This window comes from Pseudomonas sp. 8Z (assembly GCF_902506535.1).
Lineage (GTDB): Bacteria > Pseudomonadota > Gammaproteobacteria > Pseudomonadales > Pseudomonadaceae > Aquipseudomonas.
Genome location: NZ_LR733826.1, coordinates 567774 through 622775 on the forward strand (window position 1 = coordinate 567774; position 55002 = coordinate 622775).

General features: G+C 61.9%; 58 protein-coding genes, 1 tRNA gene and 1 riboswitch (2 of these 60 running past the window's edge). Of the genes, 21 read left to right on the plus strand and 38 right to left on the minus strand.

Annotated features, from left to right (window positions below):
* The 3 genes from AERO9A_RS11995 to AERO9A_RS12005 form a co-directional block, all read right to left on the minus strand.
* Nucleotides 1–213: the 5' end (the start) of a tRNA-uridine aminocarboxypropyltransferase gene (locus AERO9A_RS11995; protein WP_159972169.1), read on the minus strand. 381 nt of this gene lie to the left of the window's left edge; the window shows 213 of its 594 coding nt (coding positions 1–213); it begins with the start codon at nucleotides 211–213; the stop codon falls past the left edge of the window.
* 81 nt (nucleotides 214–294) lie between these two features.
* Nucleotides 295–1860 carry a PAS domain-containing methyl-accepting chemotaxis protein gene (locus AERO9A_RS12000; protein WP_159972170.1) on the minus strand — a complete coding sequence of 522 codons (1566 nt, stop codon included), beginning with the start codon at nucleotides 1858–1860 and terminating at the stop codon, nucleotides 295–297.
* A gap of 135 nt (nucleotides 1861–1995) precedes the next feature.
* Nucleotides 1996–2889, minus strand: coding sequence for a LysR family transcriptional regulator (locus AERO9A_RS12005; RefSeq protein WP_159972171.1), 894 nt, complete (start codon nucleotides 2887–2889; stop codon nucleotides 1996–1998).
* Nucleotides 2890–3205: 316 nt separating this feature from the next.
* Here AERO9A_RS12005 and AERO9A_RS12010 point away from each other — a divergent pair, with 316 nt between their 5' ends.
* From AERO9A_RS12010 to AERO9A_RS12050, 9 genes are all read left to right on the plus strand, one after another.
* The gene (locus AERO9A_RS12010; protein ID WP_159972172.1) at nucleotides 3206–4048 is read left to right on the plus strand and encodes a sugar phosphate isomerase/epimerase; all 843 of its coding nucleotides are present in this window, start codon (nucleotides 3206–3208) and stop codon (nucleotides 4046–4048) included.
* Between the two features lie 9 nt (nucleotides 4049–4057).
* Nucleotides 4058–5092, plus strand: coding sequence for an isopenicillin N synthase family oxygenase (locus AERO9A_RS12015; protein ID WP_159972173.1), 1035 nt, complete (start codon nucleotides 4058–4060; stop codon nucleotides 5090–5092).
* Between the two features lie 44 nt (nucleotides 5093–5136).
* Nucleotides 5137–5934, plus strand: a complete 798-nt coding sequence (locus AERO9A_RS12020; protein WP_159972174.1) for an ABC transporter substrate-binding protein — start codon at nucleotides 5137–5139, stop codon at nucleotides 5932–5934.
* A 99-nt stretch (nucleotides 5935–6033) separates the two neighbouring features.
* Entirely contained in the window at nucleotides 6034–7548 is a 1515-nt protein-coding gene (locus tag AERO9A_RS12025; protein WP_159972175.1) for an amino acid ABC transporter permease/ATP-binding protein, read from the plus strand.
* Nucleotides 7545–8267 (plus strand): class II aldolase/adducin family protein, encoded by a 723-nt coding sequence (locus AERO9A_RS12030; protein WP_159972176.1) that lies wholly within the window; start codon nucleotides 7545–7547, stop codon nucleotides 8265–8267. The genes AERO9A_RS12025 and AERO9A_RS12030 overlap by 4 nt, the downstream gene beginning before the upstream one ends.
* 176 nt (nucleotides 8268–8443) lie before the next feature.
* Nucleotides 8444–9403: an agmatinase gene (gene speB / locus AERO9A_RS12035; protein WP_159972177.1), complete on the plus strand. Its 960-nt coding sequence runs from the start codon at nucleotides 8444–8446 to the stop codon at nucleotides 9401–9403.
* Between the two features lie 37 nt (nucleotides 9404–9440).
* The gene (locus AERO9A_RS12040; protein ID WP_159972178.1) at nucleotides 9441–11042 is read left to right on the plus strand and encodes a 5-guanidino-2-oxopentanoate decarboxylase; all 1602 of its coding nucleotides are present in this window, start codon (nucleotides 9441–9443) and stop codon (nucleotides 11040–11042) included.
* A gap of 246 nt (nucleotides 11043–11288) precedes the next feature.
* The gene (locus AERO9A_RS12045) at nucleotides 11289–12629 is read left to right on the plus strand and encodes a cytosine permease (protein ID WP_159972179.1); all 1341 of its coding nucleotides are present in this window, start codon (nucleotides 11289–11291) and stop codon (nucleotides 12627–12629) included.
* Between the two features lie 91 nt (nucleotides 12630–12720).
* Entirely contained in the window at nucleotides 12721–13452 is a 732-nt protein-coding gene (locus AERO9A_RS12050; protein WP_159972180.1) for an MBL fold metallo-hydrolase, read from the plus strand.
* A gap of 6 nt (nucleotides 13453–13458) precedes the next feature.
* Here AERO9A_RS12050 and AERO9A_RS22485 read toward each other — a convergent pair whose 3' ends face one another.
* A complete protein-coding gene (locus AERO9A_RS22485; protein ID WP_256665947.1) occupies nucleotides 13459–13593 on the minus strand; it encodes a hypothetical protein in 135 nt (44 codons plus the stop codon).
* Between the two features lie 92 nt (nucleotides 13594–13685).
* Nucleotides 13686–15404: a bifunctional isocitrate dehydrogenase kinase/phosphatase gene (gene aceK / locus AERO9A_RS12055; protein WP_159972181.1), complete on the minus strand. Its 1719-nt coding sequence runs from the start codon at nucleotides 15402–15404 to the stop codon at nucleotides 13686–13688.
* Nucleotides 15405–15592: 188 nt separating this feature from the next.
* Between aceK and AERO9A_RS12060 the strand changes: the two genes are divergently transcribed.
* Nucleotides 15593–16483, plus strand: coding sequence for a DMT family transporter (locus tag AERO9A_RS12060; RefSeq protein ID WP_159972182.1), 891 nt, complete (start codon nucleotides 15593–15595; stop codon nucleotides 16481–16483).
* A gap of 107 nt (nucleotides 16484–16590) precedes the next feature.
* On the opposite strand, the gene cysK is transcribed toward AERO9A_RS12060, so the two are convergent.
* Nucleotides 16591–17562, minus strand: a complete 972-nt coding sequence (gene cysK / locus AERO9A_RS12065) for a cysteine synthase A (RefSeq protein WP_159972183.1) — start codon at nucleotides 17560–17562, stop codon at nucleotides 16591–16593.
* 203 nt (nucleotides 17563–17765) lie between these two features.
* Between cysK and AERO9A_RS12070 the strand changes: the two genes are divergently transcribed.
* Nucleotides 17766–18611: a MoxR family ATPase gene (locus AERO9A_RS12070; RefSeq protein ID WP_159972184.1), complete on the plus strand. Its 846-nt coding sequence runs from the start codon at nucleotides 17766–17768 to the stop codon at nucleotides 18609–18611.
* Between the two features lie 130 nt (nucleotides 18612–18741).
* Nucleotides 18742–19920: a VWA domain-containing protein gene (locus tag AERO9A_RS12075; RefSeq protein WP_159972185.1), complete on the plus strand. Its 1179-nt coding sequence runs from the start codon at nucleotides 18742–18744 to the stop codon at nucleotides 19918–19920.
* A gap of 120 nt (nucleotides 19921–20040) precedes the next feature.
* Here AERO9A_RS12075 and AERO9A_RS12080 read toward each other — a convergent pair whose 3' ends face one another.
* The 4 genes from AERO9A_RS12080 to AERO9A_RS12095 form a co-directional block, all read right to left on the minus strand.
* Nucleotides 20041–21105, minus strand: coding sequence for a DUF2167 domain-containing protein (locus AERO9A_RS12080; protein ID WP_159972186.1), 1065 nt, complete (start codon nucleotides 21103–21105; stop codon nucleotides 20041–20043).
* Between the two features lie 139 nt (nucleotides 21106–21244).
* The gene (locus AERO9A_RS12085) at nucleotides 21245–21769 is read right to left on the minus strand and encodes a DUF2937 family protein (protein WP_159972187.1); all 525 of its coding nucleotides are present in this window, start codon (nucleotides 21767–21769) and stop codon (nucleotides 21245–21247) included.
* 34 nt (nucleotides 21770–21803) lie between these two features.
* The gene (locus tag AERO9A_RS12090; protein WP_159972188.1) at nucleotides 21804–22577 is read right to left on the minus strand and encodes a class II glutamine amidotransferase; all 774 of its coding nucleotides are present in this window, start codon (nucleotides 22575–22577) and stop codon (nucleotides 21804–21806) included.
* 245 nt (nucleotides 22578–22822) lie between these two features.
* The gene (locus tag AERO9A_RS12095; RefSeq protein WP_159972189.1) at nucleotides 22823–23299 is read right to left on the minus strand and encodes an MFS transporter; all 477 of its coding nucleotides are present in this window, start codon (nucleotides 23297–23299) and stop codon (nucleotides 22823–22825) included.
* A gap of 89 nt (nucleotides 23300–23388) precedes the next feature.
* On the opposite strand from AERO9A_RS12095, the gene AERO9A_RS12100 reads away from it, so the two are divergent.
* From AERO9A_RS12100 to AERO9A_RS12110, 3 genes are all read left to right on the plus strand, one after another.
* A complete protein-coding gene (locus tag AERO9A_RS12100; RefSeq protein WP_159972190.1) occupies nucleotides 23389–25431 on the plus strand; it encodes a S9 family peptidase in 2043 nt (680 codons plus the stop codon).
* 82 nt (nucleotides 25432–25513) lie between these two features.
* On the plus strand, nucleotides 25514–27136 hold the full coding sequence (locus AERO9A_RS12105; protein ID WP_159972191.1) for a methyl-accepting chemotaxis protein: 1623 nt from the start codon (nucleotides 25514–25516) through the stop codon (nucleotides 27134–27136).
* A gap of 376 nt (nucleotides 27137–27512) precedes the next feature.
* Nucleotides 27513–27878: a YajD family HNH nuclease gene (locus AERO9A_RS12110; protein ID WP_159972192.1), complete on the plus strand. Its 366-nt coding sequence runs from the start codon at nucleotides 27513–27515 to the stop codon at nucleotides 27876–27878.
* 187 nt (nucleotides 27879–28065) lie between these two features.
* On the opposite strand, the gene AERO9A_RS12115 is transcribed toward AERO9A_RS12110, so the two are convergent.
* From AERO9A_RS12115 to rnd, 5 genes are all read right to left on the minus strand, one after another.
* Entirely contained in the window at nucleotides 28066–29298 is a 1233-nt protein-coding gene (locus AERO9A_RS12115) for a hypothetical protein (protein WP_159972322.1), read from the minus strand.
* A 215-nt stretch (nucleotides 29299–29513) separates the two neighbouring features.
* Nucleotides 29514–29963 carry a YcgN family cysteine cluster protein gene (locus AERO9A_RS12120; RefSeq protein ID WP_159972193.1) on the minus strand — a complete coding sequence of 150 codons (450 nt, stop codon included), beginning with the start codon at nucleotides 29961–29963 and terminating at the stop codon, nucleotides 29514–29516.
* A gap of 75 nt (nucleotides 29964–30038) precedes the next feature.
* A complete protein-coding gene (locus AERO9A_RS12125) occupies nucleotides 30039–30971 on the minus strand; it encodes a D-2-hydroxyacid dehydrogenase (RefSeq protein WP_159972194.1) in 933 nt (310 codons plus the stop codon).
* A 3-nt stretch (nucleotides 30972–30974) separates the two neighbouring features.
* On the minus strand, nucleotides 30975–31268 hold the full coding sequence (locus tag AERO9A_RS12130; protein ID WP_159972195.1) for a YcgL domain-containing protein: 294 nt from the start codon (nucleotides 31266–31268) through the stop codon (nucleotides 30975–30977).
* A complete protein-coding gene (gene rnd / locus AERO9A_RS12135; RefSeq protein WP_159972196.1) occupies nucleotides 31265–32398 on the minus strand; it encodes a ribonuclease D in 1134 nt (377 codons plus the stop codon). The genes AERO9A_RS12130 and rnd overlap by 4 nt, the downstream gene beginning before the upstream one ends.
* Nucleotides 32399–32527: 129 nt before the next feature.
* Between rnd and AERO9A_RS12140 the strand changes: the two genes are divergently transcribed.
* Together AERO9A_RS12140 and AERO9A_RS12145 are read left to right on the plus strand one after the other, a co-directional pair.
* Nucleotides 32528–33589, plus strand: a complete 1062-nt coding sequence (locus tag AERO9A_RS12140; protein ID WP_159972323.1) for an SMP-30/gluconolactonase/LRE family protein — start codon at nucleotides 32528–32530, stop codon at nucleotides 33587–33589.
* A gap of 91 nt (nucleotides 33590–33680) precedes the next feature.
* Nucleotides 33681–34535, plus strand: coding sequence for a sulfurtransferase (locus tag AERO9A_RS12145; protein ID WP_159972197.1), 855 nt, complete (start codon nucleotides 33681–33683; stop codon nucleotides 34533–34535).
* A 41-nt stretch (nucleotides 34536–34576) separates the two neighbouring features.
* Here the strand turns inward: AERO9A_RS12145 and AERO9A_RS12150 are convergent, their stop codons facing one another.
* From AERO9A_RS12150 to moaB, 19 genes are all read right to left on the minus strand, one after another.
* Nucleotides 34577–35122, minus strand: coding sequence for a glutathione peroxidase (locus AERO9A_RS12150; RefSeq protein ID WP_159972198.1), 546 nt, complete (start codon nucleotides 35120–35122; stop codon nucleotides 34577–34579).
* A gap of 58 nt (nucleotides 35123–35180) precedes the next feature.
* Nucleotides 35181–35303 carry a hypothetical protein gene (locus AERO9A_RS22490; RefSeq protein WP_256665948.1) on the minus strand — a complete coding sequence of 41 codons (123 nt, stop codon included), beginning with the start codon at nucleotides 35301–35303 and terminating at the stop codon, nucleotides 35181–35183.
* Nucleotides 35300–36505, minus strand: coding sequence for an MFS transporter (locus AERO9A_RS12155; protein ID WP_159972199.1), 1206 nt, complete (start codon nucleotides 36503–36505; stop codon nucleotides 35300–35302). Before AERO9A_RS12155 ends, AERO9A_RS22490 begins: the two co-directional genes overlap by 4 nt.
* Before the next feature lie 49 nt (nucleotides 36506–36554).
* Complete coding sequence (locus AERO9A_RS12160; RefSeq protein ID WP_159972200.1) at nucleotides 36555–36959, minus strand: MarR family winged helix-turn-helix transcriptional regulator; 405 nt, start codon at nucleotides 36957–36959, stop codon at nucleotides 36555–36557.
* Between the two features lie 72 nt (nucleotides 36960–37031).
* Complete coding sequence (locus AERO9A_RS12165) at nucleotides 37032–37763, minus strand: adenosylcobinamide-GDP ribazoletransferase (protein ID WP_159972201.1); 732 nt, start codon at nucleotides 37761–37763, stop codon at nucleotides 37032–37034.
* A complete protein-coding gene (gene cobC / locus AERO9A_RS12170; RefSeq protein WP_159972202.1) occupies nucleotides 37760–38332 on the minus strand; it encodes an alpha-ribazole phosphatase family protein in 573 nt (190 codons plus the stop codon). The genes AERO9A_RS12165 and cobC overlap by 4 nt, the downstream gene beginning before the upstream one ends.
* Nucleotides 38332–39387, minus strand: coding sequence for a nicotinate-nucleotide--dimethylbenzimidazole phosphoribosyltransferase (cobT, locus tag AERO9A_RS12175; RefSeq protein WP_159972324.1), 1056 nt, complete (start codon nucleotides 39385–39387; stop codon nucleotides 38332–38334). The genes cobC and cobT overlap by 1 nt, the downstream gene beginning before the upstream one ends.
* A complete protein-coding gene (gene cobU, locus AERO9A_RS12180; RefSeq protein WP_159972203.1) occupies nucleotides 39387–39905 on the minus strand; it encodes a bifunctional adenosylcobinamide kinase/adenosylcobinamide-phosphate guanylyltransferase in 519 nt (172 codons plus the stop codon). Before cobU ends, cobT begins: the two co-directional genes overlap by 1 nt.
* A gap of 84 nt (nucleotides 39906–39989) precedes the next feature.
* Complete coding sequence (locus tag AERO9A_RS12185; protein WP_159972204.1) at nucleotides 39990–41438, minus strand: cobyric acid synthase; 1449 nt, start codon at nucleotides 41436–41438, stop codon at nucleotides 39990–39992.
* Nucleotides 41438–42448: a threonine-phosphate decarboxylase CobD gene (gene cobD / locus AERO9A_RS12190; RefSeq protein ID WP_159972205.1), complete on the minus strand. Its 1011-nt coding sequence runs from the start codon at nucleotides 42446–42448 to the stop codon at nucleotides 41438–41440. Before cobD ends, AERO9A_RS12185 begins: the two co-directional genes overlap by 1 nt.
* The gene (gene cbiB, locus AERO9A_RS12195; RefSeq protein WP_159972206.1) at nucleotides 42441–43349 is read right to left on the minus strand and encodes an adenosylcobinamide-phosphate synthase CbiB; all 909 of its coding nucleotides are present in this window, start codon (nucleotides 43347–43349) and stop codon (nucleotides 42441–42443) included. The genes cobD and cbiB overlap by 8 nt, the downstream gene beginning before the upstream one ends.
* Before the next feature lie 3 nt (nucleotides 43350–43352).
* Nucleotides 43353–44006: a 5,6-dimethylbenzimidazole synthase gene (gene bluB / locus AERO9A_RS12200; protein ID WP_159972207.1), complete on the minus strand. Its 654-nt coding sequence runs from the start codon at nucleotides 44004–44006 to the stop codon at nucleotides 43353–43355.
* A complete protein-coding gene (locus AERO9A_RS12205) occupies nucleotides 44003–45295 on the minus strand; it encodes a cobyrinate a,c-diamide synthase (RefSeq protein WP_159972208.1) in 1293 nt (430 codons plus the stop codon). The genes bluB and AERO9A_RS12205 overlap by 4 nt, the downstream gene beginning before the upstream one ends.
* Nucleotides 45295–45906 (minus strand): cob(I)yrinic acid a,c-diamide adenosyltransferase, encoded by a 612-nt coding sequence (cobO, locus tag AERO9A_RS12210; RefSeq protein ID WP_159972209.1) that lies wholly within the window; start codon nucleotides 45904–45906, stop codon nucleotides 45295–45297. The genes AERO9A_RS12205 and cobO overlap by 1 nt, the downstream gene beginning before the upstream one ends.
* 182 nt (nucleotides 45907–46088) lie before the next feature.
* A riboswitch (cobalamin riboswitch) is annotated at nucleotides 46089–46299 on the minus strand.
* Nucleotides 46300–46434: 135 nt separating this feature from the next.
* Complete coding sequence (locus AERO9A_RS12215) at nucleotides 46435–46959, minus strand: C40 family peptidase (protein WP_159972210.1); 525 nt, start codon at nucleotides 46957–46959, stop codon at nucleotides 46435–46437.
* 85 nt (nucleotides 46960–47044) lie between these two features.
* Nucleotides 47045–47671: a C40 family peptidase gene (locus tag AERO9A_RS12220; RefSeq protein WP_159972211.1), complete on the minus strand. Its 627-nt coding sequence runs from the start codon at nucleotides 47669–47671 to the stop codon at nucleotides 47045–47047.
* Between the two features lie 59 nt (nucleotides 47672–47730).
* The gene (locus tag AERO9A_RS12225) at nucleotides 47731–48510 is read right to left on the minus strand and encodes an NAD-dependent deacylase (protein ID WP_159972212.1); all 780 of its coding nucleotides are present in this window, start codon (nucleotides 48508–48510) and stop codon (nucleotides 47731–47733) included.
* Nucleotides 48511–48514: 4 nt separating this feature from the next.
* Nucleotides 48515–49729, minus strand: coding sequence for a gephyrin-like molybdotransferase Glp (gene glp / locus AERO9A_RS12230; RefSeq protein ID WP_159972213.1), 1215 nt, complete (start codon nucleotides 49727–49729; stop codon nucleotides 48515–48517).
* Nucleotides 49726–50265: a molybdenum cofactor biosynthesis protein B gene (moaB, locus tag AERO9A_RS12235; RefSeq protein ID WP_159972214.1), complete on the minus strand. Its 540-nt coding sequence runs from the start codon at nucleotides 50263–50265 to the stop codon at nucleotides 49726–49728. Before moaB ends, glp begins: the two co-directional genes overlap by 4 nt.
* 65 nt (nucleotides 50266–50330) lie before the next feature.
* On the opposite strand from moaB, the gene mobA reads away from it, so the two are divergent.
* The 3 genes from mobA to AERO9A_RS12250 all read left to right on the plus strand — a co-directional run bounded on the left by mobA (nucleotide 50331) and on the right by AERO9A_RS12250 (nucleotide 51410).
* A complete protein-coding gene (gene mobA / locus AERO9A_RS12240; protein WP_159972215.1) occupies nucleotides 50331–50912 on the plus strand; it encodes a molybdenum cofactor guanylyltransferase MobA in 582 nt (193 codons plus the stop codon).
* 83 nt (nucleotides 50913–50995) lie between these two features.
* Complete coding sequence (locus AERO9A_RS12245) at nucleotides 50996–51217, plus strand: YgdI/YgdR family lipoprotein (RefSeq protein WP_159972216.1); 222 nt, start codon at nucleotides 50996–50998, stop codon at nucleotides 51215–51217.
* A 116-nt stretch (nucleotides 51218–51333) separates the two neighbouring features.
* A tRNA-Pro gene (locus AERO9A_RS12250) sits at nucleotides 51334–51410 on the plus strand.
* A gap of 47 nt (nucleotides 51411–51457) precedes the next feature.
* Here the strand turns inward: AERO9A_RS12250 and AERO9A_RS12255 are convergent.
* Both AERO9A_RS12255 and AERO9A_RS12260 read right to left on the minus strand, forming a co-directional pair.
* A complete protein-coding gene (locus AERO9A_RS12255; RefSeq protein ID WP_159972217.1) occupies nucleotides 51458–51694 on the minus strand; it encodes a glutaredoxin family protein in 237 nt (78 codons plus the stop codon).
* 48 nt (nucleotides 51695–51742) lie between these two features.
* Nucleotides 51743–52870 carry a DUF5610 domain-containing protein gene (locus tag AERO9A_RS12260; protein WP_159972218.1) on the minus strand — a complete coding sequence of 376 codons (1128 nt, stop codon included), beginning with the start codon at nucleotides 52868–52870 and terminating at the stop codon, nucleotides 51743–51745.
* A gap of 414 nt (nucleotides 52871–53284) precedes the next feature.
* Between AERO9A_RS12260 and AERO9A_RS12265 the strand changes: the two genes are divergently transcribed.
* A complete protein-coding gene (locus tag AERO9A_RS12265) occupies nucleotides 53285–53560 on the plus strand; it encodes a Rho-binding antiterminator (protein WP_159972219.1) in 276 nt (91 codons plus the stop codon).
* A 166-nt stretch (nucleotides 53561–53726) separates the two neighbouring features.
* Here AERO9A_RS12265 and AERO9A_RS12270 read toward each other — a convergent pair whose 3' ends face one another.
* Together AERO9A_RS12270 and mazG are read right to left on the minus strand one after the other, a co-directional pair.
* Complete coding sequence (locus AERO9A_RS12270) at nucleotides 53727–54266, minus strand: DUF2058 domain-containing protein (RefSeq protein ID WP_159972220.1); 540 nt, start codon at nucleotides 54264–54266, stop codon at nucleotides 53727–53729.
* Between the two features lie 108 nt (nucleotides 54267–54374).
* Nucleotides 54375–55002: the 3' portion of a nucleoside triphosphate pyrophosphohydrolase gene (gene mazG / locus AERO9A_RS12275; RefSeq protein WP_159972221.1), read on the minus strand. Its footprint extends 203 nt past the window's final position; the window shows 628 of its 831 coding nt (coding positions 204–831); its start codon lies beyond the right edge, outside the window; its stop codon occupies nucleotides 54375–54377.

The window sequence follows — 55002 nt, forward strand, 5'->3', positions numbered from 1 at the left end:
GAGCCACTGCGACAATTGGTCGAACACTTCACCTATCTGCAGCTCGGCATTACGCAAGCCCAGTGCGGCCAGGCGCGCGGTATTCAGAGCGTGAGCGGTCTCGCTCGGATGCTGCAGAATCAGCACGCGCGTCTGGCTATCGAGGTCGGGGATCAACGCGCACAGGCAACGGCTAAGCGGGCGCTGGCAACGGGGGCAGGTCGGACGAGGCATGCGCGCAGTGTGCCACGAACAGCGCAGAGGGCGTAACGGCATGCGCTCCAAAACCGGACTGAAGCGCATGCGTTAAGGGCTTCAGCGGTTGAAGCGCTCCGCCAAGCTGTACAGGTAATCGGCCATTTCCTCCAGCTCACGGCCAATGGACGCCCCCTGATGGGCTTGAGCGGCACTGTTTTCGGAGAGCTGAGCGATACGCGTGATCTGCCGATTGATGTCTTCGGCCACGTGGCTCTGCTGCTCGGAGGCTGCTGCCATCTGCTGACTCATCGAGGAAATGCGAGCCACGGCTCCGCTGATGCCCTCCAGTGCATTCTTCACCGCCTCAACACTGTCCACACTGCCTTTGGAGATATCCTCACCGCGCCCGGCAGTCACAACCGCGCGCTCAGCACCGGCACGCAGGGCCGCGATGATCTGATGAATCTGCTCAGTGGATTCGCGCGTGCGCGAGGCCAGCGAACGCACCTCGTCGGCTACCACCGCGAAGCCGCGCCCCTGCTCACCGGCACGTGCTGCCTCAATGGCGGCGTTAAGCGCCAGCAAGTTGGTTTGCTCGGCAATCGAGGTAATCACATCAGCGACGCTGCCGATTGACTGGGTGGAATTGGCCAGCTCATTCACGGCCTGACCAATCTCGTGTACTGCCTTGGCCATCTGCCGCATGGAATCCAAGCTGCCTACCGCCAGGTCGCGCCCCTCCTGGGCCAGGCGATCCGCCTCACCTGCGGCATGCGAGGTGTTCTGCACGTTATGCGCCACCTCCTGAATGGTGGCGGCCATTTGATTGATGGCAGTGGCCGACTGGTCCGTCTCGGAGCGCTGCTGATCGAGCAAATCCGCCCCCGAGCTGGACAATGCAGCAGCCTCGGTCGCTCGCCGCTTGACGTTCTCGCCGGCATCTTCCAGGCGAGTCAACGCAGTCTGCAAACGCGCTTCCTCGCTGAACATGGCCATATCGAGCAGCGCCTGAGCGCCGCGGTTATCGCTGTAGGTCAGCGCCACCAGCTCGCTGGTAAAAGCCTTGGGGTGGTCACTGAGAGTACGCAGGATCAAGGCACGCGATCGCTGCAGTTGATAAACACCCAAACCAACCATCACCACGACAGTGAGGCCGACCAACGCTGCGCGGCTCAAGAACAGCTCGGCGGCCAGGATAATCAGCCCCGCCAAAATCAGCGGTAAGGAGCGCATCAAGTTGTAAGTCCAACGCTCCAGTAAAGGAACGGCTGACTTACCCTCACGCAAGCGCGCATAGAGTTTCTCTGCCCGCTGCTTCTGCGCGGCGCTCGGCAGCGAGCGCACGGATTCGAACCCAACCATGCGTCCACCGTCATATACCGGCGTCACATAAGCGCTGACCCAGTAAAAATCACCATTTTTCGCACGGTTCTTGACCACGCCCATCCAGGGTTTGCCCTGTTTGATGGTCTCCCACATATGAGCGAAAACCGCAGGTGGCATATCAGGGTGGCGCACCAGGTTGTGCGGCTGGCCAATCAATTCCTCACGAGTGAAACCGCTGATCGCAACGAAAGCGTCATTGCAGTAGGTGATTTTGCTAGTGAGGTCAGTGGTGGAAATCAGGCGCTCATCTGCTGGGAAAGTGCGTTCCCGCTGAGTAACGGGGAGGTTCTGGCGCATAGAGGCATCTCAGCGAAGTGAAAGGTACTGCACAGCAATAAGTAGTAGCACAGAGCTCAATACGCGCTAATCGGCGATTAGTCGTAGCAGGAACTAGCCTATGAATGACGACCAGGCAGGCATGAGCGTTAAGACTTAGCCCGCATTTAGCTGCGCCTTGAGCAGATCGCGGAAAGTCTGGATCAAGGGCTCGCGTGAGCGCCCCCGACGCAGGATCAAGGAAAATGGCGCCTGATAACCGAAGGTGGCCGGCAATAGCACCCGCAGTCGACCTAACTCCACCCAGTGCTGGGCGTAATGCTCAGGCAAGTAACCGATATAGGCGCCTGACAGCACCAGAATCAGTTGCGCCTCCATCGACTCCACGGTGGCCGCGCTGTGTTTGAAGCCATGGCGCGCCAATTCGGCCTGGCTCCAATAACCTCGACCGACCATGCGCTGCTGAGTGATCAGTTCCTCGGGAATGCGTCGCTGCGCGAACAGCGGGTGCCGCTCGCTGCAATAAAGCCAATGCTGCTCGCGGTACAGCGGCTGGTAAACCAGGCCGTTCATGCGCGTGGAAAAGGCGCCGATGGCCAAATCCAGGCGATTATCCAACACCGCCAGTTGCAACTCGTAGGGGCTCATTACCGAGAGGTGCAGGTGCACGCCGGGGTGTTCCTGACTGTAGGCGCCAATCACTTCGGCCAGCGGCAGGGCCGGGTCGCTGACGGTGGAGTCCAGCACACCGAGATTCAGCGTGCCACGCAATTCCCCCTTGAGCGCCGCCGAATAGCGTTCGAAGCCTTCCAACTCGCCGAGCAGGCGCAGGGTTTCCTGATGGAACAGTTCGCCCTTGCTGGTCAGGCTGAAGCCGCCACGGCCACGATGACAGAGCACGATGCCGAGCTGACCTTCCAACTGGCTCATGTAGGTGCTGATGGCCGAGGTGGACAGATTCAGTTCCTGCTGCGCAGAAGCGAAGCCCTGGTGGCGCACCACGGCGGCGAAGATCTTCAGCAGTTTCAGGTCGGGCAAAGCAAAGGACATGGAGACGCACGGCGGATGAACGGAGCGCCAGTGTAGCGCCATGCAGACATCCAAAGAACGCGGAGTTCGAACTCTTGTAGGAGCGGATTTATCCGCGATTATCGCGGCTGAAGCCGCTCCTACGCGTCGACGGATGCCAGCTCAATAGTTCAGTAATCACTGAACTAAGTATTTGCTCAACGCGATTTAACCCATTCGCAGGCTGAGCCAACAATGCAGCCATAACCAGGCGCCGGCTCGAATCGGACGCCATCGGGCATGACACTAAGCCCCTTGCTCAATCTGCCGCAGACCTTCGCCCTCCCAGGAGACGGCCATGCGACTGGAAATTTTCCGCACCCTCTGGGGTTATCGCGGCAGTTGGCAGCAAGCGCTCGACGAAGCGCTCGGTGTCGGCTTCGACGGACTCGAAGCGCGCATCCCCGAAACTGCCGCGCAGCGCACCCTCAATGCCCGTCTGCTGCGCGAGCAGAATGTCCCCTATATCGCCACCCTGTTCACCTCCACGCCGGTACTGCCGCGCCAGAGCGACAGCCCGCAGGTGCACCTCGAAGACTTGCGCATCAAGCTCGACTGGGCCGCCGAACTCGACCCACGACTGGTCAACGTACTACCCGGCAATGATCGCTGGGCGCTGAGCGAGCAGGTCGACTTCTTCGCCCGCGCCGCCGAACTGGCCGCCGCCTGCGGCCTGAAAGTGTGCTTCGAGATTCACCGCGGTCGCTCGCTGTACAGCCCCTGGGTCACCCTCGATGTGATCCGCCAGGTGCCCGAACTGCGCTTCACCAGTGACATCAGCCACTGGCTGGTGACCTGCGAGCGCCTGCTGGACGACCCCGCCGACGACCTCTCGGCCTTCATCGAGCGGGTCGACCACATCCAGGCCCGCGTCGGCTATGACCAGGGCCCCCAGGTGCCGCACCCCGGCGCGCCGGAATACGCCGAGGTGCTGGCCTTCCATCAGCGGCATTGGGAAAGCATCTGGAGCAGCCAGGAAAAACGCGGCCTGCAGAGCACCACCCTGACCCCCGAATTTGGCCCTGACGGCTACCTGCACCACCTGCCCTTCACCGACGTGCCGGTGGCCGACCTGTGGCAGCTCAACCAGTGGATGGCGCGCTGTGAGCGCCAGCACTTCCACCGTTTCACCAGTCGCTGAGGAGCCGTGATGAATACCAAGCATTTCACCGAAATCCCCGTGGTCGACATCGCAGGTCTGTTCAGCAGCGACCCCGCCGCGCGCCTGGCCGTGGCCGAGAATCTGGGCCGCGCCGCCCGTGAGGTGGGCTTTCTCTACATCAGCGGCCACGGTATCGAGCAGGCGCTGATCGACAGCCTGCACCGCGCCGCCGAGGACTATTTCGCCCAGCCACTGGATGCCAAGATGCGTCACTACATCGGCACTTCAGCTACCCACAAGGGTTTCGTACCCGAAGGCGAGGAGCGCTACGGCACTGGCAAGCCGGACCACAAGGAAGCCTTCGACATCGGTTTCGAAGTCCCTGCCGACAACCCGCTGGTGCTGGCTGGCACGCCGCTGCTAGGGCCCAACGACTGGCCCATACTGCCCAACTTCAAGGAGGCCGTGCAGGCCTACTACGCGCGTATCTTCCAGCTTGGCCGCACGCTGTTTCGCGGCTTCGCCCTGGCCCTCGGCGTGGCGGAAAACACCTTCGACGAGATGGCCAATTTCCCACCCTCGAAGCTGCGCCTGATCCACTACCCCTTCGATGGCGACGCCCAAGACGCCCCCGGCATCGGCGCCCACACCGACTACGAGTGCTTCACCATCCTGCTCGCCGACCGTCCGGGGCTGGAGGTGATGAACGATCTCGGCCAATGGATCGACGCAGGGCCGCGCGAAGGCACCTTCGTCGTCAACATCGGCGACATGCTCGAAGTGATGAGCGGCGGTACCTTCGTCGCCACCTCGCACCGCGTGCGCAAGGTCAGCCAGGAGCGCTACTCCTTCCCCTTCTTCTATGCCTGCGACTACCACACGCAGATCCGCCCGCTGCCGCAGTTCGAGGCCACCGGCCAGAGCTACGAAACCATCAGCATCGGCGAGCACATGTGGAGCCAGGCGCTGCAGACCTACCAATACCTGAAAAAACGCGTCGAGGACGGCCAGTTGCAGCTACCCGAACGTGCCCGTGCACCGTCCAGCTTCGGTCACCTGAAGCACCAGCCGAGTGCACTTTGACTTTCCTGCCGCCAACACAAGACCCTGATCTGGAGATAAGCACAATGGCAATCCGTAACCCGCTGCGCACCACCTTGCTGGCCCTCGCGTGCACCTTCGCCAGCCTGAGCCAAGCCGCCGAAACGCCCACGACCCTGACCAGCGGCGAGCTGAAGGTGGGCATGGAAATCACCTACCCACCGTTCGAATACTACGAAGGCGACAAGGTGAAAGGCTTCGACCCGGAAGTCTCCGCCGCCCTGGCCAAGCGTCTGGGCCTGGAGGCGAGCTTCAGCGACATCACCTTTCCCAACCTGATCCTCGGCCTCGACGCCGGCCGTTTCGACACCATCATCTCCGGCATGTACATCCTCCCCGAGCGCCTGGAAAAAGCCGACGCCATTCCCTACGCCAAAACCGGCGCAGCGATCATGGGGCGCAGCGACGCCGAGAAGAAACCAGCCACCCCCGAAGATCTCTGCGGTCTGACCGTCGGCCTGCAACAGGGCACCTCGTGGATTCCGGCACTGCAGAAGGTTTCCGACGGCTACTGCAAGGACAAGGGCGCCGGCGCCATCACCATCAACCAGTACCCGACCACCTCGGAAACCTCCCAGGCACTACTCTCCGGCCATATCCAGGCGCATCTGGAGATCGACGCCGCTTCGCTACTGATCGTCGAGAAATCCCGAGGCCGCATCGCCATCAGCTCCAAGAGTTCGATCTACCCGCAGGTGCTGGGCATTTACGTGAAGAAGGGCAACAAGCAGTTGCTCGACGCCCTGAAAGCCGCGCTGGACGACTTCAAGGCCAGCGGCGAGTACAGCGAACTGTTGAAGAAATACAACCTGGAAGAAGCCTAAAAGCAGCCGCAAGCGACAAGCTGCAAGCCACCAGCGAGGGCAACCGCCGATTCGCTTGCAGCTTGTGGCTTGCCGCTTACGGTTCGCTGGAGATAACGCATGCCGTTCGATTGGAGTTACTTCCTCTCCCTGTTTTCCATGCCGGCCTTCTGGGCGGCATGTTGGACGGTGGTGAAACTCAGCAGCCTGGCCTGGCTGATCGGCCTGGTACTCGGCTTCGGCCTGGCCAGTGCCAAGCAAGCCACCAGCCGCTGGTTCAGTGCGCCCGCCTCGCTTTATGTCTGGTTCTTTCGCAGCGTACCGCTGCTGGTGCTGCTGATCTTCGTCTACAACCTGCCGCAGCTCATTCCCGCCAGCGGCAAGGTGCTGTCGAATCCCTTCTACGCCGGCCTGATCGCCCTGGTGCTGACCGAAGCCGCGTACATGGCAGAAATCCACCGTGGCGGCCTGTTGTCCGTCGCCAAGGGGCAGCGTGAAGCGGCTCGCGCCCTGGGTATCGGCCGCCTCGGCGCGCAACGCCTGATCGTGGTGCCGCAGGCATTTCGCATCGCCCTGCCGACCCTGACCAACGAGTACGTCACCATCGTCAAGCTGACCTCGCTGGTTTCGGTGATCTCACTCAGCGAACTGTTGCTGGTCGGCCAACGCCTCTACGCGCAGAACTTCCTGGTGCTGGAAACCCTCGGTGCCGTGGCCGTGTACTACGTGCTGATCGTCAGCCTGTTCGGCTGGGGCCTGCAATCCCTGGAGCGCCACCTCGATCTGGGCCGCCGCAAGCCAAGCACGCTGAGCGAGGCGCAAATTGCAGAACGACGCAGCAGCCTGCCGCAGATAACGACCGGCAGCCCCCAGGCTCGCGCCCCCGGCACACCGGCAGCGCTGCATTTGAGCAACATCCACAAGCACTATGGCGACCACCATGTGCTCAAAGGCATCGATCTGAGCGTGCAACCGGGTGAAGTCATTTCCATCATCGGCCCGTCCGGCTCCGGCAAGACCTCGTTGATCCGCACCGTCAACGGCCTGGAGAGCATCGATGAAGGCGAGATCGTGCTGTTCGGCGAAGCCTTCATCCAGGCCGGCGACCGCCCGGAGAACCGCCGCCAGCGTGAAGGCGTGCGGCGCATCGGCATGGTGTTCCAGAGTTTCAACCTGTTCCCGCATCGCACCATCATCGATAACGTGCTGCTCGCGCCGCGCTACCACGGCCTCGGCAATGGCGCCGACCTGCACCAACAGGCCCTGGCACTGCTGGACAAGGTCGGCCTGCTGGCTCATGCCGACAAATACCCGCACCAGCTCTCCGGCGGCCAGCAGCAGCGCGTGGCCATCGCCCGCGCCCTGGCGATGAAGCCGGACATCATGCTGTTCGACGAACCCACCTCGGCCCTCGACCCGGAACTGGTGGGTGACGTGCTCGCGGTGATCCGCGATCTGGCCCGCGAAGGCATGACCATGCTGATCGTCACCCACGAGATGGACTTCGCCCTGTCGATTTCCGACCGCGTGCTGTTCATGGAAAACGGCCACGTCCAGCTCGACGCCTCGCCCGAGGCCATCCGCACCGGCGACCACCAACGCGTACGCCGTTTTATCGGCCTGGAGCACGCATGAACGACATCACCCCCCTGCGCCGCGACCTCGCCGCAGCCTATCGCCTGGCTGCCCTGTTCGGCTGGGATGACACGCTCTACACGCACTTTTCCGTACGCCTGCCCGGCGGCGGCGAGCCGCGCTTTCTGATCAACCCGTTTGGCCTGTTCTTCGAGGAGATTCGCGCCAGCGACCTGATCGTGGTGGACATGCACGGCCAGGTGGTCGAGGGCAACGCCGACTACAACGTCGCCGGCTTCACCATCCACAGCGCCGTGCACATGGCCCGCGACGACGCCCACTGCGTGATCCACACCCATACCCTGGCCGGCATGGCGGTGGCCGCGCAGGATGCAGGCCTCTTGCAGCTCAATCAGATCAGCACCGAGTTCCACCAGCGCCTGGGCTACCACGCCTACGAAGGCGTTGCGCTGGATCTGGACGAACGCGCGCGCATCCAGGCTTCGCTGGGCGACAACATCGCCCTGCTGCTGCGCCACCACGGCCTGCTCAGCGTCGGCGCCAGCGTCGCCGACGCCTTCTACGTCATGCATTACCTGAACCGCGCCTGCGAGATCCAACTGGCCGCCACCGGCGGTGGCCAGCCCTGCAGCGAGATTCCCGCGCACCTGGCACAACACGCCTGCGAGCAGTTGCAGGGCGCCGAATGGCAGCGCCAACTGCTCTGGCAAGCCTGGCTGCGCAAGCTCGATCGCCTCGATCCCAGCTACCGATCGTAGGGCGGGTGCAATCCGCTGCACTGGAATGGCGGGTTGCACCCGCCCTACAGCGTCCCAGAAAAGGGCGCGCCATCAGTTCAAACAATCCTGAACTAAGTTTTTGCCGCAACCGATTTTTCCCAGTACCTAGCCGGCCAACAATCCGGCCATAACCCGAACAAGCCAGAGGCCTAGCCATGGACAAGACCTTCCACCAGCCGCTGGGCGGCAATGAAATGCCCCGCTTCGGCGGCATCGCCACCATGATGCGCCTGCCGCATATCCAAAGCCCCGAGGAAAAACGCCAGCTCGACGCTGCCTTCATTGGCGTGCCGCTGGACATCGGCACCTCGCTGCGCTCCGGCACCCGCTTCGGCCCGCGCGAGATTCGCGCCCAGTCGGTGATGATCCGCCCGTACAACATGGCCACCGGCGCCGCCCCCTTCGACTCGCTGAACGTCGCCGACATCGGTGACGTGGCGATCAACACCTTCAACCTGCTCGACGCCGTACGCATCATCGAAGAGGCCTACGACGAGATCGTCGCCTACGGCATCAAGCCGCTGACCCTGGGCGGCGACCACACCATCACCCTGCCGATTCTGCGCGCCCTGCACAAAAAGCACGGCAAGATCGGCCTGGTGCACATCGACGCCCACGCCGATGTCAACGATCACATGTTCGGCGAGAAGATCGCCCACGGCACCACCTTCCGCCGCGCCCAGGAAGAAGGCCTGCTCGACAGCCGGCGTGTGGTGCAAATCGGCCTGCGCGCCCAGGGTTATACCGCCGAGGATTTCAACTGGAGCCGCAAGCAGGGCTTTCGCGTGGTGCAGGCCGAAGAGTGCTGGCACCGGTCGCTGGCGCCTTTGATGGCCGAAGTGCGCGAGCAGGTTAGCGGCGGCCCGGTGTACCTGTCGTTCGACATCGACGGCATCGACCCGGCCTGGGCGCCTGGCACCGGCACCCCTGAAATCGGTGGCCTGACCACCATTCAGGCCATGGAGATTATCCGTGGCTGCCAGGGCCTGGATCTGATCGGCGCCGACCTGGTGGAGGTCTCGCCGCCCTACGACACCACCGGCAACACCTCGCTACTCGGCGCCAACCTGCTCTACGAGATGCTCTGCGTGCTGCCCGGCGTCGCCAAACGCTGATGAACACGCGATCGATGACTCAGCAGAGGTGCCCCACATGACCACTTGCGGTGAATTTCTCGTCAAGCAACTCCAGGCCTGGGGCGTCGATACCGTGTTCGGCATCCCCGGCGTGCACACCGTCGAGCTGTACCGCGGCCTACCGGGCAGCGGCATCCGCCACATCACCCCACGCCACGAGCAAGGCGCCGGCTTTATGGCCGACGGCTATGCCCGCGTGTCCGGCAAGCCTGGCGTGTGCTTGATCATCACTGGGCCGGGGATGACCAATATCCTCACCGCCATGGGCCAGGCCTATGCCGACTCGATCCCGATGCTGGTGATTTCCAGCGTCAACGAGCGTGATCGTCTCGGCCTGGGCAAGGGCTACCTGCACGAGCTGCCCAACCAGCGCGCCATGACGGCGGGCGTCACCGCCTTCAGCCATACCCTGATGAGCGTCGAGGAACTGCCTGGCGTGCTGGCCCGCGCCTTCGCCGTGTTCGAGGGCGAGCGACCACGCCCGGTGCATATCGAACTGCCGCTGGACATCATCACCACCGACGCCGCACATATGACGCTGGCCCCCAGACCGGCGGTGCGCCGCCCGGCGCCCAATCGCACGCTGATCCGCGAGGCCGCCGGGCTGCTAAGGCTGGCCGAGCGCCCATTGCTGCTGCTCGGCGGTGGCTGCGTCGCCGCCGAAGCCGAAGCGCGCGCCCTGGCCGCCGCGCTGGACGCGCCCACCGCACTGACCATTAACGCCAAGGGCCTGCTACCAGCGGGGCATCCGCTGCTACTGGGCAGCAATCAAGCGCTGCGCCCGGTGCGCGATCTGGCGCTGGAGGCCGACGTGGTGCTGGCCATCGGCACCGAACTGGGCGAAACCGACTACGACGTGGTGTTCGACGGCGATTTTCGCCTGCCTGGTCGGCTGATCCGCATCGACATCGAGGCCCAGCAACTGCAACGCAATTTCACCCCGCACCTGGCGATCCAGGGCGATGCGCGGCTGGCCATGCGTATGCTGCTGGCCGAGTTCGATCCGCGCGAGGCCAACGCAGCTAGCCTTGGCGCCCAGCGCACCGCCGCCGTCCAGGCGCGCCTGAATGAGGAGTTCAGCGGCTGGGCGCATTACCGCCAGCTATTCGACTGCATGCTCGACGCCCTTCCCACTGCGCGCTTCGTCGGCGACTCGACGCAGACTGTGTACAGCGGCAATCACCTGGTCGAGCTGGACGGCGCGCGGCGCTGGTTCAATGCCTCCACCGGCTACGGCACCCTCGGCTACGGCCTGCCTGCCGCCATCGGCGCCAAGCTGGCCGAGCCAACGCGGCCCGTGATCAGCCTGATGGGCGATGGCGGCATCCAGTTCACCATCACTGAGCTGGCCAGCGCAGTGGAGGCTCGGGTCGGCATCATCGTGCTGCTGTGGAATAACGCCGGCTACGGCGAGATCAAGCGCTACATGCAGCGCCGCGATATCACCCCGATTGCCGTCGACATCTACACCCCGGATCTGCTGGCCATCGCCCGTGGTTTTGGCTGCGCCGCCGAGCGTGCGCGTGACCATGCCCATCTGGCCGAACTGCTGCGCAGCGCGCCCGAGGATCGCCCCTTGCTCATCGAAGTGCAGGAGGCCGCGCCCTTTCATCCCTGAACATCTTGATCGCGGCTAAAGCCCCTCCTACAGGGCGATGGCGTCATCCACCCGGCTACATCGATCGCGGTTGATCGCGGCTGAAGCCGCTCCTACGGAAGGCAGGGTATCCCTGTGGGAGGGGCTTCAGCCACGACATCCCGCCCCCCGGACTGCATCCGGGCTACGAGCATAACCACAAGACTCAGCACCACCACTGACTGCCGCTCTACCAAGACCAACAATCAAGCACCGGAGAGTCGTTCCATGTTCAAGAATCTCAGCCAGCATTTCGGCCAGGACAGCCTGGCCCCAACCGACCAGGCACATCGCAGCCTCGGCTTGGGCGGCACCGTCGCCCTGTGGCTGGGCGCCAACGTGGTGGTCACTACCATCCTTACCGGCATGCTGCTGGTGCCGGATCTGAAATTCACCCAGGCCATGCTCATCGTGCTGATCGGTTCGGGCATCGGCATCCTGCCGCTGCTGCTGGTCGGCCTGATGGGCCAGCGTTCGGGCCTGACCACCATGGTGCTGGCGCGCGGCAGCTACGGTTCGCAGGGCGCCAAGCTGCCGTCGCTGGTCAACCTGCTGACCCTGCTGGCCTGGAGCTGGATCCAGGCGCTGCTGGCCGGCATGAGCCTGAACTACGCGGTGGAGCACCTGACCGGCTACTCCAACCTGCCGCTGTTTACCATCCTCTGCGAAACCCTGGTGCTGCTGATCGCCCTGCGCGGCCACCTGGGCATCGAGCGCGTAGAGCGCTGGGCTGCCATCGGCATGCTGCTGCTAGCCGGCGCGGTGTTCTACGTGATGGGGCAGAAGTTCGAGTTCGGCAGTCTCTTGGCCATGCCCAGCGAGCCGCGCAACGACATCACCCCCGGCGTCGCCTTCGATATCGTCATCGCTACCGCCTTCTCCTGGATTCCACTGGCCGCCGACTACAATCGCAACTGCCGCAGCCAAGGCGTGGCGGCGGTCGGCACCTGGGTCGGCTATGTCGTCGCCACCTTGCTGGCGATGGGCCTGGGCGCAGCGGTTTCGGGCTTCTCAGTGCTCACCGGCATGGAGCAAACCTACGATCCAGCCGTGCTGCTGGCCGGTTTCGGCTTCGGCCTGCCGGCGGCCATCGTGGTGTTCCTCTCGGTGATGACCACCAACGTCATGTGCGTCTACAGCGCCTCGCTGTCGTACCTCAACATCAGCCCGAAAACCCCGTTCTGGAAGCCGGCCCTGGGCATCGGCGTGCTGTCGATCCTCGGCTCGCAGATCCCCGGCATCCTCGATAACTTCCAGAGTTTCCTGCTGGTGATCGGCAGCGTGTTCATCCCCGCCTTCGCCGTGCTGATCGCCGACTACTTCCTGATCCACAAGGGCGACTACGCGGTGGAAGAACTGCTCAGCGAAGACGGTGGCCGCTACCGTTACCTCAACGGTTTCAACCCGGCCGCCTTCGTCGCCTACGGCCTGGGCGCAGTGCTGGCCTACTACTGGGGCTGGGTGTCGCCGCTAACCTGGGGCGCTTCGCTGCCGGTGTTCCTGATCACCGCTGCCAGTTACACGGTGCTGCGCCGCTGGCTGCTGGTGCCCCGCGCACAACTGGCGTAGCGTGATGAATGTCGTGGCGGATTCCACCCGCCCTACCCGCCATACGAATCTGTAGGGCGGGTGCAACCCGCCAATGAGGCAAGTTTCTGTCATGAAAATCGTCAGCCGCGACCGCTGGTTCGAAGTCGAGCATCGCCACGACGGCATCTGCCTGATCCACGAGCTCTACGTGCGCCCCTTCTACCGCTGCAATATGTGGCATGTACAGGGGCGCGAGCATGACGTGCTGATCGACTCCGGATCCGGCCTGGTCAGCCTGCGCGAACAACTGCCCTGGCTGACCGACAGGCCGCTGCTGGCGGTGGCCAGCCATTGCCACTTCGACCATATCGCCGGGCATCATGAATTTGCCGAACGCCTGGTGCATCCGGCCGAGGCCGACATTCTGGCCGCGCCGGACGGCGCCAATACCCTGGCCACGGACTTCGTCGGCGACGAGATGTTCGAGGCACACCCAGATTGCCCGCTGTGCTACGCCGAATACCGCGTGCGCGCGGCACCGGCCACGCGTCTGATCGAAGATGGCGATGTGCTGGATCTGGGTAATCGGGTGTTGCAAGTGCTGCATACGCCCGGTCATTCACCGGGCGGCATCAGCCTCTGGGAAGCGAGTACGCAAACGCTGTTTTCTGGCGACATCCTCTACGACGGGCCACTGATCGAGGACGCCTACCACTCGAATCTGGAAGATTACGCGCACAGCCTTGCACGCCTGCGCGAGATGCCCGTACGCACCGTGCACGGCGGGCATTTTGCGAGTTTTTCGGGGCAGCGGATGCGCGAGCTGATAGACGCCTGGTTCGACGCCCATCGGCTCGCCTGAAGATATTTAGCGACGGCGCTGCAGCGCCTCACGACGCAGGCGCTCCTGCTCCGCCTCGCTGATGCGAATGGGCTGGGGTTGCGGGACAAGACCGAGGGTTTGCAGCAGGCTTTGCAGTTGTTCTTGCAGCTTGACGAGCATGGGTACGACCTCCTGCCACTTATTAGGGGTGAGCCACTTAACGGCTCACCTACTAGATTAGGTCTGGTAAAGCGGATTTCAACCAGGCCAGATCAAATCACCGAACCGTTACGCCGGTAGGGAAAGACGTCGATCACCTTGCCTGCGCGGATCGCCTCCTGCAATCGTTTCCAGTAATCAGCATCATAAAGATTGCCGTGCAGTTGGCTGAACAGTCGGCGCTGCTTGAGATCGGCGAACAAAAACGGCGGAAATTCCTCGGGGAACACGTCCATCGGCCCCACCGAATACCAGGGCTCGGAACTCATCTCATCCTCGGGGAAGCGCGGCGGCGGAATGCGGCGGAAATTAACCTCGGTGAGAAAGCAGATCTCGTCGTAATCGTAGAACACCACACGGCCATGGCGGGTAACGCCGAAGTTCTTCAGCAGCATGTCGCCGGGGAAGATATTCGCCGCGGCAAGCTGCTTGATGGCCAGGCCGTAATCGTCCAGCACCTCGCGCATCTGGGGTTCGTTGGCGCTTTCCAGATAGAGATTGAGCGGGGTCATGCGCCGCTCGGTCCAGCAGTGGCGCACCAGCACGCTGTCGCCCTCCACCACCACGGTCGACGGCGCCACCTCCAGCAGCTCGGCCAGGCACTGCGGCTCGAACTTGGCCTTGGGGAAACGAAAATCGGCGAACTCCTGGGTGTCGGCCATGCGCCCTACCCGGTCGACGCTTTTCACCAGGCGGTATTTCTCGATCACCGTGTTGCGATCCACCGTCTTGGCGTGGGCGAAGCGGTCCTTGATGATCTTGAACACGGTGTTGAAGCCCGGCAGGGTGAACACGCTCATCACCATGCCGCGCACCCCCGGCGCCATGATGAAGCGATCATCGGTGCTGGCCAGGTGGCCGATCAGCGCCCGGTAGAACTCCGATTTGCCGTGCTTGTAGAAACCGATCGAGGTGTACAGCTCAGCGACGTGCTTGCCCGGCAGGATGCGTTTGAGAAAACCGATGAACTCGGCGGGAACAGCCACGTCGACCATGAAATAGCTGCGGGTGAAGGAGAAGATGATCGACACCTGCGCCTCGTCGGTAATCGCGGCATCGGCCTGAATGCCCTGGCCTTCCAGATGCAGCAGGGGAATCGCCAGCGGCCACTGTTCATCATGGGTGTAGATACGCCCGATCAGGTAGGCGCCCTTGTTGCGGTACAGCACTGCAGAAAACAGCTCGATGCACAGTTCAGGATCCTTGCACACCCAATCCGGCAGGCTGGCGCGCAGTTGCTCCTCCAGCCGTTGCAGATCGCGCGGTAAGTCCTCGTAGGGCACGTCGAAGCGATAGTCGTCGAAGATTGCCTCAAGCGTTGCACCCAGTTCGCCCATGGGTCGGTAACTGTGCGTCTGGGCGCCACCCGAGCGGCCGCGCAGCGATGGCCGGGTGGTATGGATGAACATGCAACCATCGCTGATCTGGTCATGGCTAAACAGGCTGCAGAAGACCGAGTTGAACCAGGTTTGCGCCAGTTCATCGTCGCAGCGCGGGTCGATCAGGGTGATATAGGCACTTTTCACCAGCGGCCACTGGCCCACCTCCAGCAATCCGGCGTCGAAGCCCTGCAGCAGGCGCTCACGGGTCTGCGCCACCTTGTCTTCGTAGAGATTGATACGCGCTGCCGACGCTTGCTGCGTGGCCGACCACTGCGCCTGCTCGAAACGCACCCGCGCGCCATCGGTAATCTGGCGAAATTGCTCGCGGTAATCATCGAAACCCTCAAGGATCAGTTGAGCGATCTCGTCAGCCGACCATTGCTGTCGCATTACAAATGCCTCGTCCGCAGTGTCCAGCGAGCTTAGCCGACAACGCTGGCCTGGTTGCAATCGGGATTACCAGTCGCGGCTAAAGCCCCTCCCACGCGCGCCTGCGCAGACATTCAAAAGCGCAATGTGGATTGCCAGCGCCGCGCCAAGCGGCAACACTCTCACCCCGCCCTATCGGATGCCTCGCCGTGCGTACCGCCGACATGCTTCGCCTGCTGCTGCTTGCCGCCATCTGGGGCTCCAGCTTCCTCTTTCTGCGTATTGCCGCACTCGAACTCGGTAGCCTGCCCACCGCATTCATACGTGCAAGCCTTGGCACGCTTGGCCTACTGATATTACTGCTGGTGGTGCGGGTCGAATGGGACTTTCGCGCAAAGCTGAAAACACTGCTGCTACTGGGCATCATCAACGCAGGGCTGCCTTCGACCATGTACAGCCTTGCCGCCCTGGTTCTACCAGCCGGCTACTCTGCGATCTTCAACGCCACCACGCCCTTGATGGGGGTCCTGATCGGCGCACTGTTTTTCCATGAAGGTATAACCCCGAGCAAGGCCACAGGCGTGTTCATCGGCCTGCTCGGCGTAGCGGTGCTGACCCGCACCGGCCCGGTGGCCTTCGACCTGCAACTGTTACTGGGCGCCGGCGCCTGCCTGGTAGCCACCATCTGCTACGGTTTTGCCGGTTTTCTCACACGCCGCTGGATCGGCCAACAAGGCGGCCTGGACAACCGCCTGACCGCCTTTGCCAGCCTGGCCGGTGCCAGCCTGTTCCTACTGCCGCTATTTATCGGCAGCCTGGCGCTAAAGCCACCAGCGAGCTGGGGCGGTATCGAGGTATGGCTGTCATTGGCCGCTCTCGGCCTACTCTGCACGGCCTTTGCCTACGTCTTGTACTTCCGCCTGTTGGAGGATGTCGGGCCGATCAAGGCCAGCACGACCACCTTCCTGATTCCACCGTTCGGCGTGCTGTGGGGCGCGCTGTTGTTAGGCGAACCACTGAGCTGGGACTACCTGCCCGGCTGTGTGCTGATCGCCCTGGCCCTGTGGCTGGTGGTGCGCCCAAGCGTGAGCAAAACGTAAAGCTGGATCGCGGCTTATCGATCCAGCAAAGCTGGTGGATGTGAAAAGCGACATCCACCCTACGCTTGGCTCAGCTTTTAACCTGCCGCCTATGGCCTGCCGCAGCTTTATTGCTGCAGTTCCTGTTCAGTGAACATATCGCTAAACAGCATGCTCGACAGGTAGCGTTCGCCGGAATCCGGCAGGATCACCACGATGGTCTTGCCCTGCATCTCCGGCCGCTCGGCCAGACGCACCGCTGCCATCATCGCCGCGCCGCAGGAAATGCCGCAAAGGATGCCCTCTTCGCGCATCAGGCGCAGGGCCATGGATTTGGCGTCGTCGTCATTGACCTGTTCGACCCGGTCGACCATGGCCAAATCGAGGTTCTTCGGCACGAAACCCGCGCCGATACCCTGAATCTTGTGCGGCGCCGGTTTGACCTCGTCACCGGCCAGGGTTTGACTGATCACTGGCGAGCCCACCGGCTCCACCGCCACCGACAGAATTGGCTTGCCCTGAGTCTGCTTGATGTAGCGCGAAACCCCAGTGATGGTGCCGCCAGTGCCAACCCCTGCCACCAGCACATCAATGGCGCCATCGGTGTCACGCCAGATTTCCGGGCCAGTGGTTTTTTCATGAATGGCCGGGTTGGCCGGGTTCTCGAACTGCTGCGGCAGGAAATAGTTTGGGTTGGCAGCCACCAGCTCATGGGCTTTCTCGATGGCGCCCTTCATCCCCTTGGCCGGCTCGGTCAGCACCAGCTCGGCGCCAAGGGCCTTGAGTACCTTGCGCCGCTCCAGGCTCATCGAAGCAGGCATGGTCAGCACCAGTTTATAGCTGCGCGCGGCAGCAACGAACGCCAGACCAATGCCGGTATTGCCGGAAGTAGGCTCAACGATGGTCATGCCCGGCTTGAGCACGCCACGCTCTTCGGCATCCCAGATCATGCTGGCGCCAATACGGCACTTGACCGAGTAGGCCGGATTGCGGCCTTCGATCTTGGCCAGAATGGTCACGCCTTTCGGGCCCAGGCGGTTGATCATCACCAACGGCGTGTTGCCGATGGCCTGGGCGTTGTCTGCGAAGATACGACTCATGATGGAAGTCCTTGCGGGCAGGAAAAGCCCCAAGCCTATGCCCGCGCCCCCGCGTCGTCCAGCCAATAGACCGAAAGCCAGGCGATTCGCCATTCAGTGACTGAATAGTGCTTCTGCGTTCACAGCCACCAAAGCCGCGCGTTATAGTCGCGCTTTGATTTTTTGCTGCGGGCCACCCGCGCTATCGCTCCGAGGATTTTCCGATGAAGTTTGAAGGCACCCAGTCTTACGTCGCCACCGACGACCTCAAGCTCGCGGTCAACGCCGCCATCACCCTGCAGCGCCCGCTGCTGGTCAAAGGCGAGCCGGGCACCGGCAAGACCATGCTCGCCGAGCAACTGGCCGAGGCCTTCGGCGCCCGCCTGATCACCTGGCACATCAAGTCCACCACCAAGGCGCACCAGGGCCTCTACGAATACGATGCGGTCAGCCGTCTGCGCGACTCGCAGCTCGACTCCGACAAGGTTCACGACGTTCGCAACTACATCAAGAAAGGCAAGCTGTGGGAGGCGTTCGAGTCCGAGGAGCGCGTGATTCTCTTGATCGACGAGATCGACAAGGCCGACATCGAGTTCCCCAACGACCTGTTGCAGGAACTCGACAAGATGGAGTTCTACGTTTACGAGACCGACGAGACGATCAAGGCCAAGCAGCGCCCCATCATCATCATCACCTCGAACAACGAGAAGGAACTGCCGGACGCCTTCCTGCGCCGCTGCTTCTTCCACTACATCGCCTTCCCCGATCGCGACACGCTGAAGAAGATCGTCGACGTGCACTACCCGAACATCAGCGGCGAGCTGGTGGCCGAGGCACTGGACGTGTTCTTCGACGTGCGCAAGGTGCCGGGCCTGAAGAAGAAGCCCTCGACCAGTGAGCTGGTGGACTGGCTCAAGCTGCTGATGGCCGACAACATCGGCGAAGCGGTGCTGCGCGAGCGCGATCCGACCAAGGCCATCCCGCCGCTGGCCGGTGCGCTGGTGAAGAACGAGCAAGACGTACAGCTACTCGAACGCCTGGCCTTCATGACCCGCCGCGCGTCGCGGTAAACATCGGGCGGCTGCGCGTCGGCCAGCGCCTTTGTAGGGTGGGTTAGCGAAGCGTAACCCACCAACCAGCCGCCAGGCTGGCAAGCATGATGCCGGCGGCATCAACGGATAATTCCGAGGGCACAGATAAATGCTGCTCAACCTGTTCAACGAAATGCGCGCGGCCAAGGTGCCGGTGTCAGTGCGTGAGCTGCTCGACCTGATCAACGCGCTCAAGCACAACGTCGTGTTCGCCGACATGGACGAGTTCTATTACCTGGCGCGCGCGATTTTGGTTAAAGACGAACGCCACTTCGACAAGTTCGATCGTGCCTTCGGCGCCTACTTCAATGGCCTGCAGAACCTCAACCAGCACATCGAGGCAATGATCCCCGAGGAGTGGCTGCGCAAGGAATTCGAGCGCCTGCTGAGCGACGAGGAAAAAGCGCAGATCCAGAGCCTCGGCGGCCTGGACAAGCTGATCGAGGAGTTCAAGAAACGCCTCGAAGAGCAGAAGGACAAGCACGCCGGCGGCAACAAGTGGATCGGCACCGGCGGCACCAGCCCGTTCGGCTCCGGCGGCTTCAACCCGGAAGGCATTCGCGTCGGCGATGCCGGCAAGCGCCAGGGCAAGGCCGTCAAGGTGTGGGATCAGCGCGAGTACAAGAACCTCGACGATCAGGTCGAGCTGGGCACGCGCAACATCAAGGTGGCGCTGCGCCGCCTGCGTAAGTTCGCCCGCCAGGGGGCGGCCGAAGAGCTGGATCTGGACGGCACCATCGACCACACCGCGAAGGACGGCGGCCTGCTCAATATCCAGATGCGCCCGGAGCGGCGCAACACGGTCAAGCTCCTGCTGCTGCTGGATATCGGCGGTTCGATGGACGCTCACGTCAAGGTGTGCGAGGAACTGTTCTCGGCCTGCAAGACCGAGTTCAAGCACCTGGAGTATTTCTACTTCCACAACTTCATCTACGAGAGCGTGTGGAAGAACAACCTGCGCCGCATGAGCGAACGCACCTCGACGCTGGATCTGCTGCACAAGTACGGCGCCGACTACAAGGTGGTGTTCGTCGGCGACGCGGCCATGGCGCCCTATGAGATCACCCAGGCTGGCGGCAGCGTCGAGCACTGGAACGAGGAAGCCGGCTACGTCTGGATGAAGCGCTTCACCGAGAAGTTCAAGAAGGTCATCTGGATCAACCCCTACCCCAAAGACACCTGGAACTACACCGCCTCCACCGGCCTGGTACGCGAGCTGATCGAAGATCGCATGTACCCGCTGACCCTGCAGGGCCTGGAAGACGGCATGAAGTACCTGTCCAAGTAAGCCCACCTAAAACAAAAACGCCGCGAATCCTATCAAGGATTCGCGGCGTTTTTGTAGCCCGGATGCAATCCGGGAAATCTCGAGCTTCCCCCGGATTGCATCCGGGCTACACGCACGAACTCAACGCTTGTCGGCGTCGTCCGGCTTGTTCAGATCCATCACGGTCTGCGCAGACGCATGCACCGGTTCTTCCGACTTGCTCTCGGCAGCCGCTGCTACAGGCGCAGCCGGGGTACTGGCCTCTTCGCTCACATCGTCCTTCTTACGCAGGCCCAGGCGCTTGCCCAGCCAGCCGAACAGCAACACAGGAACGATCCAGAACTTCTTCAACAACACCAGCAGCATGGCCAGCAGACCGGTCTTGGCCGCCACCTTACCCGCCACCAGAGCGCCCAGGCCGTATGCAGCCACGGTGTCCAGATCCGGGTTGAACTCGGCATAGCGCTGGCCCGGATTGAACTCGGTAGCTGCCAGTACAGCCGGAACATTGGCCTCAATCTCCGGCAATTGATCCATGTTGGCGACGAAGTTCAGCACCAACACGCCCTTACGGCCCAGCACGCGGATGTTGTAGTTGAGGGTGTTGGCATCACTGTCGCCGAACTTCAGTTCCTTGGCCCAGTAGAGTTTCTTGCCTTCAGCGTCGTAACGCGGCTCGGCAGCCCAGCCAACCAGCTCGACCGGCTCGTAGCCGTTCTCCTCTCGCCAGGTGTTGGCCTCGCCCATATCGGCCTGCATATCCTTGAGCATGTCGCCATAGTCGATATCGGCAGCATCCTCATCGGAGACGTAACCGCTGTTCTCGTACTCGACCGTCACGCCCCAGGACTCTTGCGCCAATGGTGAAATACCAGCCGGCAGGATCATCCCCAACGGCGGTACGTCATCAGGCGGATTACCCCAACCGTCGACCAGCAGGCGCTGGGTGTTCTCACTATCGAGGAAAACCAGCGACTCAGGCAGATTAAGGGTCGCTAAGTCATTACCCAGCACGATGCGGCCATGCTGGAAATTCAGGCTGGCGACGAAAGCCTCGGCGCTGATGCCCTGAGCCGCCTCGTCAACCGAGGCACGCTCTTCGGCAGCCTCGCGCTGATCAGCAGGTGCCTCGCCAGCCTGAGCAACAGAAAATAAGGGGAGGAAGGCAGCCAATGCGGCAGCCAGGATCGAATCCTTGATCGACATAGAAACTCCATAACAGCGGGTGGGTAAATGTAACGAAGCATTACATTACCACGCCGCTGTTTGCTGACAGGCGAACCAGCGCAACTTTTTGCAGCCTGCCAACACACGCAGCGTTACGAGCCCTGTCGCGTGTTTACGCTCAACGCCAGTGCCGCTGCTGCGTGCGCCGGGTCTGCCCGGCACCGAGTACCCAGCCGATGGCCAGCGTCAGCAGTTCCACGCACCAAGCCAGCAGCAGCGCGCTGATCACGCCCCAAGCAATGGCCTCGGGAGTGAGCAACACCTGATAGCGATAGGCGTCGAGGGTCTCTTTGAACAAATCCGCGTCGGCGCCCGTGGCCAGGTGCCAGGCCTGCGCGTACCAGGCCCCTTGCATGGCTTGCCACTCTTCGTCGAGCAAGGCCGCGCGTTGCACCAGATTGCCGACACTACGTGCATCACTCTGCATCACCGGGTCATTGCTGACGCGGTAGTGCGCCACCAGTGCATCCAGATCGCCCTTGAAGAAACGCTGCGCCGTGTCACGGAAGCCCTGCAGGCTCTGCTGCGATTCCGAGCGGTGCGCCTCGACACGCTTGGCGTAGTCGTCGATGAAACCGGGCACCTGAACCCCGGCTAGCAGCCCCACCGCGAATAACACCAGACGCAGGTAACTTCTGAACATTCTTCCCTCCCGAGGAATTTCTACCCGCTATCGATCAGGCCTTGCCATCGGCAATACATTCGCCACGGCGCCATAGCCGCCACTCACCCGGCTGGTAGAGCGACCATTGTTCGTTATCCGTTAAAGGCTCGGTCGCGATCACCGTGACCACATCGTTGGGCGTGGTTTCCGCCTGGAAATCCACCTTCAGATCAGCGTCCTTTAGCTGCGCCGGGCCAAAAGGAGCACGACGGGTGATGTGCGCCAGTTTGCTGGAGCAGAAGCTGAACAACCAGTCGCCATCGCTGAGCAGGCAATTGAACACGCCGAGCTGGCGGTAACTGGCACAGGCAGCCACCAGCACCGGCAACAGCACCTCAACCCCTACCGGCTCGGGAAAGGCCCGGCGTACACGATTGAGCAGGTCGCAAAAGGCCGCCTCGCTATCAGTGTCGCCCACAGGCCGATAGAAGCTGGTAGCCCCCGCCAGCCCGGCCAACTGGCCATTATGCGCGAAGCACCAATGGCGCCCCCAGAGCTCACGGCTGAACGGGTGGGTATTGGCCAGGCAGACCTGACCGACGTTGGCCTGACGGATATGACCAATCACCACCTCACTCTTGATCGGATAGCGCTGCACCAGTTGCGCCACCTCCGATTCACTGCTCGCTCGCGGGTCCTGAAACAGACGTAAACCGCGCCCTTCATAGAATCCGATGCCCCAACCATCACGATGCGGGCCCGTGCGGCCGCCACGCTGCATCAGCCCGGTGAAGCTGAATACGATATCCGTGGGGATATTGGCGCTCATGCCGAGCAGTTCGCACATGCTTCAATTCTCCTCGCCCAGGATCAGGCTTAGGCAGTAGGTTTCATGCACAGGCGCAGGATGCTCAAGCCAAGGTGACACGGGCTCGATCAGCGCCTATCTGTGTGCATGGGAGAAGATGTCTAATGACACGATGAACTCGCCGCGCCTATGTCGGCGATGGAAGCAACGCGCGTTGCCGAGCAGTGGTAGGCACACAGCCACCATGCTGAGCGCCTGCCCAGACAGGCGCAAGGGCCGCAGCGTTAGATTCGCGGCTCCAAACGACCACCGTGCTCACGGGCGTATCCACGCGACAGCGGCTCATCATCGTCATCTTCCATCCGTTCACGCAGGGTGCGCGAATCTTCTTGCCCTGCATGGCCGTCATCTGCATGGCGCCCCTGCCACCAGCGCTCGATGGGCCAGCGTATGGCAACGAAAACCAGGTACACGGCAAAGGCAATCAGGCCGTAGAGAGTCAGATCGGCCACCGCCCGCCAGGCGTTGTTACCGACTTTGAGCAGCACATCCATAGCCGTAATCGCGATGGCCGGGGCGAATAGCTCGCGCGCCGGGTCAACAATGGTCGGGCTGAACAACAGGACAGCCACCAGCACGCGCAACGGCTCACGGGCATAGCGCCACATCCAGCGAGTCATCCGCATCCAGACCAGCAGGCAGCCCAGTGCCGCGAAACCATAGGCGGCCCAGGCCAGAAGGTAGTCGTTTTCGTTCATCATAAGCAGGGTCGGCGTGGCAGGTCTGGCAAAGGGGCGCTTATGATAACGGCTTTTGCCCAATGCGGCGCCCCTTCGTTCTGGAGCTCACCATGCCCTCTGCCCCCCTCGCCCGCCAGCTAGCCGGTCATGACCCTTATCGCTGGCTGGAGAACCGCGACAGCGACGAAGTGCTGGCCCACCTGCAAGCGGAAAACGCCTACCTCGATAGCAAGCTCGCGGCAGAACAGCCACTGCGCGAAGCGTTATTCGAGGAAATCAAAGGACGTATTCGCGAGACCGACCTGTCACTGCCCACGCCTTGGGGCGACTACCTCTACTACCAACGCACCACGGCCGGCGACGAATATGCGCGGCATTATCGCTGCCGTCGCCCGACGGACGGTTCACTGACCCCCGATACCGCCAGCGAAACCCTGCTGCTCGACCCCAACGCCCTGGCAGACGGCGGCTTTCTTGCGGTGGGCGCCTTCAGCATCAGCCCCGACCAGCAGCGCCTGGCCTACAGCCTGGACACCAGTGGCGACGAGATCTACCGCCTGTTCGTCAAGGAACTGGCCAGCGGCCAGATCAGCGAGCTGCCTTTCGATGACTGCGACGGCAGCATGACCTGGGCGAACGACAGCCAGACCCTGTTCTTCACCGAACTGGACGACACCCATCGCCCCTACAAGCTCTACCGTCACCGCTTTGGCACGCAGAACGCCGAAGTGGTGTTCGAGGAGAGCGACGAGCGCTTCTTCCTGCACTGCTACCGCTCAAGCTCCGAGCGCCAGTTGATCCTGCAACTGGGCAGCAAGACCACCAGCGAAGTCTGGGTACTGGACGCCGCAACACCCGAAGCCGCCTTCACCTGCCTGGCAGCGCGCGAGGAAGGCCACGAGTACGACGCCGACCACGGCATGCTCGACGGCCAGTGGAGCTGGCTGATCCGCAGCAACCAGAGCGGCATCAACTTCGCCCTCTACCGCGCCGACGAGGCCAGCCCACAGCGCCCGCACTGGCGCGAAATCCGCGCGCACGACCCCAAGGTGATGCTCGAAGGCGCCACACTCAACCAGCGCGCGCTCGTCCTTGCCTTGCGCGAGGGCGGCCTGCCAACTCTCGAAGTGCTGCCGCAAGGTGCCCCCGCCTATCGCGTGCAACTGCCGGATGCTGCCTACAGCCTGTACGTGCAGGACAGCCTGGAGTTTCACAGCCCGGCCATTCGCCTACGCTACGAGGCGCTCAGCCGCCCGGCGCAAATTCGCCAACTGGAGCTGGCCACAGGCGCGCAGCAGGTGCTCAAGCAAACCCCGGTAGAAGGCCCGTTCGACGCCGAGGCCTACGAAAGCCGGCGCCTCTGGGCCACGGCAGCCGATGGCACGCAGGTGCCCATCAGCCTGGTGGCGCGCCGCGACGTGTTCGCCGCAGGCCAGCCTGCCCCGCTCTACCTCTACGGTTACGGCGCCTACGGCGAAAGCCTCGACCCCTGGTTCTCCCATGCCCGCCTGAGCCTCTTGGAGCGCGGCTTCATCTTCGCCATCGCCCATGTACGCGGCGGCGGTGAGATGGGCGAAGCCTGGTATCGCAGCGGCAAGCTGGAACATAAACAAAACACCTTCGGCGATTTCATCGCCTGCGCCGAATGCCTGATCAACGAGGGCCTGACTCAACCCGCGCAACTGGCCATCAGTGGCGGCAGCGCCGGCGGCCTGTTGATCGGCGCCGTGCTCAACCAGCGCCCGGAACTGTTCGCCGCGGCCATCGCCGAGGTGCCTTTCGTCGACGTACTCAACACCATGCTCAACCCGGACTTGCCGCTGACGGTGACCGAATACGACGAATGGGGCGACCCGAACCAGCCCGAGGTTCATGCACGCATCAAGGCCTACGCCCCATACGAGAATGTACGCGCTCAGGCGTATCCCGCGATCCTCGCCGTGGCTGGCTACAACGACAGCCGTGTGCAGTACTGGGAAGCTGCCAAGTGGGTGGCCAAACTCCGTGCCACCAAGACTGACGAGAATTTGCTGCTACTCAAGACCGACCTCAGCGCCGGTCACGGCGGCATGAGCGGGCGCTATCAGGGCATCAAGGACGTGGCGCTGGAATATGCCTTCGTCTTCAAGGCACTGCGCATCAATAAGGATTGACCCACCGTTCCGTCATGGCGGCAAATCTCTTCTAGGCTCAATTCAACGGATCGTGAACGTCGGCCTAGAGGAATATCGCGTCATGAACACGTGGAAAATTCGCACCCACCTGCTGTTACTCGCAAGCACCTTGCTGTGCGCCCTGCTAGTTGTCGGTCTGCTCGGCCTGCTGGCACTGAAAAGCAGCGAGCAAGGCCTGCGAACTGTCTACCTTGACCGCGTGGTGCCACTGCGCGATCTCAAGGTCATCGCCGACCTCTACGCGGTCAACATTGTCGATGCCACCCACAAGGCGCGTAGCGGGGAGCTCACATACAAGGCCGCGCAGCAGCTAATTCAGCAGGCCCAGCAAGACATCAACAAGGTCTGGAAAGACTACCTCGGCACAGTGCTTATCCCCGAAGAAACGCGCCTGATCGATGAAATAACGCCCATGATGCGTAACATTCACGCCCCCATACAGCGTTTACAGCAATGGCTGGAGCAGCCTGATAAAGATGCGCTCGAGCAATTCGCCAGAACCGAACTTTACCCCCTGATCGACCCAATCTCGAACAAGTTTTCCGAGTTGATCGAGGTGCAACTGGTGGAAGCCAAACGCCAATACCAACTTGGTGAAGCGACCTACTCAAACAGCCTCCAGCAGATCATTGCCCTACTGCTTCTGGCACTAGTGGTCGGCATCGGGCATGCGCTTTACTTCGGCCGCTTGCTCGCTCGCCAACTGGGCGCTGAACCCGCCGAGTTGGAGGCCATCAGCGCGCGCATCGCCAATGGCCATCTGCAAGCCTCACAGGATCTGCCTACCCCCAAGAGCGGCGTGCTGAAGTCGGTGCAGGCCATGCGCCAAAATCTGCATCAGGTGGTCGGCAATATCGGTGACGCCTCCGAGCAGATCGAGTCTGCTACGCAGCAGCTCGCAGTCTCCTCCGAGCGGGTACTCAATAACGCCAACACTCAAAGCGATACCGCCTCGGCTATGGCCGCAGCCGTGGAGCAACTGTCGGTCAGCATCAACCATATCGCCGAGCAGGCCCAGCAAACCCATGAGCATGCCAAACGCGCCCAAGCACTAGCTGGCGACGGCATGCAGGTGACCACCCAGGCCATCGATGAAATTCGCCAGGTTGCCGCCTTGGTGGCACGCTGCTCGACGGATATCGAAGAACTGGCGGCGCAGTCGGGCAATATCAGCGCCATCGTCAATGTGATTCGCGGTATTGCCGAACAAACCAACCTGCTGGCTTTGAATGCCGCCATTGAAGCCGCCAGAGCCGGGGAGCAGGGTCGAGGCTTTGCCGTGGTGGCCGATGAAGTGCGCAGTCTGGCTGGCCGTACAGCGCAATCGACCACCGAGATTGTCAACCTGATCGAGGCCATTCAAGGTGGCGTGCAGCAAGCCAGCAGTAGCATGCAGCTCACCTGCTCACGGGTCGATACAGGGTTGCACTTGACCGAGCGCAGCACTGCCACCATGGCCGACATCCACCAGGCTCTGGATGATTCTCTGAGCGCGATAGGCGGAATAGCTACCGCCCTGCAACAACAGCGAGCCGCCAGCGAGCAGGTCGCACAGAACGTCGAGCAGGTGGCGCAGATCGTCGAGGAAAACTCTGCCGCGCAAGGCGGCATCGTTCAGGCTATCCATGGTCTGCAAGGCATGACACAGCGCCTGCAAAGCGTGGTGCAGCGCTTCACTCTGTAGCGCTTCGCGATCTTGCCTCCGGCAAGCGCTTCAACTCCTGGCTATTGCGGCGCAGTTGCTGATCGAGCTGCGGTATCGGCTTGTCCACCTCTGGCCGCACTGCAGCCCCAGGCAATGGTGGCTGCAAGGGCGGTAAATCCTGGCGTCGGGTAGGCGCTGGGACAACGGGCTGAGCATAGGGCTGTGGTGTGGCCGTACCCGGTGACCCTGGTACGGGCGTCGCAGGCAGGCGCATGGGTTCTTGCGCATGAGCCAGGGCTGCGCAGAGCAGAATCAACAGAGTGAATACGCGAAAGAGCATGACAGGCCTCCTGCACGAAGGGCTTTCGTTCTATTCTGGCAGCCCAAGCATTCGAATGTTCAAGCAGATCGCCCCATGACCACCAGCAAACTCGACAAAATCCTCGCCGAAGCCCAGCACCGCCGCGAAACCAGCTACCGCGAAAAAGCCCTGCGCATGTACCCGCACATCTGTGGCCGTTGCGCCCGTGAGTTCAGCGGTAAGCGCCTGAGCGAGCTGACCGTGCACCACCGCGACCACAACCACGACAACAACCCGGAGGACGGCTCCAACTGGGAACTGCTGTGCCTGTTCTGCCACGACAACGAGCACCAGCGCCAGGTCGATCTGCATTATCAAAAGGAAGAAGCCGCCAGCGCCGGATCCGGCAGCAAGGTCACGCACAAAGGTCTGGCAGGGTTGGCGGCGCTGCTGGGCAAGACGGAAGATAAGCAAGGCTGAAAGCCATCACCCGTAGGAACGAATTCATTCGCGATACTTGCCGGCGCGGCGCCAGCACTTTTCGCGGATAAATCCGCTCCTACCGACCGTGCGTCTAGACAGCTTCGGCGCAGGGGCAACGCTTTTGTAGGAGCGAATTCATTCGCGATTCGCGGCAAAAGCCGCTCCTACGGAAGCAATACGCACACTACTTCAGCAGGCGCGTATCGAGGGTCTTCGATGGGCCGCCGAGAACATTCTCGGTGATGTCGATGAAATCCTTGGTGCTGACCCGATCCAGACGCATCAGGCCACGGGTCACGTCATCCAGGGATAGGTTGCCCTTGTCCTTGGTCTTCTGCCGAATCTCGCGATCCAGCTCCTGCAGCAACAGCACGGCACGGGCGGTCACCGGCCCGTTGGCGCTGTTGGTGCGCAGGCTGGTAACCGGCTTGCTCCAGTCGATCAGTTGCTCGCGGATTTTCTGGTAGCGCTCCTCGCTGACACCTCCGGCACGACGCATCAACTCGATGGAGTAATACTCAGCCAGCCCCTCGGCGATCCAGTCGCTACGCTCGCGCCCGTAGATACGCCCGAACACGTGAACCAGCTCGTGCACCAGTGAGCTGGTGCCATTTTCGCTGACCAGCGGACGATCACTGTGCATGTAATAAGAGTTGGAGGCAGACAAGCCACCGCGCCACATCGGGTCACCAGCGCCGACGATCAGCAGCTTGTCGGGGTCGCGCGGGAATACCTGCTGCAATTGCGGCCAGACGAAGGTAAGGAATGTCATGATGTCCATGCGGCGCATGCCCTCACCGACCGGTGCGGAGATCGCCACTTCGGTATCGCCGAGTTGTGTGCGCCGCGTGCCCAGCTTACCGGCCAGCATCCAGCCGGTTGGGCGATCGAAGTTGCGCTGCGGGTTATCGATGCGAAAACGGTTCTTGCCAATGCGTGGCCAGCCGGTTTCCACGCTTTTCCAGCCCTTGGGCAACTCAAACTGCAGGCGTGCCACCAGGTCGGTCTTGTCCGCCATGTCGAGCTGCGCAGGCGGCACCAGATCGTCACCGCGCAGCAAAGCCCAATCGGAGGTCATACGCGCGTCATAACGACTAGGTTTACGCTCATGATCAATCAACACACGGTAGCTCAGTGTGCTCTTGCCCTTGCCTGGCTGCCATTTGCCGCGCCCATCCGCTTCTGACCACTGGCCATCAGCCTTGAAATCGCTGTAACGGCTCTGCTTGCCCAGGTTGAAATCCAGACTACGAATATGCTCGCCCTTCTCCAGAGTGATACTGACCTCGGCCTGATCACTCTCAGGTAAAAAGCGCACCTGATAATCCAGATCGACTTTTTTCGTCGCCGCCCAAGTCGGCAGGCTGAGGCTCAGCAACAGCAGGGACGAATACAGCGGCAAACGCGACAGAGACAGCATGCAGGACTCCTGATGCACGAAGGGACTTGACTATAGGACAGCCGCACCACGAGCCAATTCCGTAGGCGGCCCCGCAAAAACAGGCGAAAAACGCTCGGTGTCGCGCACGAGCCTGTTTTTAACGCAGCAATGGTAACGCACGACTGCATGGGTGCAGGAGGTAGAGCGATGCAGGAAGCCAAAGCCGAGGTAGTTCTTCAACAGCTTGTTAATCAACCCGCACGAAAAATCAGATGCTCTTCCCAGTCATCCTCGGCCACATCGTGCTCACTGAGCATGCGACCGGCCTGGGATATGCGCTCGGCATGCACCGCCTCCGGGTCGCCGCTGACAAGGTGATGCCAGTGCGGCAAATCCTTACCCTCGCTCACCAGGCGATAACCACAGGTCGGCGGCAACCATTTGAACTGGTCGGCCTGCGCCGGGGTGAGCTGGATACAGTCCGGCACATGCTTGATGCGATTGGGATAGTCACTGCAGCGACAGTTTTGTAGATCCAGCAGTTTGCAGGCGATGCGCGTGTAATAGACGGCGCCGTCGTCCTCATCCTCAAGCTTTTGCAGACAGCACAGGCCACAGCCGTCGCACAGCGACTCCCACTCGCCTGCATCAAGCTGGGCGAGGGTCTTGCGTTTCCAGAAAGGTTCGGTGGAGGTGGCCATGGCGAGCGTACGGATTCGGGCGAGCAAAGCGCGGCAGTCTAGCCCCTGTCCCGCCACAGGCCAAGGGCCGCCGACTCAGTAACCGCGGGCGAAATCGACCTCGCCACGCAAAGACTCAGCAGCCTGCCAGCGCGCTAGATTGTCGAGAAACAAACCAACCATCAGGGTCGGATCGGTCGGCGCAGCACTATGCCCAGTCAACAGCAGGTTCTCCGTCGTCCAGAACGGATGCCCCACCGGCAACGGTTCCTGGCGGCAGACATCGATCACCGCCCCGGCCAGCGCACCCTGTTGCAGGGCAGCGACCAGATCCGCCTCGACCACCGAGTTGCCACGCCCAGCGTTGATCAGCAGCGCCTCGGGACGAAAACTCGCCAGCAGGCTGGCGTCGTAAAGATCACGAGTATTCGGCGTATCAGGCAGCAGATTGATGACGAAATCAGCCCAGCCCACCAGGCGTGGCAACGCCGACATAGCCGCAACCTCGGCGAACGGTGCCTGCTCACGCGCCTCGCTCGCAACGCCGCGCAGTTCCACGCCGAACGGCATGAGAAAGCCTGCTACGGCCTGGCCGATATCACCACAACCGACGATCAGCACCCGCCGCCCAGATAGGCTGCGCGGCAACATCTGTGCCCAGCGCTGCTCGCGCTGCGCCTGCTGGCGCTCAAACAGACGGCGTTCGTGAGCCAGTAGGTGGCCCAGCACGTATTCGGCCATCACCTGACCAAAGATGCCCACCGCCCGGCTCAAGCGGTAATCACGCGGCAAATCGTTGGCCAGCAGCGGCGTGATACCGGCCCAGGTCGATTGCAGCCACTGCGGACGCAGGCCCTGGCGCAACAGCGGCATCAACAGTGACGGCTCACCGAGCCACAGCGGGCGCTCAGCCGCCGCTATCGCCAGCAGCTTGGGATCATCACTGGCAAACAGATCAAGCTCGGGACGCGTAGCACGAATGCGCTCGGCGTAATGAGCATGATCCGCCTCAGCAATCAGTAAACGCATGGCTCAGACCGGGTCGTTGCGGCGCAGCAGCTCGTCCGGCAGATGCTCAATGTATTCATCCTCGGGCGGCGGCATCTGCAGGTGGTAGCCCTGTTTGTCGAGGTTCTCCAGTACCTGAGTGATGTCCTCACGAGCCAGTTGCCGCTCCGGGCTGAGCACCAGATCAAAGGCATGCACAGGCGCACCGAACACCGCCAACAGCCCTTCGGGCACGCGGGTCAGTGCCTCGGCCTTGAGCACGTAGAGGTACATCTCGTTCTTGCGCGGGCTCTTGTAAATGGAACAGATGCGTTTCACGCGGATTCTCCTTCGCTGGCCAGGCAATCGAGCAGTGCCTGGCCCATCAACTCCCGGCGCCAGCCACGCAGGGAATCGGGTAATTGGTAGGGGCCGTTGGGGTAGCCGCTTTTGAGCAGGGCTTCCAGGCTTTTCTTGCGCAGCATCAGTTCGGGGACGATGTCCAGACGCTCACCTTCACGCTGGCCAATGGCGCGCAGTTTCTTCAGCAGAGCTGAGGCTTCCACCGGCAAGGGATCCGGCAGTGCTTGGGGCCATTGCTCGGGCGGCAGTGCAGCGGCCTCACGGATCAGCGCCAGCAGGGTTTCGCCATCCTGGCGCACGGTCTTCGGATGCATGTCTTCGATGCGCGCCAACGCCGACAAATTATCCGGTTGAGTGCGCGCCAGCGGCCACAGCGAATGCTCACGTAGCACACGATTGCGGGGCTGGTTGCGTGCCCGAGCCTGGCGTTCGCGCCAGGCGCACAAAGCACGCAGCACAGCCTGCTGCTGGCGCGACAGCTTCCAGGCCAGCTTCGCTTCACGCCAGGCCTCTTCAGGAGCGATTTCACGGCCCAGATTGCTCACCAGCTCGGCCCCGTCCTCAAGAATCCACTCGACTTTCTGCGGCGCCAGACGGGCTCTCAGCGCACGATAGACCTCGACCAGGTGCGACACGTCTTCGGCCGCGTAGCGCACCTGTAGCTCGGACAGCGGGCGCTGCAGCCAGTCGGAGCGAGTCTCGCCCTTGGGCAGCTCGATATCGAGCAGCGCCAGCACCAAGCGCGAGTAGCCCATGGAGAAGCCGAGGTTGAGATAACCGGCGGCGACCTGCGTATCGAACAACGGCGCGGGCAGACTGCCAGTCAGCCGAAGGAAAACCTCCAGATCTTCGCTGCACGAATGCAGCACTTTCACCACGCTCTGCGCTTCGAGCAATGCCGCCAGCGGCGTCCAGTCATTGATGCGCAGCGGATCGATCAGGTAAGCCCCATCACCGCCACTGACCTGCAACAAGCCCGCGATAGGATAGAAGGTATCGACGCGCATGAACTCGGTGTCCAGCGCAACGAAGGGCAAGGTCTGCCAGACGGCGCAATGCTCAGCCAGTGAAGCATCGTCGAGAATCCAGTGAATGTCGTTGGCCACGCGGCTCTCCCCTATACAATGGCGCGCAGTATATATGCCCTGGTCGCTCGACGGGCAGCGCGCTGCCACGCCAGGTGCGATCTGTGTAATCTGTGCCACGAACCACCTTCGACACGGAAAACAATAATGCTGAAGAAATTATCCGCTCTCTTGCTCGTGTTGCTGGCCGCTGGCGCAGGTTATCTGATCATCACCCCCAGCCCAATCGACCCGCTGGCCTGGGACGCTGCGCCCGCGCCGACAATGACCGGCGTACTTGAACCCAACGACACCCTGATGAAGGCAGAGCTGCTGGCACGCGGACAGGTTCACGGCCCAGAAGACACCGCTGTCGACGCCCAAGGGCGCGTTTATGCAGGCTTGCATGACGGGCGCATTGTGCGGGTACTGGCAGAGGACAGCGTGGAAACCTTCGTCGACACCGGTGGCCGCCCACTGGGCATGGACTTCGATGCCAGCGGCAACCTGATCGTCGCCGATGCCTACAAAGGCCTGCTGAGCATCGCTGAAAACGGCGCGATCAAAGTGCTGAGCAGCGAAGCTGACGGCGTGCCCTTCGCCTTCACCGATGACCTGGACATCGCCAGCGACGGCACCATCTATTTTAGCGACGCCTCCTCGCGCTTCCAGCAGCCCGACTACCTGCTCGACCTGCTCGAAGCCCGCCCTCACGGGCGCCTGCTGGCCTACGACCCGGCCACCGGAAAGACTCGCGTGCTGCTCAAAGATCTGTATTTCGCCAATGGCGTGGCGCTGTCGGCTGCCGAAGATTTCGTACTGGTCAACGAGACTTACCGCTACCGCATCACCCGTTACTGGCTCAGAGGCGACAAGGCCGGTCAGCACGAGGTGTTCATCGACAACCTGCCGGGCCTGCCGGACAACCTGCAGGGTGATCGCAAAGGCACGTTCTGGGTCGCCCTGCCCTCGCCACGCAAGGCCGATGCCGACTTCCTGCACCGTCATCCCTGGCTCAAGGCACAAATTGCCAAGCTGCCCCGGATGTTTTGGCCAAAGCCGATTGCCTATGGCCTGGTCATCGCCATCAACGAGCAAGGCCAGATCGTACGCAGCCTGCACGACACCAGCGGCACTCACCTGCGCATGATTACCTCGGTCAAACCGGTGGGCGACATGCTGTATTTCGGCAGTTTGGACAACGACCGCATCGGCCGCCTGCAACTGCACTAACAGACGAGCAAGCGAGGCTCAGCCACGCGACAGGCGGCAGCGGCATATGGCGGTATGATGGAGCATCATCCACCCGACATAGGCCTCGCTCATGTCTCTCGCCCAACTGATCGATTCGCAGGCGCTTGCCTCGCGCCTGCACAGCCCCGACTTGGTACTACTCGACTGCCGCTTCGCCCTCGAAGATCCCGCCTACGGCCGACGCAGCTATCTGGAAGGGCATATCCCCGGCGCGCACTTTCTCGACCTAGAGCAGGATCTCTCCGCCCCTGTGGTCAAGGGCGTGACCGGTCGCCATCCACTGCCAGATCCCTCTGTGCTGGTCGAACGCCTGCGCCTGTGCGGGCTACGCCCTGACAGCCAGGTGGTGCTCTACGACGATGGCCCAGGTGCCTTCGCTGCCCGTGCCTGGTGGTTACTGCTTTGGCTGGGCAAACGTAATGGCCTGTACCTGCTCGATGGTGGCCTCAAGGCCTGGCGCGAAGCGGGTCAGCCGCTGAACACGCAAGCGCCGACAAACACCCCCGGTGATTTCACCGCGCACCCCGATGAGCGTTTGCTGATGAGCGCCGAGCAACTGCAGCAACGCCTGGGCAGTGCTGAACTAACCCTGCTCGACGCCCGCGCCTTACCGCGCTTTCGCGGCGAAGTCGAACCACTCGACCCGGTGGCTGGGCATATCCCTGGTGCGCAGTGCGCAGCATTCACCGACAACCTTGGCGCCGACGGTCGCTTCCTGCCACCCGAACAGTTGCGCGCACGCTTCGATGCTTTGCGCGGCGCGCGCCCGCTGGATGCGCTGGTGGCCTACTGCGGCTCTGGCGTCACAGCCTGCCATAACCTGTTCGCCATGAGCCTGGCTGGCTACCCACTGGCGCCGCTCTACGCGGGCTCCTGGAGCGAATGGATCACCGACCCTAAACGCCCACTGGCCAAAGGCGACTGACAACAGCCGCAAGACAGATCAGGCGCCACATGGCGCCTGCTTCAAGGCTGACTGGCAATCGCCTGCTCCACAGCCTTGATCAAATCCGGGTCATCGGGCTTGGTCAGACTGGAAAAGCTCGCCACCACCTTGCCCTGACGGTCGACCACGTATTTGAAGAAATTCCAGCGCGGTGCCTTGCTCTGTTCGGCCAGACCCTTGAATAGTGCAATGGCGTCATCGCCACGAACCGGCTGTGGCTCAGTCATGGTGAAGGTCACACCATAATTGACATAACACACGGTGGCCGTCTCCTTGCTGTCATCCGACTCCTGGCGAAAGTCATCGGACGGAACACCCAGCACCTCCAGGCCCTGCCCCTTGTAACGCTGGTACAGCGCCTCAAGGCCTTTGAACTGCGGAGTAAAACCACAGAAGCTGGCGGTATTGACCACCACCAACGGCTTACCGGCGAACTGACAAAGTTCGACGCTCTCGCCCTTGGCACGCAGCTTGGGCAACTCCCCTTGCAGCAAGGAGGGGCATTCGGCGGCCAGAACCGGCAGGGCCAGGCAGCAAAGCAGAACGCAACAGGCAAGACGACGCATAGCAGCGACCTCAGCAAATGAGACAGTTCAATCACGCTATTTGCAGGTTAGCACCCAACTAGCAGACACCGACACCCAACTGCAGCAACGCCAACCCGCCCTGACGCCAGCCCCACCAGGCCAACAACAGCGAGCCAGCCGCCAGTAGCAGCGCACCGCCGAAAAGCAACTGACGGCTCATGCCGCAACGCCCTGCAAGCGCGCTACCGGCACCTCACGCACCGGCCAGTTGAGCACGGCAGCCATCAGGCTCAAGCCAATGGAAATTTGCCAGACCAGATCGTAGCTGCCGGTGTGGTCATACAGATAACCGCCCAGCCAGCCACCAAGGAAGGAGCCGAGCTGGTGGAACAGAAAGACAATGCCGCCAAGCATCGACAGATTACGCACCCCAAACAGCGTGGCCACGGTGCCATTGGTCAACGGCACCGTGGACAACCACAGCAGCCCCATGGCGATGCCGAACAGGTAGGCGCTCCACTGCGTCAGCGGCGCCACCATAAACAGCGTGATAACCACCCCGCGCAGCAGGTACAGGGCACTGAGCAGGCGCGGCTTGGCAATGCGCCCGCCAAGCCAACCCGCGATGTATGTACCAAAGATATTGAACAGCCCCACCAGCGCCAACACCGTAGTACCGGTTATCGCAGGCAAATGATGATCGACCAGGTAGGCCGGCAAGTGCACGGCAACGAATACCACCTGAAAGCCACAGACAAAAAAGCCTAACGCCAACAGCCAAAAACCGGAGTGACCAACCGCTTCGCGCAGCGCTTCACCCAGTGTTTGCTCAGGCCCGTTGCTCGCCGGTGGCGGTGCTTCCTTGATCATCAATGCCAGCGGCAGAATCAGCGCTACCAGCAGCCCCAGCGCCAGCAGTGCTGATGACCAGCCCAGCCAACCGATCAGCCCGAGCGAACCTGGCAGCATGGCGAACTGGCCGAACGAGCCGGCCGCTGACGCAATACCCATGGCCATGCTGCGCTTCTCAACCGGCACGGCCCGCCCCACCACACCAAGAATGACCGAGAACGACGTCCCGGACAGGCCAATGCCGATCAGCAGACCGGCGCTCAGCGACAATGACAACGGTGAATCGGCCATGCCCATGCACACCAACCCCAGCACATAGAGCACACCGCCGATGACGATAGCCTTGCGCGCGCCGAAGCGGTCGGCCAGCGCGCCAGTAATCGGCTGCGCCAGCCCCCAGATCAGGTTCTGCAAGGCGATGGCAAAGGCAAAAACCTCGCGCCCCCAACCGAACTCCGCACTCATAGGCGACAAGAACAGGCCGAAACCATGGCGGGTACCCAGCGACAGCGCCAGGATCAGCGATGCCCCAAGCAGCAGCCAGGTGGTGGAACGCCATACAGTTGTCATTATTATCTCCAGCGCACGCCACCAGGGCTGTGACACAGTCAAAAGGTCATCAGACCAGTTCTTCGAGCAATTTCATCAGTTCGGCCCGACGCTCAGTGCCCAGTCGGGTCTTGAGATCTCGCTGCGCCTGCTCCCACAAGGGCAGCGCTTGTTCTATGCGCTGCAAGCCGAGCGCCGTTAAGCACACCTCACGGGTACGTTGATCACGCCCGCCACCTAGCCGCAGCAAACCTTGCTGCTCCAACAGTCGCAGATTGCGCCCAAGCGTGCTGCGATCGAGCCCCACGGCCTCGGCTAGTACAGAAATACTCGGCTGACCAAGGCGCCGCACGTGACTCAGTAAGGAATATTGCGCGACACCGAGCCCGATGGCGGCAAGTGCCTCATCGTAGATACGGCTAACGCCACGGCTAGCGCGGCGCAGTTGGGTGCAAAGGCAGGAGGTTGGCAACATGAATACAGGTATATACCCGTAATAATCCGACACAGTCATACAGTTGCGTGTTTTGTTAGCGCAACAGTTGTATCAAGCACTAAGCGCGAGGCTAAGCAGCGCCACGCACTCGCCCAACTCAACCAACGCGCCAGCCGTATCGCCCGTCGTACCGCCCAAGCGTTGCAACAGCGCACGGCGCAGCCAGATGAACAGCAGCGCACTCGCTGCCAGAGCCAACAGCGCCTGCCAACCAAACAGCAGCATGCCCAGCAGGTGCACGGCCAATACCCAAGGCAGTTGCTGGCGCGGCAGATGATCGACCAGCGCCTGACCTATGCCGCCCGAGCGCACGTAAGGCGTGGTTGCCAGTAATACCGGCAACAGGCTGCGCCCCAGCCAAGGTAGCAGCACCAGATAGACGCCCTGCCCGGCCTGCAGCAACGTCAGCAGCGCGGCGAACTTCAGTAGAAGCAGCAGCACCAGCACCACCACTGCGATGGGGCCGCTGCGTGGATCTTTCATGATCGTCAGGGTGCGCTCACGCTCACCAAAGCCACCCACCCAGGCGTCTGCCGTATCGGCCAGGCCGTCCAGATGCAGACCGCCGCTCAAACCAGCCCACAAGGCGAGCAAAATCGCCGCCTGCAAAGGCGCCGTCGCCTGCCCCAGCAGTAAGTGAGCCCCCCACAGCAATAGGCCAAGCAACAAGCCAACGACCGGGTACCAGAGCAAGGAACGGCCAATCTGCTCAGGTGCAGGCATACCCGGCAGGCTAACCGGCAGGCGCGTCAGGAACTGCAAGGCGATCAGCAGCGCGATCATGCCTGCTCCGTCAGTTGCCCGTCGGCATCCAGGCGCAAACGAAACCGCTGGGCGTATCCAACATTGATCTGCAGTAGATCCTGACGCGGTAAACCGCGTGCTCGGGCCAGCAGTAGGCGCATCACCCCACCGTGGGTGACCAATAGCAGGCGCTGACCGGCATAGGCCACGTGCAACCTGCTCACGGCATCGAGCACACGGTTCTCAAACCTCAGCAGAGGCTCGCCGTTGGGCGGCGTGAAGCCATAAGGATCAGCCCAAAACCGACCCAGCGCCTCGGCGTCAGTCTCCATCAACTGCGCCGCGCTGCGCCCTTCCCAATCACCGAAATGCAATTCCTGCAGATCGGCTTCGTAGTGCAGCGGCAGCCCCCTGGCGGCTGCGACTTCCTCAGCGAAACGGGCGCACCGTTGCAGCGGTGAGCTGATCAGACGATCCCAGGGGCCAGCATCCAGCACGGCGGTGCGCAACTGCGCCCAACCCTGCACGGTGAGGGCATCGTCCAGGCTGCCACGCAGCCCGCCGCCCTGCTCGGTTTCACCATGGCGCAGCAGTTCCAGTTCAAGCATCAAAACGGCCGCTCCGCCACCGCTGCCTCGGCGAACGTCGCCATCTGTCCGTGCAGTGCACAGGCCATTCGCAAGAGCGGCACCGCCAGCGCCGCACCACTGCCCTCGCCCAGACGCAGGCCAAGCTCCAACAAAGGCTCCGCCTTGAGCGCCTGCAGCACCAGCACATGCCCCGGCTCAGCGCCGTGATGGGAGAACAGCAGCCAATCGCGACACGCGGGGTTCAGCCGCACTGCCAGCAAGGCCGCAACGCTGCAGATAAAACCGTCGACCAGCACCACCATGCCCTGCTGCGCGGCAGCCAGATAGGCACCGACCAGGGCCGCGATCTCGAAACCACCAAGATGCACCAGCGCCTGCAGCGGCCCATCGATATGCGCGTCATGTCGCGCCAGGGCTGCCTCGATAACATGCGCTTTGTGCGCCATGCCCGCTCGATCCAGGCCCGTTCCGGGCCCGGTCAACTCACCTGCCGGGCAATCGAGCAACCAGCACGCCAGGGCCGTTGCCGAGGAGGTATTGCCAATCCCCATCTCGCCACCGACGAACAGGTCGCAACCCGCCATACGCGCTCGCAGGATGCTGTCACGCCCGACTTCGAGACAAATCATCAGTTGCGCCAGTGTCATCGCCGGATCACGTAGGAAATTCTGCGTACCGGCCCCAACGTGCAGATGTCGCACCCCTGGCAAAGGCGGCAAGGGCTCTGCCGTGCCGAGATCGATCACTTCCAGCGCAGCGCTCAACTGCCGTGCCAGAACACTGATCGCCGCGCCACCACTGACGAAATTGGCCAGCATCTGCCCAGTTACAGCTTGCGGGTAGGCCGAAACGCCTTCGGCCACCACGCCATGATCCCCGGCGAATATGCTGATCCACAGGCTGTCTACGCTTGGTTTCTCACGCCCTTGCAATGCCGCCATATGGATCGCCAGCGCCTCCAGGCGCCCCAGTGCGCCGGTAGGCTTGGTCAGTTGCTGTTGGCGCGCCTGCGCCTTGCTACGCGCTACATGGTCGAGCGGCTGGCAGGGGTCCTGCCACCAGTGCAACTTCATCATGCGTCCCCCTTGAGATACATGGGCAAGCCAGCAACGGTGAACACCACCCGCTGACTGCGTTCAGCCAGGGCCTGGTGCAGCCAGCCAGCTTCATCGACATAGCGGCGAGTCAATTCGCCGAGCGGCACCACGCCCAGACCGGTTTCATTACTCACCAGCACAATGCGCCCAGGCAGTTGATCGACACAGCCGAGCAAGGCTTCGCGCTCAGCCGCCAAGCGGGCCGCGTCGTCGAGCATCAGCAGATTGGTCAGCCACAGCGTCAGGCAATCTACCAACAGACAACGGCCCATGGCGGCCTGTTCACGCAGTACGCGCGCCAGCTCCAACGGCTCTTCGACCAACCCCCAATGCGCGGGGCGACGTGCGCGGTGTTGGCCAATACGTGCATTCATCTCACCATCGAGCGGCTGGCTGGTGGCGATATAGACCACCTCCAGCCCCGATTCACTGGCGAGCTTTTCGGCCAAGCGACTCTTGCCGGAACGGGCACCGCCGAGGATCAGTTCAAGCATGCTTCCACTCACATTCATTTCTCCCCGTAGAAACACACTCTGCTCGCGTACGGGACATAAAAGCTTCGCGAACAAAGCTCGCTGCTACAGGCCACAAAGCGCTCTGAGTTTTTCGCTATCTAGGTGCTGCTCGACCTGGTCGGCCAAGCGTTCGATGTCACGCTCACGCAGAGCGTGATAATCCACCGCCTGCACGTCACGCAGCCCAGCCCAGCGCAGCAGCGCCGCGCTGGCCGCCGGTTGTTCGAACAGGCCATGCAGGTAAGTACCGAGCACCTGACCATCGCCGCTCAGGCCGCCATCACGACGTCCATTCTCAAGCTGCACCGCACCATTGAGGCCCGGCCCACGACTGACTCCAGCATGAATCTCATAACCGCTGACCGCGGCCTGCTCCAGACACAATTGGCCACGCACGTTACGCAGTTGTTTCTCCGGCTCCAGCACCGTCTCGAAATCGAGCAGACCTAAGCCTTCGCTGCTGCCTGCGCCCCCCTCCAGTGCGTGAGGGTCGTGAATCTGTCGGCCCAGCATCTGCAGGCCGCCACAGATGCCCAAAAGTTTGCCGCCATAGCGCAAATGACGTGCGATGGCCGTATCCCAACCCTGCTCGCGCAGGCGCGCCAGATCAGCACGTACGCTCTTGGAGCCAGGCAGGATAATCAAATCGGCGGGCGGGATTGCCTGGCCTGCCTTGATAAAGCTCAGTTGCACCTGCGGGTGCAGGCGTAGCGGGTCGAAATCGGTGTGATTGCTGATGCGTGGCAGCACCGGCACCACGACGCGCAACGCCTGCTCGGCCTTGGCCTGCTGGCGGGTGTCGATAGCGTCCTCGGCTTCCAGATGAAAGTCCGTCAGGTACGGCAGCACGCCGAGCACCGGTTTGCCGGTGCGCTGCTCCAACCAGTCAAGGCCGGGTTTAAGCAAAGCGATATCGCCGCGGAAGCGGTTGATCACAAAGCCCTGAACACGTGCCTGCTCGGATGGGCTGAGCAACTCCAGCGTGCCGACCAGGTGAGCGAATACGCCGCCTTTATCGATGTCGGCAATCAGGATCACCGGGCAATCCACCGCCTCGGCGAAGCCCATGTTGGCGATATCGCCAGCGCGTAGGTTGATCTCGGCTGGCGAGCCGGCCCCCTCGACCAACACCAGTTCATGCGCCTCACGCAGCCGTGCATGAGACTCCAGCACCGCGGCCATGGCCACCGGCTTGTAACCGTGATAGGTCAATGCCTGCATATTGCCGATGGCGCGGCCATGGATGATCACCTGAGCGCCCATATCACTGTTGGGCTTGAGCAGTACCGGGTTCATGTCGGTGTGCGGCTCCAGGCCGGCGGCCTGCGCCTGCACCGCCTGCGCCCGGCCAATTTCGCCGCCGTCGACGGTCACCGCCGAATTGAGCGCCATGTTCTGCGGTTTGAACGGCGCCACGCGCACGCCCTGGCGCCGCGCCCAGCGGCACAGCGCCGTGACCAAGGTGCTCTTGCCTGCATCGGAGGTGGTGCCCTGCACCATCAGAGTGGCCATCAGTGCGGTTCCTCAAGGCTCGCCAAGATCGGCGCGCAGTCTCGCAGGCCCTGTTCAAGACGCTGCCAACCGGCTTCATCGCCAGGCAAACCGAAGCGCAGGCTGTCGAGCTCAGCAAACAGCCGCACCAAAATGCCCCGCCGCGCCAGCAACTCCATGCACGGCACCGCACGTCGCGTGCTGCAAAACTGGAACAGCGCTGTGCCCCCAGTCGGAGGTAGGCCGCTGTCGCGCAGGAGCGTGGCCAAGCGCGCCCCGTCGGCCAGCAAGCGCTCGCGCTGCAGACGTTGCCCTTGCTCATCACTCAACAAACTCAACGCCACGCTGCGCGCCGGGCCACTGACAGCCCAAGGCCCCAGCCACTGCTCAAGCTCATCGAGCAGTGCCTGCGCCGCGAGTACGAAACCCAGGCGCATACCAGCCATAGCGAAGAACTTGCCGAACGAGCGCAGTACGATCAGCCCAGCCATATCGCTGAAAGCCGCCAGGCTGTGCTGCGGCGTACAGTCCATGAACGCTTCGTCGACCACCAGCCAACCGCCACGCTCAGCCAACTCATGGTGCCAGTCGAGCAAACGTATCGGTTCGATCAGGCGTCCAGTGGGGTTATTCGGGTTGACCACCAACAACACGTCGAGCTGCGGCAAGGCGCGATGAACCGAGCCTTCGCTGAGGGTGATGATGCGATGGCCCTCGCGCTGCCAGGCTGCCGCATGCTCGGCATAGGTGGGCGCCAGGATGCCAACGCTGCAGGGTTTACGCAGACGCGGCAGCGTCTGGATGGCAGCCTGCGAACCGGCCACGGGCAATAGACTGGGGGCGCCGTAGTAAGCACGTGCCGCGATCTCTAGGCCATCATTGACCTCGGGCAGGCGCATCCACGCCTCGGCAGGCACAGATGGCACCGCCAGAGCATAAGGCGCGACACCGGTGGACAGATCCAGCCAGTTATCCAGGGCAATGCCGTAACGCTGCGCCGCGGCGCGCAGGCGGCCACCATGCTCAAGCACCGAGTACCTCCCACAGCAGCAGACACAGCAGCCATAGCGCAACCCCGCCGATGACCCGATTCATCGCCCGCTCGATATCGGCAGCACGCGGCGCCGGACCTTCGCCGAGCCGCGCACGCTCATGCACTTGACCGTGGTACTGCGCAGCACCGCCCAGGCTGACGCCCAGGCTGCCTGCGCCAGCCGCCATCACCGGCCCGGCATTGGGGCTATCCCATAACGGCGCCTGTCGCCGCCAACAACGCAGCGCCAGCACGGTACGGCCAAGCAACGCGTAAGTCAGCGCCACCAGACGCGCCGGGATGAAGTTGAGCACATCGTCAATCCTTGCCGCCGCCCAGCCGAAGCGCTCGAAGCGCTCGTTGCGATACCCCCACATGGCATCCAGCGTATTGCTCAGGCGGTACAGCACCACACCCGGCGCACCGGCGACGACGAACCAGAACAAGGCGGCGAATACCGCATCGGAGCCATTCTCCAAGACCGATTCGGTGCCCGCACGAGCGACACCGGTTGCGTCCAGTTCGGCGGTATTGCGGCTGACCATCCAGCCAACCCGCTCACGTGCCAGCGCCAGATCGCCCAGACGCAACGCCTGCGCTACCGGCTGTGCGTGCTCATAGAGGCTACGCAGGCCGAGGGCGAAATACAGCGCGAGGATCTCCACCACCCAGCTCAGCGCGCTGAACTGTACCAGCAGCCAGGTCAGCAGCGTCAGCGGCAGCACAGCCAGACACCAGGCGGTCACGCCATGGCTGCGCCAGCCGCCACCGGCGGGGTTGAAGCGCTGCTCCAGGCGATTGGCCAGGCGACCGAAAGCCACCAGTGGGTGCGCCCGTCGCGGTTCACCCAGCACGCTATCGAGCGCCACGCCTGCACAGGTGATCAACGCCAGGCTCATGCTTCAGTCACCCTTGGCACCCCATCGATTCTCGAACAGCAACTCGCTCAGCGGTCGCGGCGTGGCCCACCCCTCTTGCACCAGCATCGGCTTCTCATAAAAAGCCTGCACCGGCCCCAGGCACAGCAACGCCACTGGCTTGCTGCCAGGTGGCATACCGAGCAGATCGGCCAATGCCTCGGGATCAAATAGCGATACCCAGCCCAGCCCCAACCCTTCGGCACGCGCTGCCAGCCATAGATTCTGAATGGCGCAAGCCACCGAGGCCATATCCATTTCCGGCAGGGTACGTCGCCCAAAGACATGCGCCTCACGGCCTTCCATCAGGGCAACCGCCAACAGCTCGGCGCAATCGCCAATACCCTCGACCTTCAAGCGCATGAACTCGTCACTGCGCTCGCCCAGAGCCTCGGCGGTTCGCACACGCTCAGCCTCGACCAAAGCATGGACGGCCTCGCGCAATTGCGGGTCGCTGATCCGCACAAAGCGCCAAGGCTGCATCAAGCCGACACTGGGCGCGTGATGCGCCGCTTCAAGCAGGCGTGCCAAGATCTCGGGCGGCACCTGGCCACCAGCGAAGTGGCGCATGTCACGGCGTTCGGCAATGGCGCGGTATACCGCCGCGCGCTCCTCGGGGCTGAAAGCATGTTCGGTCATGGGCGCAACAGCGCTGCGGCTGCCTCTGGGTTGGATGGCATATAGAAATGAATGTAGCTGGCAGTCAGCCGCCCCAGACGATATACCGCCTCAGCTACCGGCTTGCCGTTCGGGCAGCGGCCAAGTGCCAATGGCTCAAGCGGGCTTTGCAGGCGCGAGTGATGGTAGCTGTGCCCACGCAGCTCACCCTCCGGCAACGTCACCGCCTGCAGGGCCAGCGCGGTTAAGCGCGGCTGCAAGGCTGCACTGCCTGCCAGCAAGCCAAGCATACGGCCACTGGCGCCTTGCTTGTCGCGTAACTCATTGAGCAGGTAGAGCATGCCGCCACACTCAGCCAACAACGGCTTACCCGCCTCATGGTGACGGCGAATCGCTGCCGCCATGGCCTGGTTATTTTCCAGCTCGGCCAGGTACAGCTCGGGATAACCACCAGGCAGGTAGAGGCTGTCCACTTCAGGCAACTCGGCGTCGGCCAATGGCGAGAAAAAATGCAGCTCGGCGCCAAGAGCCCGCAGCAGATCGAGATTGGCCTGGTAAAGGAAAGCGAACGCGGCGTCACGCGCCACACCAATGCGTACACCGGCCAGCCATGCACCAGGCTCGTCCATCTGCGGCGCAGCAAAGCTCACTGCAGGCGGCAAATCCACATCGGCACTGGCCTGCAATGCATCGGCAGCAGCATCCAGGCGAGCGTCCAGATCCTCCAGCTCGACAGCCTGCACCAACCCCAAATGACGGCTCGGCAACTCCACCGCAGCACTACGCGGCAAAGCGCCGAACCAGCGAATGCTAGGCGGCAAGGCATCACGCAGGATGTCGCCATGGCGACTGCTGGCAACGCGATTACCCAGCACCCCGGCAAAGGGCAGATCCGGCTGAAAGGTGGCCAGGCCATGAGCCAACGCGCCGAAGGTCTGCGCCATGGCCGAGCCATCGATCACGCCTAATACCGGCACACCGAAATGGCGCGCCAGATCAGCAGCCGAAGGCTTGCCGTCGAACAACCCCATCACCCCTTCGATCAGAATGAGGTCGGCCTCGCCCGCGGCCTGCCACAACAGACGGCGGCTTTCCGCCTCACCGACCATGGCCAGGTCGAGCTGGTAAACCGGCGCACCACTGGCGCGCGCATGAATCATCGGGTCGAGAAAGTCAGGGCCACACTTAAACACCCGCACCTTGCGCCCCTGACGGGTATGCAAGCGTGCCAGGGCGGCGGTAACGGTAGTTTTGCCCTGGCCGGAAGCCGGGGCGGCAATCAGCAGTGCCGGACAATGACGCGCGCTCATCAAAATTCGATGCCCTTCTGCGCCTTTACCCCGGACTTGAAGGCATGCTTGACCAGACTCATCTCGGTAACCGTATCGGCCGCCTCGATCATCCCCGGCAAGGCGCCACGACCGGTCACCACCACGTGCTGCAGCAGTGGCCGCGCCTCGATATCGGCCAGCACCGCCTCCAGTTCGAGATAACCGTGTTTCAGGGCGATATTCAGCTCGTCGAGCACCACCAGGCCAACAGCCTCATCACTCAGCAAACGCCTGGCCACAGCCCAAGCCTCTTGTGCCTTGGCGATGTCACGCTGGCGATCCTGGGTTTCCCAGGTGAAACCCTCGCCCATCACGTGGTAGCTGACTTCCTCGGGGAAACGGCGGAAAAAGGTTTCCTCGCCAGTGCTGGCCGCGCCCTTGATGAACTGCACCACGCCGACCTTTATGCCGTGACCGAGCGCACGCGCGACCATGCCGAAGGCGCTGCTGCTCTTGCCCTTGCCATTGCCGCTGTGCACCAGCAGCAGACCATATTCGTCCTGGGCCTGGGCAATCTTCTCGTCGATCAGAGCTTTCTTGCGCTGCATGCGCGCCTTGTGGCGGGCATCGCGGTCGGCGGACTCGCTCATGCTGTGCTCCCGTACGTCAGGCGCCCGTTCCTCACCCGCAAGTGCAGAGCAAGACAACGAAGAGCCACGGCACTAGGCCGCGCAGCTTCATCCAGGCGCAAATGGCTGATCAGGCAGACGGAAGACGAAAACACGAACGCCCCGCATGAATCGGGGCGTAAGCCGGACAACGCCCTCCGCGATGCCGTGAAACTGCGACAGGCCGGTCTCCGGGCTCATGAGCGGCGCCAATCACGCCCCGCCGCGCCTTCCCGTGCACTGCACAGTGGCCTGAAGCGGCATTTGACTCACCTACCGTTGCGGGGGCAGCGCCGGCATGCGAACCGGCTTCCCTGTTTCACCCCTAAGTCGCCAGTTACAGCAACGCGGGGCACCTGAAGCAAGGCGCGCAGGGTAGAGGCTGTCTGGCCTGCGCGTCAATGTACAACGCCCCAGACACCTACCTGAATGGCATATCCATGCACACACAAACAACAAAAGGGGTTCACTCGCACACAGCAAGCCGCCAAACACGCCCCTGTCAGAAACTCAGGGATTACGCGCCAGATCAGGCGTCAGTACGCGCTTGGCACTCAGATACGCAGCATGCCAGTAACGGTTGTCCAGGCTATCAAGACGCACCGTGCCCCCAGTAGATGGCGCATGCACGAAACGCCCCTCACCAACATAAATCCCGGCATGACTGACAGCACGCCCACCACTGGTTGCGAAGAACACCAGATCACCACTGCGCAGCTCATCACGTGCAACACCTGGGCGACGCATCGAACTCAGCTCGCGCGTCGAGCGCGGCAGGCTGATACCGGCAGCATCACGGTAGACATAACCGATAAGGCCACTGCAATCGAAACCACCATCAGGGGTATTGCCGCCATAGCGATACGGCGTGCCGACTAACCCCAACGCACGAAACAGCACATCCTCGGCAGTACCGGACTGATCGAGCGAAATAGGTGCAGGCGTGTAAACAGGCTGGGGAGCAGGAGGCGAACTGCTGCAGGCACTCAGCAGAGCAATCAAAGAGATGAGGGCGAGACGGAGCATGAGGGGCATTGGCGAAACGATCCTGTGCCTGGCTGCACGCCACTGTGCCGATAAGCGACGAACGGCGCAACCCTGCAGGGCAGCGCCGCTTCGATCACGGATGATGGACGCTAACGTCCTCTTGCGGCGCCAGCGCCAGAACACGCTTGGCCTCAAGGTAACTGCGCTTCCAGTAGCTGTCGTCGAGGCTATCGATACGCACACCACCACTGCGGCGACTGCTGGAGTGGATGAACTGGTCATCACCTATGTAGATACCGGCATGACTGACACGCCCACGACCGCGATCGTTGAACAGGATCAGATCACCCGGTTCAAGATCTGCACGCGCCACCTTGGGCGCATCCAGCTTGATCAACTCGCGCGTGGAGCGCGGCAGTTGTAGCCCCAACTCTTCCCGAAACAGATAGCCGACAAAGCCACTGCAGTCGAAGCCAGACTGAACCGAGGTGCCGCCATAACGATACCGAGTACCGATCAGCGAACGCCCAAGATCCAGCAAGCTGTCGGCTAGCTGAGGCATTTCATAGGGTTTTCCGTTAAGCGTCGCAGCGGCTTCTTCGTCGCTGCCTGCAGCGTCCAGATGAGTGACCGGACGTGATGGGAAAGTCGATTGCACCGCGACGCTTTCATCGGTCTGCGGCTGCGGCGCATGGCCGGCGCAGGCGACAAGAAAGACCGTGAGTGCGAGGGGCACGAGGGGTGCGAAGCGTTTTAGCATGGGCACGACCGTGTCGAGAGAGAAAGGTTCTAAGTGCGCGACTATGCCCTCTATAAATGCTATTTGCAAATTCTATCGTTAGAAATGTGACCCAGTAGTTTTGGCAACACATCTAAGGCTGTCCCAACCAAGCGGACATCCACCTCTGCGCTCAAGGCTGTCAGGCCTGGATTGATCTCAACCGCAAGCCCGCCACGCTCACGCGTACGCAACACCGGCTCAACAATGTAAGGGAATGTCGACGAAGTGCCGACACTGAGCACCAGGTCAAACCCTTTGCGCAGTTCAGCATACAGCGTATCGATGGCCTCTTGCGGCAACATCTCCTCGAACAGCACCACAGGCGGCCGCAAGACACCGCCACATGCATTGCAGCGCGGCGGCAGCGATCGCTGCAGATGCGCCGCCAGCTCTTCGTCCTCAGCCGCACAGGACTGACAAAACAAAGGCGCCAGTACACCATGAATCTCGATCAGGCGCCCTGCCGGACTGCCAGCAGCACGATGGTAGCCATCGATATTCTGAGTTAACACCCAGCACCCTGGAATCCGGCGCTGCAACTCGGCAATCGCCAGATGCCCAGCATTTGGCACAGCCTGCAGACATGCGCCACCGAGCTCGGCAAGGTACTTCCAGCACAGAGCAGGATCACGCCGCAGCATCGCCCCGGACAACACTGCCTCGATAGGCAGACCATCTTCGGTGCGTCCGTTGTAGAGCCCACCGAGTCCTCGATAAGTGGGCAAGCCAGAGTCGGCGGAAAGCCCAGCCCCCGTGATAAAAAGTACGCGCTCAGCCCTAGCAAGAGCCTGAGCCACTCTGTAAAGCGCTGCCTCCATTCGCTTAGCCCAACAACTCGCTGAGCGGTATGAAGCGCAGGCGATCCCCTTCGGCGAGGGTGCGCCCTTCAAGCACCTCAGCCAACCCCTCGGCCCAGGCAGCACTGCGCAACACGCCGGAGCTCTGATTGGCATAGGGCACCACGCGCCCCTGCTCGATACGGGCGCGCAGGTATTCACGACGCTGCCCAGCCTTGCTCCAGACAAAACCGGCAGGCATCTCGAAGGCCAACGGTTCAACCCGCTGCACACCCATACGACGCAACAGATAAGGCCGCGCGAGAAGACCGAAGGTCACCAGAGTCGAGGCCGGATTGCCCGGCAGGCCAATCACGGGAACCCCTTGATAATGCCCACAGGTCAGCGGCTTGCCCGGCTTGATCGCCAGCTTCCAGAATGCCAGCTCCCCCGCCTCACGCAGAACGATACCGAGAAAGTCCGCCTCCCCCACCGACACCCCACCGGTCGAGAGGATCAGATCGACTCGACCAAGAGCGGCAAGCGCATCACGGGTACGCTGCAAATCGTCAGGCAGGATGCCACCATCGACCACCTCGCAGCCCAGCCTCTGCAACCAAGCGATCAACAACCGCCGGTTACTGTTGTAAATCTGCCCATCAGCCAACGGCTGACCCGGCTCGACAAGCTCATCACCAGTAGACAGTACGGCAACCCGCACCGCCCGCCGCACCTCAAGCGTTGCAACGCCGAGAGATGCAGCCAGGCCCAACTCGATAGGCCCAAGACGCGTACCGACCGGCAACACGCACTCACCGAGGCGGGTTTCCTGCCCCTGCGCCCGTACGTTCTGCCCAATACGCAGCCCCTGGAGAAAGCGCACACGCCCCTGCTCGTCCAGCTCGACGTTTTCCTGCATCTCTACCGTATCAGCACCCGCTGGCAGAGGTGCGCCCGTAAAGATCCGCGCGCACGTACCCGGCTCCAGCGGCTGCGGCGCCGAGCCCGCGAGAATCCGTTGACTGACCGGCAAGGCAACACCCTGCCAGTCAGCCAGGCGCAGCGCATAACCGTCCATTGCACTGTTATCCCAGGGCGGCAGGTCGAGCCCCGCAACCAATGGAGCCGCCAGCACCCGACCGTCGGCCTGCGCCAAGGCAACGAACTCGGTGTCATTAATCGGAGAAGAATCAGCCAGCGCCAGCAAGCGCTGCTGCGCCAACTCCAGCGACAGCAAACCAGGCTGATCGCAACCGCTCATCCACGGCTCTCGCAGGGTGCGGCCTGCTTTAGGTGAGGCACGAAATTGCAGGGGCGATGGCGAGCATCGAGCTGCTCAGCAAGAATACCGTCCCAGGCTGTGCGGCAAGCGTTGGTCGAGCCCGGCAGACAACACACCAAGGTGCCATTGGCCAACCCGGCGAGAGCACGTGACTGCACCGTGGAGGTGCCAATATCGGCAACGGAGATCTGCCGGAACAGCTCACCGAAACCATCGACCTGCTTATCCAACAGGCACGCAACCGCCTCCGGGGTGCTGTCACGCCCCGTGAAACCGGTACCGCCAGTGATTACCACCACCTGCACTTCATCCTCGGCGATCCAGGTCGCGACCTGGGCGCGGATGCGGTACAGGTCATCCTTGAGCAACACGCGCGCAGCCAGACGATGCCCCGCCTCGCTCAGTCGATCCACCAACAATTGGCCGGAGGTATCGGTTCCCAGGGTACGGGTATCGCTGACGGTCAGTACCGCAATGTTCAAAGGCACGAACAGCGCATCCGCTTTATGGTTCATGACGGGCTTCCAATTGGTAGACAATGCGCGGAGTTATATCACAGCACCGCTCTGGAGACTGCGCCATGCCCCAACCACCTTCATCTGCCACCCCGTGCTCGGTGCTGCTGCTCGCAGGTGGGCGCGGCCAACGGATGGGCGGGCGAGACAAGGGGCTGCTCGACTGGCGCGGACGTCCCCTTATCGCCTGGATCCATGAGCAAGTACGCCCCCTGAGCGACGACCTCATCCTTTCCTGCAATCGCAACCAGGAGCGCTACGCCAGCTATGCCGACCACCTGGTAGCCGATGACGACCAGGATTTTCAGGGCCCCCTGGCGGGCATTCGCGCCGGCATGGCCATTGCCAGACATTCCCAACTACTGGTACTACCATGCGACGCCCCCAGCATCGACCGACAATTACTAGACGCCCTGCTCACACGAGCCGGTGCACGCCCTGTCGTAGTACGCCAAGGGCAATATTGGGAACCACTGTTTTGCCTGCTGCCAACACGACTGAAAACGGATCTGGAAACAGCCTGGTCGAATGGCGAGCGCAGCCCACAACGCTGGTTCACCCGGCACCAGCCGGTCGCCCTGGACTGCCCGATCAACGATCCGCGCCTGAGCAATATCAATACCCCCCAAGCACTGGAAAACCTTTGATCAACAATCGAAAGCGGGAACTCAGCTTTTATTGAACCGTCACATACAAGGTATAACCCCTGTATCGCTCAAGGAGACAAACCATGACTCAACGGATCGTTCCCGCCCTTTTTCTTGCCATTGGCCTCGCCACTCTGGCGGGCTGTGCCTCTCCATCGGTTATAACCCTGACCGACGGCCGCGAGATTCAGACCGTGGACAAGCCGGCCTATGACGAGGATTCCGGCTTCTACGAGTTCGAACAACTCGACGGCAAGCGCGCCACCATCAACAAAGATCAGGTGCAAACGGTCAAGGAACTCTGAACATAGAAAACGGGCCTGCCCCCAGGCCCGAGTAACAAGCGGCATTCTCAGCGCTAAAAAATTTGGGGCTAACCCCTTGTGCGGTAAAAGTTTTTCAGTAGAATACGGCCCACATTCGGAGTGTAGCGCAGCTTGGTAGCGCGTCTCGTTCGGGACGAGAAGGTCGCAGGTTCGAATCCTGTCTCTCCGACCAAATCAAAAAACCGCCTTAATCGGCGGTTTTTTATTGCCTAAATTTTCTCAACGCAAGAAATCCACCACTTGCGCACCTGCGAAGGGCCAATCAAGTTCAGCCCCGGTGTCGCAACGACGCAGCACGGGAATACGCAAACCATAGCGCTCAACGAGCTCTTCATGCTCGGCAATGTCGAGTAACTCGACCAATAGACCACTCTCGACGAACGGCATAAGAACCGCTTGCGCCACCTCACAGAGGTGGCAACCCAGCGTTCCTAGCAGTTGGCATTCAGGCGTCATGAGCGCAGCTCCGGCATCGTCTGGGCGCGCAGTCTAGCACCTGCGCGTTTAGCGCTCGTCAGACAGCTCAGGCAATAGCGACGAAAGACCGTCGAGCAAACTGCTATTGAGCGCATCGGCTTTCTGCAAACGCGGCAGGTCGAAACGATCATCGAGACTGAAGCCGCCCTTGAGCAGATCCTTGAGCATACCGCCTGCATTTTCAGTCAGGTCACCGGCACTGCGTAGCGCATCGAGCAAACCCTGAGCATAGGACTGCAGATCACCATTGACGGCACTACTGCCCTGCCCTGCCACTGCGCCATAAGCATCGGTAGCCTGACGCACACTGGTTTGAGTCAGACGCAGCGACATAGACGCCAGTTGCTCACCGTCCATATTCAAGGACATGGCACGATCAAAAGCACCGGAAAGGTCACCGGTATAAAACTTATCCGAGACGTCCTGAACCTGGCTGAACAACTTCTCCAGCGCCTTGACCTCATCGTCGTCCAACTCGCCTTCGACATCCACCTGCCAGCCACCGATCTGCAAACTTCCTGAGCGACTGCTAGCCGATACCACACTGCTACTCCCATCACTAGCCGCCGCCACACTGCTTTGCGACCAATTCGCTGAGGCCTGTGCAACGGAAATACGCAGCTTGTCACCATCACGGGTCGTCACCTCCATGTCGAAGGTTTCTGCCAAAGCACTGAAGCGCTCACTGTATGCCGCTACGCCGAGCGAGCCAGAAGTGGTCGGCGTGCTGCCTTGAGCGAAGCGCTTGCCGAGATCATCAAGCCCACTCTGAATCCTTTTATAAGTATCGTCGACGTCACTGGCGACCTGGCCTTTCAGGACACCCATGCCATCGAGAACCTTGCGCGCTTCGGCAAAACCCTTTTCCACGCCATCACGGGCTTGGCTCAACAGTTGGCCCAACTTGGCTGGATCAGCGCCAGCAGCCGCTTCGCTTTGCAAGCGCTGCTCGATGAAACCGAGCATGCGATCAGCAACCTTCTCCGGGGTGTAATCGGCCTGCTTGCCACTCAACGCGCCAGGCTGCATACCCAGTTTGTCAGCCAATCGATTGGCCAACGTATTCTGAGCATCAGCACTCGCCGGGCGAGCAGCCTGAGGCTGAACGAATGGAGCAAAGCGCGACGCGGAAGAATTGAGCGAACCCAGGTTCATGGCTGCATTCCTAGCAGAAAGTCTGCCGAGGTTAACGGCAGCAAGTGGCCAGACTTTAGCCCTGGTCGATCAGTGGTCGTCGACCGCAAACCTGCAATAACAGCGGCAGCCACACAAGGCTGCTCGAAGAAAGACTGGCATGCCAAAGCGAAACCAATGCGGCATCAGTAATACCAAGCAAAGAGAATCTGGACCTTAGCGCCCGCTCACGATCTCGCGAGCTAGAGTCATACAACACCGCTGGCGCCCCCAGCCAAAACAAGCGAGCAGCGGCCGGAGTCGCGCCTGACTTTACGAGCGGTAAATGAACAGTACTTACTTCGCTCGCCCTTCGGGCCGCGCTAAAGCGCGTCCGAGCCTGTTGTTAACGTAGTAGGGCCAACGCACAGCAGATCATCAACAGGTTCTTACACAATGGATCATCCGTACCAGCCACTGGCCTGCAATCTCTACGACTATCTGGAGATCGCTTGCATGCGCCGCTATCGACTACTGATCGAGCTGACGGACGGCAGCAACCTGGAGGGCCAGGCGCTGACCACCGAAACCACCGCAAATAAGGAAGAGTATCTGCACGTGCTTAACGCCAGCGGCACGCAACGCCTGCGTCTCGATCACCTCGTAGCGATCAGCGCGCTGGATGAACGCGCCAGCTTTGATCGCGTACTGCTGAACCACCACAATTGCTAAGCAGTGTACGAAAAGCACCTGCACTCGGTGATGCTGCGCTGAAATCGCTCTCAGAACGCTCATTTACAATGCGCAAACTGCGCCTCTTCGAGCGATTAAGCGGGGGCCGCCATCGATATTGCCTGATCTACGCTCGACGAATTTTCGTAAAGAGCCTAAGGCGCACTCACCACATCAGATCATCGGGAATCTGGTAGGCCGCATAGGGATCATCGGCATCCGGTGCTTCGACATGAGTGTTGAGCAGGACAATGCGCGAGGGGTCGCGCTCCTGGATCTTCAGCGCTGCTTCACGCGGAATCACCTCGTAGCCGCCCCCATGGCGCACGATAGCCAGCCAGCCGTTGGACAGTTTGTTGCGCATCATGGCATTGACCGGCAGACGCTTGACCTTTTTGTCGTCAACGAAGTTGTAGTAGTCCTCGCCCTGCAGCTTGGGCAAACGCGAGCGCTCAATCAGTTGCTTGATCTGCGCAGCACGCGCTTTCTGCTCGGCTTTTTCCTGCTGCTGGCGATTGAGCTCCTGATCGCGGGCGGCCTTCTCGGCCTGCGCCTGCTGGGCGGCCTGCCGGGTGGAATCATCCAACTCGGCCTGCCCTTTCTTGGCCAGGCGCTGTTGCTTCTGTTGCTGCTTACCGGCCTGCTTGGCCTGTTTTTCATTGACCAGACCCGCTTTGAGCAACTGGTCACGCAGGGAAAGACCCATAACTTAACGATTCCACACTTGTTTCAGATCCGGCGGCGCAATCGGCGCCACCATGAAAAGTACCCAGCATAAGGGCTAAGCCACCGCGGCTCCAGCCCAGCAGGCCTCTCAGCAGCCTGGAGCCTGCTTCTCCTGTTTCTTCGCTTCACCCCAGAGCGCATCGAGCTCCTCCAGCGTACAACTATGCATGTCGCGCCCAGCATCACGCACGCGCTGTTCGATGAAGCGAAAGCGTCGCTCGAACTTGCCGTTCGCCCCCCGCAATGCTGCCTCCGGGTCAACCTTGAGATGGCGCGCCAGGTTGGTGACGACGAACAGTAGGTCGCCGATTTCCTCGGCCACCGCCTCGGCGTCGTTCTCGCTCATGGCTTCGAGCACTTCATCCAGCTCTTCGCGCACCTTATCCACCACCGGCAGGGCTTCGGGCCAGTCGAAGCCGACCTGGGCAGCACGCCTTTGCAACTTGGCGGCGCGGCTCAGAGCAGGCAAGGCGGTCGGCACATCATCGAGCAGCGACAGTTGCTCGGGCGCAGCGGCCTTCTCGGCACGCTCCTCGGCCTTGAGCTCTTCCCAGCGCTGCTTGATAGCAGCCTCCTCCAGCCTCGCCATATCAGGGGCACCGTAGAGGTCGCCATCAGGGAACACGTGGGGATGACGACGTACCAGCTTGGTGGTGATGGCGTCGACGACACGAGCAAAATCGAAACGCCCCTCCTCCTGCGCCAACTGGCTGTAA

What these genes read in the sequence shown, in the direction of transcription:
- AERO9A_RS12000 (WP_159972170.1), bottom strand. Translation starts at nt 1,860, where the DNA reads ATGCGCCAGAACCTCCCCGTTACTCAGCGGGAACGCACTTTCCCAGCA.
- AERO9A_RS12005 (WP_159972171.1), bottom strand. Translation starts at nt 2,889, where the DNA reads ATGTCCTTTGCTTTGCCCGACCTGAAACTGCTGAAGATCTTCGCCGCC.
- AERO9A_RS12010 (WP_159972172.1), top strand. Translation starts at nt 3,206, where the DNA reads ATGCGACTGGAAATTTTCCGCACCCTCTGGGGTTATCGCGGCAGTTGG.
- AERO9A_RS12015 (WP_159972173.1), top strand. Translation starts at nt 4,058, where the DNA reads ATGAATACCAAGCATTTCACCGAAATCCCCGTGGTCGACATCGCAGGT.
- AERO9A_RS12020 (WP_159972174.1), top strand. Translation starts at nt 5,137, where the DNA reads ATGGCAATCCGTAACCCGCTGCGCACCACCTTGCTGGCCCTCGCGTGC.
- AERO9A_RS12025 (WP_159972175.1), top strand. Translation starts at nt 6,034, where the DNA reads ATGCCGTTCGATTGGAGTTACTTCCTCTCCCTGTTTTCCATGCCGGCC.
- AERO9A_RS12030 (WP_159972176.1), top strand. Translation starts at nt 7,545, where the DNA reads ATGAACGACATCACCCCCCTGCGCCGCGACCTCGCCGCAGCCTATCGC.
- speB (WP_159972177.1), top strand. Translation starts at nt 8,444, where the DNA reads ATGGACAAGACCTTCCACCAGCCGCTGGGCGGCAATGAAATGCCCCGC.
- AERO9A_RS12040 (WP_159972178.1), top strand. Translation starts at nt 9,441, where the DNA reads ATGACCACTTGCGGTGAATTTCTCGTCAAGCAACTCCAGGCCTGGGGC.
- AERO9A_RS12045 (WP_159972179.1), top strand. Translation starts at nt 11,289, where the DNA reads ATGTTCAAGAATCTCAGCCAGCATTTCGGCCAGGACAGCCTGGCCCCA.
- AERO9A_RS12050 (WP_159972180.1), top strand. Translation starts at nt 12,721, where the DNA reads ATGAAAATCGTCAGCCGCGACCGCTGGTTCGAAGTCGAGCATCGCCAC.
- AERO9A_RS22485 (WP_256665947.1), bottom strand. Translation starts at nt 13,593, where the DNA reads ATGCTCGTCAAGCTGCAAGAACAACTGCAAAGCCTGCTGCAAACCCTC.
- aceK (WP_159972181.1), bottom strand. Translation starts at nt 15,404, where the DNA reads ATGCGACAGCAATGGTCGGCTGACGAGATCGCTCAACTGATCCTTGAG.
- cysK (WP_159972183.1), bottom strand. Translation starts at nt 17,562, where the DNA reads ATGAGTCGTATCTTCGCAGACAACGCCCAGGCCATCGGCAACACGCCG.
- AERO9A_RS12070 (WP_159972184.1), top strand. Translation starts at nt 17,766, where the DNA reads ATGAAGTTTGAAGGCACCCAGTCTTACGTCGCCACCGACGACCTCAAG.
- AERO9A_RS12075 (WP_159972185.1), top strand. Translation starts at nt 18,742, where the DNA reads ATGCTGCTCAACCTGTTCAACGAAATGCGCGCGGCCAAGGTGCCGGTG.
- AERO9A_RS12080 (WP_159972186.1), bottom strand. Translation starts at nt 21,105, where the DNA reads ATGTCGATCAAGGATTCGATCCTGGCTGCCGCATTGGCTGCCTTCCTC.
- AERO9A_RS12085 (WP_159972187.1), bottom strand. Translation starts at nt 21,769, where the DNA reads ATGTTCAGAAGTTACCTGCGTCTGGTGTTATTCGCGGTGGGGCTGCTA.
- AERO9A_RS12090 (WP_159972188.1), bottom strand. Translation starts at nt 22,577, where the DNA reads ATGTGCGAACTGCTCGGCATGAGCGCCAATATCCCCACGGATATCGTA.
- AERO9A_RS12095 (WP_159972189.1), bottom strand. Translation starts at nt 23,299, where the DNA reads ATGATGAACGAAAACGACTACCTTCTGGCCTGGGCCGCCTATGGTTTC.
- AERO9A_RS12100 (WP_159972190.1), top strand. Translation starts at nt 23,389, where the DNA reads ATGCCCTCTGCCCCCCTCGCCCGCCAGCTAGCCGGTCATGACCCTTAT.
- AERO9A_RS12105 (WP_159972191.1), top strand. Translation starts at nt 25,514, where the DNA reads ATGAACACGTGGAAAATTCGCACCCACCTGCTGTTACTCGCAAGCACC.
- AERO9A_RS12110 (WP_159972192.1), top strand. Translation starts at nt 27,513, where the DNA reads ATGACCACCAGCAAACTCGACAAAATCCTCGCCGAAGCCCAGCACCGC.
- AERO9A_RS12120 (WP_159972193.1), bottom strand. Translation starts at nt 29,963, where the DNA reads ATGGCCACCTCCACCGAACCTTTCTGGAAACGCAAGACCCTCGCCCAG.
- AERO9A_RS12125 (WP_159972194.1), bottom strand. Translation starts at nt 30,971, where the DNA reads ATGCGTTTACTGATTGCTGAGGCGGATCATGCTCATTACGCCGAGCGC.
- AERO9A_RS12145 (WP_159972197.1), top strand. Translation starts at nt 33,681, where the DNA reads ATGTCTCTCGCCCAACTGATCGATTCGCAGGCGCTTGCCTCGCGCCTG.
- AERO9A_RS12150 (WP_159972198.1), bottom strand. Translation starts at nt 35,122, where the DNA reads ATGCGTCGTCTTGCCTGTTGCGTTCTGCTTTGCTGCCTGGCCCTGCCG.
- AERO9A_RS22490 (WP_256665948.1), bottom strand. Translation starts at nt 35,303, where the DNA reads ATGAGCCGTCAGTTGCTTTTCGGCGGTGCGCTGCTACTGGCGGCTGGC.
- AERO9A_RS12155 (WP_159972199.1), bottom strand. Translation starts at nt 36,505, where the DNA reads ATGACAACTGTATGGCGTTCCACCACCTGGCTGCTGCTTGGGGCATCG.
- AERO9A_RS12160 (WP_159972200.1), bottom strand. Translation starts at nt 36,959, where the DNA reads ATGTTGCCAACCTCCTGCCTTTGCACCCAACTGCGCCGCGCTAGCCGT.
- AERO9A_RS12165 (WP_159972201.1), bottom strand. Translation starts at nt 37,763, where the DNA reads ATGATCGCGCTGCTGATCGCCTTGCAGTTCCTGACGCGCCTGCCGGTT.
- cobC (WP_159972202.1), bottom strand. Translation starts at nt 38,332, where the DNA reads ATGCTTGAACTGGAACTGCTGCGCCATGGTGAAACCGAGCAGGGCGGC.
- cobT (WP_159972324.1), bottom strand. Translation starts at nt 39,387, where the DNA reads ATGAAGTTGCACTGGTGGCAGGACCCCTGCCAGCCGCTCGACCATGTA.
- cobU (WP_159972203.1), bottom strand. Translation starts at nt 39,905, where the DNA reads ATGCTTGAACTGATCCTCGGCGGTGCCCGTTCCGGCAAGAGTCGCTTG.
- AERO9A_RS12185 (WP_159972204.1), bottom strand. Translation starts at nt 41,438, where the DNA reads ATGGCCACTCTGATGGTGCAGGGCACCACCTCCGATGCAGGCAAGAGC.
- cbiB (WP_159972206.1), bottom strand. Translation starts at nt 43,349, where the DNA reads ATGAGCCTGGCGTTGATCACCTGTGCAGGCGTGGCGCTCGATAGCGTG.
- bluB (WP_159972207.1), bottom strand. Translation starts at nt 44,006, where the DNA reads ATGACCGAACATGCTTTCAGCCCCGAGGAGCGCGCGGCGGTATACCGC.
- AERO9A_RS12205 (WP_159972208.1), bottom strand. Translation starts at nt 45,295, where the DNA reads ATGAGCGCGCGTCATTGTCCGGCACTGCTGATTGCCGCCCCGGCTTCC.
- cobO (WP_159972209.1), bottom strand. Translation starts at nt 45,906, where the DNA reads ATGAGCGAGTCCGCCGACCGCGATGCCCGCCACAAGGCGCGCATGCAG.
- AERO9A_RS12215 (WP_159972210.1), bottom strand. Translation starts at nt 46,959, where the DNA reads ATGCCCCTCATGCTCCGTCTCGCCCTCATCTCTTTGATTGCTCTGCTG.
- AERO9A_RS12220 (WP_159972211.1), bottom strand. Translation starts at nt 47,671, where the DNA reads ATGCTAAAACGCTTCGCACCCCTCGTGCCCCTCGCACTCACGGTCTTT.
- AERO9A_RS12225 (WP_159972212.1), bottom strand. Translation starts at nt 48,510, where the DNA reads ATGGAGGCAGCGCTTTACAGAGTGGCTCAGGCTCTTGCTAGGGCTGAG.
- glp (WP_159972213.1), bottom strand. Translation starts at nt 49,729, where the DNA reads ATGAGCGGTTGCGATCAGCCTGGTTTGCTGTCGCTGGAGTTGGCGCAG.
- moaB (WP_159972214.1), bottom strand. Translation starts at nt 50,265, where the DNA reads ATGAACCATAAAGCGGATGCGCTGTTCGTGCCTTTGAACATTGCGGTA.
- mobA (WP_159972215.1), top strand. Translation starts at nt 50,331, where the DNA reads ATGCCCCAACCACCTTCATCTGCCACCCCGTGCTCGGTGCTGCTGCTC.
- AERO9A_RS12245 (WP_159972216.1), top strand. Translation starts at nt 50,996, where the DNA reads ATGACTCAACGGATCGTTCCCGCCCTTTTTCTTGCCATTGGCCTCGCC.
- AERO9A_RS12255 (WP_159972217.1), bottom strand. Translation starts at nt 51,694, where the DNA reads ATGACGCCTGAATGCCAACTGCTAGGAACGCTGGGTTGCCACCTCTGT.
- AERO9A_RS12260 (WP_159972218.1), bottom strand. Translation starts at nt 52,870, where the DNA reads ATGAACCTGGGTTCGCTCAATTCTTCCGCGTCGCGCTTTGCTCCATTC.
- AERO9A_RS12265 (WP_159972219.1), top strand. Translation starts at nt 53,285, where the DNA reads ATGGATCATCCGTACCAGCCACTGGCCTGCAATCTCTACGACTATCTG.
- AERO9A_RS12270 (WP_159972220.1), bottom strand. Translation starts at nt 54,266, where the DNA reads ATGGGTCTTTCCCTGCGTGACCAGTTGCTCAAAGCGGGTCTGGTCAAT.